Below are 54,972 nucleotides of genomic sequence, written 5' to 3'. Positions count from 1 at the left end.
CCTGGCTCGACCGCTTCCGCCGCTTCTGGACCCCGCATCTGGACGCCCTGGCCACCGAGCTGGCGCGCGGCAAACGCGCGCGCCGACTCCGGGATGCCGACGAAACCCCGAGGAGCACCGATGACCGACGTGACCCATGACATCAGCGACGTGTGCCGGCAGGTCGGCCGTCGTACCTTCAAGGCGGGCGAAGCACGCGTGGTGACCGTGACCCGGACCTACGACGCCCCGCTCGACGACGTCTGGGACGCCTGCACGAACCCCGAGCGCATCCCTCGCTGGCTCCTGCCGGTGACGGGCGAGCTGCGGCTGGTGGGCCGCTACCAGCTGGAGGGCAATGCGGGCGGGGTGATCGAGCGCTGCGACCCGCCCAAGAGCTTCTCCGCGACATGGGAGTACGGCGGCGAGGTGAGCTGGATCGAGCTCCTGCTGACTTCCGAGAAGGACGGCACACGCTTCCAGCTGGAGCACATCGCCCATGTCGACGACACGAAGTGGGCGGAATTCGGCCCGGGGGCGGTCGGCGTGGGATGGGACCTCATGGTCCGGGGGCTCTCGCTGCACCTCGGGAGCGGTGGCGCTGCGGTCGACCCGAAGAAGTTCATGGCCTGGATGGGCTCGGACGAGGGCCGTCGGTTCATGACGTCCAGCAGCGAAGCCTGGTACGCGGCTAACGTCGCCGGCGGCGAGGACGAGAAGACGGCACGCGAGGCCGCGGACCGGACCACGGCGGCCTACACGGGAGCGGGGGAGGGCGGCGGCCCGGGTGAAGGGAGCGCGAGCTGACTGCGGGGGCCCGGCCCCTCCCCTTTCCTCCCTCAACTTCGTATACGTATCCGCAAAGCGCCGTCGGCGGGGCGCGCCCTGTGTGCGAAACTCCGCCGATGACCTCCCAAACGATCACCGCGGACGTGGCGGGAACCTGGAAACTCGGCGACCTGACCGTCAACCGCATCGGCTTCGGAGCGATGCGACTGACGGGCAGCGCCGCCTTCCATCACGGGACACCGAGCGACCGCGGGCGCTCCATCGCCGTGCTGCGCAGGGCGATCGAGCTCGGCGTGAACCACATCGACACCGCGGCCTTCTACTTCTCCCAGCTGCGGTCCGCCAACGAGATCATCAACAGCGCGCTGGCCCCGTACGCTGACGAACTCGTCATCACCACGAAGGTCGGCCCCTACCGCAACTACTGGGGGGAGTGGGGCAGTCCGGCCCGTCCCGACCAGCTGCGCGGTCACGTGGAGGAGAATCTGCGCCAGCTCGGCCGCGACCATCTCGACATCGTCAACTTCCGCCGGACCGAGCAGGATTCGATCGCCGAGCACTTCGGCGCGCTGGCCGAGCTGCGCGAGGCCGGACTGATCCGGCACCTGGGCGTCTCCGGCGTCGAGCCCCGGCACCTTGCCGAGGCGCAGGCCATCGCGCCGGTGGTGTGCGTACAGAACCGTTACGGGCTCGATCACCGCGACCCCGCCACCGACGAAGTCCTGCGCATCTGCGGGGAACAGGGCATCGCCTTCGTGCCGTTCTTCGCCGTCGCGGGCAACGGCGGGGAGAGGGGCGCCGGCACCACGTACGACGAGGAAGTGCTCGCCGTCGCCCGCGCCCACGACGCGAGTCCCAGCCAGGTCCGCATCGCCTGGACGCTGCACCAGGGACAGCACGTCCTGGCCATCCCCGGCACCGGCAACCCCGAGCACCTCACCGAGAACGTGGCATCCGGAGCGCTCCGCCTCACCGCCGACGAGCTGGATCGACTCAACTCTCTGCACAGCAAAGCCGGTTGAGGTCGAGGGGCCCTTCGAGGGGCCCCTCAGCCGCCGAATCGGGTCGTCTCAGACCATCCACACGCCGTCCCGCATCAGATGCCGGCCGGGCAGCTCATGCTGCCCGCGCCAGGCCTGTACGGCACGCGGCCGCACCCGGAAGAAGGCGTACGACGCGCTCTCCCTGCGCGGATCCCACCCCGTCTTCGCCACGAACGCGTCGACCGCCGAGACCGGCACGTCCTGCCCGGTGAACGCCTCCACGTCCCCGTCGACCAGCACCACGTCCTGCGTGTCCCCGAACGCCAGCCGGGTGCGCCCGCCGTCGCGCAGATTGCGGCCCGTGGGGTTGGTGACCCGGGTGGACATCCAGACGGACTCCCCGTCCCAGGCGAACCACAGCGCCACCAGGCACGGCAGCCCGCCTTCGTCGGCGGTGGCCACCCAGATGTCCGACTCCCGTCTCAGTCGGGCCAGCACGTCCTGCTTGCGCTGCTCGGGGCTGCGCGGCGGCTCGGTGATCTTCATGCCGGGGACGCTACCGTCGCGTCGGGGAGCGCACCTCGGGCCGCAGCCCTAAGTCGGTAGGCCTCCTTCTCTCCCGGAACCGAACCCGCGCACCACCCGCCCCGCCGCCACCTTCTGCAGCAGTCCGTACGCCAGCACCGGCAGCAGGATGTGCGGACGGTCGGGCAGCGTCGTGGTGATGAGGACGGCACTGGCGCTGCTGTTGTTCATCCCGCAGGCCAGCGTCACGGAGGCGCCGGCTCTCGCATCGAGCCGCAGGGCGTGGGCGGCCACCCGCCCCAGCGCGAAGGACAGTCCGCACACCGTCGCCGCGACGGCCAGCGCGGCCGCCAGCAACACCGGCCGCGGATGGCGCAGGAACGGGCCCAGCACGCCACTGGCGTTCACATACGTCAGCAGCAGCGAGGCCGGGAGGGCCACGGCGACGGCGGCGCCGACAAGCCCCTCGGACGCCCGCCGGGGCAGAAGCAGCCGGCACAGCAGGCCCGCGCCGCAGGGCAGCACCACCGAGGCGAGCGCGAAGGCGTGCCCGGCGGTCTGCGCAGCGTCGGCCAGCCGGCCCGCGTACTCGCCGCGCAGCAGCGGGCACAGCACCGCCAGGGTCAGCGGCATCGTCAGCGGGCTGACCAGCGTGGAGGCGAGAACCAGTCCGACAGCCGTCGGCTGGTCGCCGTCCCCCTTGGCGGTCCACACCGTCGCCCCGGCCGCCACCGGCATCGCGACGATCAGGATCATCGCGGCAACCATGCCGCTCCCGCCGTCCTGGTCGGGGGACTGCCGCAGCGCGAAGGCGACCCCGGGGACGATCAACAAAGGCGCCACCACGTGCAGCACGAGTCCGGCGACCAGCGCGGCCGGGCGGCGCAGCAGCAGACGCAGCTCACGCAGCGGCACCTGGAGGCCGGCACTGAACAGCACGAGCGCGAGGAGTAACTGCGGTGCCCTCAGGGAGAGTTCAGCGAGATCGAAGACGCCGATCGGGTGCGGGCGCCGCAGCCACAGGCCGGGAGCGGGCAGCAGCGCCGCGGCGGCGTAGGTCAGCGCGATCGCCGCGCCGAGATGGCGCCTGAACAAGGCATACGCGTGAGGTCGCCGCGGTGGTCGCGGCTGGTGGTCGGCGGTGGTCTTCGCGGGTCGGGCGAACATGGCGGCGCTCTTCCGTCGAGGGGCTGGGGCGGAGGAGAAGCGCCGGTATCGCGAAGCGGCCCACCGGGCTGCCGGCATGCGTGTGTGCGCGGGGCCCTGCGGTCATGGTGGGCTGCCCCTTTCGTGTGGTGGGCGCGGGCGCGACAGGACGCCGCGGCCGAGTGACTACAGCTATGTAGACCGTCTACTGAACTGTAGACGAAGGCGGTGGCAGAGGCCGACTGGCGTAGTCCAGGTTTTACGTATAACCTCACCGGTCAACCACCCTCCGACCTCCCGAAAGGCCCCGATGAGACACATCGCCCTGGTCGCCCTCGTCGTCGACGACTATGACGAGGCGATCCGTTTCTACACCGAGGCCCTCGGATTCCGGCTCGTCGAGGACACGCCCCGCCCCGACGGCTCCCGCTGGGTCGTCGTCCAGCCCGGCGCCGAGGTACCGGGCACCGCCCTGCTGCTGGCCCGGGCGAAGGACGAGGCGCAGCGCGCCCGGGTCGGGGACCAGACCGGTGGGCGCGTCGGCTTCTTCCTGCACACCGACGACTTCGCCCGCGACCACGCCCGCATGCTCGCCGCGGGCGTGACCTTCCTGGAGGAGCCGCGCCACGAGCCGTACGGCTCCGTCGCCGTCTTCCAGGACCTGTACGGCAACCGGTGGGACCTGCTCCAGCCCGCCGACTGACAACCCTTCTCCCGCCGTTCCGAACCACCCGCTCAAGGAAAGACCCGCCATGACTGCTACGCGCGTAGACGCCGAAGTGATCCGCCGCCTGCCCAAGGCCGTCCTGCACGACCACCTCGACGGTGGCCTGCGCCCCGCCACCGTGGTGGAACTCGCGGCCGAGGTCGGGCACACCCTGCCCACCACCGACCCGGAGGAGCTCGCCGCCTGGTACTTCGAGGCCGCCAACTCCGGTGACCTGGTGCGCTACATAGCCACGTTCGAGCACACCCTCGCCGTGCTGCAGACCCGTGAGGGCCTGCTGCGCGCCGCCGAGGAGTACGTCCTCGACCTGGCCGCGGACGGGGTCGTGTACGGCGAGGTGCGCTACGCCCCCGAGCTGAACACACAGGGCGGGCTCACGATGAGCGAGGTCGTGGAGACCGTCCAGGAGGGCCTCGCGGCGGGCATGGCCAAGGCGGCGGCCGCGGGCACCCCGGTCCGCGTCGGCACCCTGCTGTGCGGCATGCGGATGTTCGACCGAGTCCGGGAGGCCGCCGACGTCGCCGTCGCCTTCCGTGACGCGGGCGTCGTCGGCTTCGACATCGCCGGCGCCGAGGACGGCTTCCCGCCCGCCGACCATCTGGCCGCCTTCGAGCACCTGCGGCGCGAGAGCGTCCCGTTCACCATTCACGCCGGCGAGGCGCACGGCCTGCCCAGCATCCACCAGGCCCTCCAGGTGTGCGGTGCCCAGCGCATCGGCCACGGCGTGCGCATCACCGAGGACATCGTCGACGGCAAGCTCGGCCGACTGGCGGGCTGGGTCCGTGACCGTCGTGTCGCCCTGGAGATGTGCCCGACCTCCAACCTCCAGACCGGGTGCGCCACTTCGATCGCCGAGCACCCGATCACGGCCCTGAAGGACCTCGGTTTCCGCGTCACCCTCAACACCGACAACCGCCTGGTGTCGGGCACCACGATGACCCGTGAGATGTCGTTGCTGGTGGAGCAGGCGGGCTGGACGGTCGAGGACCTGCGCACGGTCACGGTCAACGCCCTGAAGAGCGCGTTCATCCCGTTCGACGAGCGCAAGGCCCTCATCGAGGACGTCGTCCTGCCGGGCTACGAAGCCGCGCTCTGAAGCAGCCCCCGCACATAGGCGGCCTGTCCGACGTGCTGAAGGTCGTCGGACAGGACGCTCACCAGCCGCACGCCCAGAGTGACCGGCGGATCCCAGTTCTCGTCGACGACGCGCTCCAGGTCCTTGGCGGCGAGTTCGCGCAGGACGCCGAGGGACTGCTCGTGCACGGCGTCGTAATAGCCGGTCAGCAGGTCGCCGGAGTCGACCCGCACCTTGGCCACCTTGGCGGAGCTGTGCCCGTAACCGGTGTCGCGCCGCGGCAGATCCAGCCCGAAGCGCTTCTCCCAGTCCTGCGCGAGCCACACCTGGTCGAGCCCGAAGGCGTCGGCCATGTGGTCGTCCTGGACCCGGGTGAGGTGCCAGACGAGCCAGGCGATGGAGTTGCCCGCGTCGGAGGGGCGGGCGCCGAGGTCGTCGGGGCCGAGGCCCTCGACGGCTGCGTGGACTTCTTCCTGGATGCGGTTGAACCCGTCGATGAGGATGTCCTTGGCATGCATGCATCCACCATCGCGCATTACGGCCCGTCGTGCGTGCCCTGCTCCAGAAGCGCCATCAGCGCCCGCGCCGCCGGGCTCGTCGCCTGCGGTGGCGGCAGCAGCGCCACCGTCTCGTAGACCGCCTCGCCGGTGCCCTTCACCGGCAGGGCGGTGAGCGCCTCCCGCTTGTGCCGGAAGTGCCGGGGCACGACCGCGATGCCGAGGTTCTCGTCCACCAGGTCCAGCAGGCTGTGCACGTCGTTCACCTCCAGCGCCACGGTGCGCCGTACGCCCGCCGCCGCGAAGGCCGTGTCGGTGGTGCGGCGCGGCCCCCAGTCCGGGTGGAAGTCGACGAACACCTCACCGCCGAGTTCCTCCGGCGTGACCGCCGCGCCGCCCGTCGCCAGACGGTGGCTGGGATGGCACAGCACCGTCATCGGCTCACCGGTCAGCGACACCGAACGCAGCTGGTCGGTGTCCGCCTGCGTGCGGTAGGCGAACGCCAGGTCCAGCCGCCCGGCCGCGACCTCCTCCGCCAGCGCGCCAGAGCCCGCCTGCCGCAGCCGTATCTCCACATCCGGATGCCGCCGCCGGAACGCGGCGAGCACCCCCGCCACATTCACCCCCGCGATGCACTGCTCGGTGCCCAGCGCGAGCGTGCCGCGCAGCACGCCCTGCACGGCGGCGACCGCCTCGTGCGCGGACCGCACCTGCGCCAGGATCCGCTCCGCCTCGCCGAGCAGCGCCCGCCCCGCCTCCGTGAGCGTGACCCGGCGGGTGGTCCGTACGAACAGCGGGGTCTGCAACTCCCGCTCCAGCGCCCGGATCGAGGCCGACAGCCCCGACTGGGACACCATCAGCCGTTCCGCCGCCCGGGTGAAATGCTGGTCCTCGGCGACCGCGACAAAGTGCTGGAGATGGCGCAGTTCCATAATTGAGAAGCCTATCCGCTCAATCCCATCGCATTCTCCTGTTGGACCACTGCCCGCAGGTCGCGAAAGATATGGGGTGCCGGCTTCCCTGAAGTCCCGGGAACCGGGAAACCGTGTGCCAACCCCTCTGGAGTCGCGTTGTACACCGCACACCCCGACCGTTACGCGGACATGCCCTACCGGCGCACCGGACGCAGCGGCCTGAAGCTTCCCGCGATCTCGCTCGGCCTGTGGCACAACTTCGGTCCCGACCGTCCGGTCGAGACCCAGCGGGCCATCCTGCGCCGCGCCTTCGACCTTGGCGTCACCCATTTCGACCTGGCCAACAACTACGGCCCGCCGCCCGGCGCGGCCGAGTCCGCGCTCGGTGAGTTCCTGAAGGCCGACTTCGCGCCGTACCGCGACGAACTGGTCATCTCCACCAAGGCCGGCTACCACATGTGGTCCGGTCCGTACGGCGAGTGGGGCTCCCGCAAGTACCTGCTGTCCTCCCTCGACCAGAGCCTTGCGCGGATGGGCCTGGACTACGTCGACATCTTCTATTCGCACCGCCCCGACCCGGAGACTCCCTTGGAGGAGACGATGGGCGCCCTGCACTCGGCGGTCCAGCAGGGCAAGGCGCTGTACGTCGGCATCTCCAACTACTCGCCCGAGCAGACCCGCGAGGCCGCCCGCATCCTGGGCGAGCTGGGTACCCCCCTCCTCATCCATCAGCCGCGCTACTCGATGCTCGACCGAGGCCCGGAGGAGTCGGGGCTGCTGGACACGCTGGACGAGCTCCAGGTCGGCTCCATCGTCTTCTCCCCGCTGGAGCAGGGCGTGCTGACCGCCCGCTACCTCGACGGCATCCCGGAGGACTCGCGCGCCGCGAGCGACAGCCCGTTCCTGAACTCGGACAGGCTCACCGAGGAACTGGTCGGCCGGCTGCGCGCCCTCGACGAGATCGCCAAGGGCCGCGGCCAGACCCTCGCCCAGCTGGCCCTGGCCTGGGTGCTGCGCGGCGGCCGGGTGACCTCCGCGCTGGTCGGGGCGAGCAGCGCGCGGCAGATCGAGGACAGCATCGCGGCCACCCGCAACCTGGACTTCGACGCCGAGGAACTGGCCCGCATCGACGCGATCGTCGAGCCGTAGGACATTCGTCGACCTCCCGGAGGCGGGCCGCTGCCTCCGGGAGGTCGGCCCGCCTCCGACCCCGGCCTGCAGCGCCGGCGCATGAGGCTGCGGCCCGCGCCCATGGCAGGACACGGCCCCGTCGGGCCGCTCGCCCGCCGTCCGCGAGAGAGTCAGGGGCTCAGCCGCTCCTCCAGATGTACGGTCACCCGGTCGCCCTCGCCCTTTCCGATGGCCTTGCGGATGTCTGCTCTCACCGGCAGTTTGTGCGTGCCGTCGCCCAAGGCCATGAACGAGCTGCGGAAGGGGTGCCCGTCGATCGTGCCGCGGACCTTGACCAGGCCGCGGGTGCCGAAGAACTCGACGCTCTTCGGCCAGACGAGATAGGTCCAGCCGCCGTCACTCGGGCTCTTGCGCAGGACGGCGGTGAACCTCTCGTCCAGCTCGGTGGTCGTGGTCATGATCGTTCCTCCGCTCGCGGTGGTCGTCCACTGAAGAGACCACCGCGAGCGCGGAAACTCATCGCCCGGCTCACGCCCCGGCGGGCACCCGGTCCAGGAAACCGAGCACGGAGCGGATACGGCCGTCCGCGTCCAGCGTGATCACGTCGAAGCCGGCGACGGGCGCCGAGCCGTCGGCCTCGCTCACCAGCTCCCAGGAGAAGCGCGCCGTGTCGTGGTGGCCGTCCACGGGGCCGGTCAACCGGAAGGTGAAACCCGGGAACTGTCCGTGCGCCGTGGTGATCAGGGCCGCGATCTCGTCGTGGCCGCTCACAGCGGCGAGCGGGTCGGTGTATGTGCCGTCCGTCGCCCAGGCGGCGGCGACCGCCTTCGCCAGTGCCTCCGGCTCGCCCGCGTTCCAGGCCTCGAAGTAGCGGGCGACGGCGTTCTCGTGACGGTCGGTGTTCGCGGACATGGGAAATCAGCCTCCATCGAGGTCGTAGCTGCTGGTCAGGGCCCGGATTCGCGATTGGGCGACCCGGTGCGTCAACCATGCCCGGTCCGTGGGGGAGCGTCGATTACCCCTCGGGTAATGACGGCACTCGCAAGATTTCGGCCAATTACCCCTGTGAATATGCCAGGAGACTGGCCGGAAAGTCGTGGTGACAGTGTTTCAGTAGTGAACATACTCAAGACTCAAGGGACTTCACGGCGAGCGAATACGCGATCACGCACAGCACATGAGCCGCACCGAAAGCGAGGCCGGCCGGCAGGCGAGCAGGCAACGGGGGAGCGAACGTGCACGACGAATTCTTATGCCACGTCACGGCTTACGGCGTCTGCGGAGGTGAGCGCATCGGTGTGCCCCTGGGCACCTACCGGGCTCCCACTCTCGCCCTCGCCCTGTGGTGGTTGCGCGACCGTGCGAACTGGATCGCCGACCGTCTCGACCCCCAGCCGGAGGCGGAGCACTTCCCGCCGAGCTCGCTCGTCCCTGTCGCCGACACCGTGCCCGACGTACCGGCCGTACTGCGCTCGTGGTGCGGGAACGTCGCCCAACAGGAGCTGATCGCCGACGAGTTGGCGGCCGGGCGGCTGGTGCGGATCGCGATCAGCGACGAGACCACCGAGTACGAGCTGCTCGCCGAGTCCGTCGACGCCCTGCGCATGCAGCGGACCATCCCGGCGCTCGTCCTGCCCGTCGGCTGAGCGGCGGCGGCCCCCGCCACGCCGGGCGCACATGTGGACGAATCGGTAGAATTCTCGTCATGGCAGAGCGGCCGATCGCGCCGACTGCGCCCGAACTCGTCCTGGAGACCGAGGCGGGCTCAACGGTGATGACCCCGGGCCGCGACTACCACGTCGGACGCGACCCCCTCAGCGACATCGTCATCGACGACGCACGGGTGTCGTGGCACCACGCGGTGCTGCGCCCCGAGGCCGACCACTGGACCATCGAGGACGAGAACAGCACCAACGGCACCTTCGCCGACGGCCGCCGGATCCACGCCCGGGGCGTGGGCCCCGGCAGCGTCATCCGCTTCGGCAACCCCTCCGACGGCCCGTGCGCCGTCCTCGTCAGCCCTCCGACCCCGGTCCCCGAGCGCCCCTCCGCCGTGTCGATGCCCGGCCTCACCGGCACCTTCCGGCGGCCCACCACCGTACGACCGCTGCCCACCCGCACCGTCCGCATCGGCCGCGCCGCCGACAACGACCTGGTCGTCGACGACCTCGTGATCTCCCGGCACCACGCCGAACTGCGCGCCCTGCCCGACGGCAGCTACGAGATCGCCGACCTCGGCAGCCACAACGGCACCTACCTCAACGGCTCACCCGTCACCGCCGCCCCGATCGGCCCTGGCGACATCGTGGGCATCGGCCACTCGGCGTTCTGCCTGGTCGGAGACCAGCTGCAGGAGTACGTCGACACCGGCGAGGTCTCCCTGGACGTGCAGGAGCTCACCGTCGCCGTCGACCGCGGCCGCAAGACCCTCCTCGACCATGTGTCGTTCCCGGTGGGGGAGAAGTGCCTGCTCGCCGTCGTCGGCCCGAGCGGCGCCGGCAAGTCCACCCTCCTGAACGCCCTCACCGGGCAGCGGCCCGCCGACCACGGCACCGTGCTCTACGACGGCCGCGACCTCTACCGCGACTACGCCGAGCTGCGCCAGCGCATCGGACTGGTCCCGCAGGACGACATCCTGCACGCCCAGCTGACCACCCGCAGCGCCCTGTCCTACGCCGCCGAGCTGCGCTTCCCGCAGGACACCGCGAAGGCCGAGCGCCGGGCCCGGGTCGACGAGGTCATCCGCGAACTGGGCCTCGAACAGCGCGCCGACCAGCCGGTGCACAGCCTGTCGGGCGGGCAGCGCAAGCGGGTCAGCGTGGCCCTGGAGCTGCTGACCAAGCCGTCGCTGCTCTTCCTCGACGAACCGACCTCCGGTCTGGACCCCGGCATGGACCGCTCGGTGATGCACATGCTGCGCGGCCTCGCCGACGACGGCCGCACCGTCATCGTCGTCACCCACAGCGTGCTCAGCCTCGACGTGTGCGACCGCCTCCTGGTGCTCGCACCCGGCGGCAGGATCGCCTACTACGGCCGGCCCGAGGACGCCCTGGCCTTCTTCGGCTTCGAACAGTGGCCGGAGGCCTTCGAGGCCTTCGAACACGACGACCGCGACTGGGCGGGCGACTACCGTTTCTCGCCCTTCCACCGGCACTACATCACCGAGGCCACCGCCCAGCCCCGCGTACCCCGCTCGGGCCCGGTCGTGATCACCCCGCCCGCCCGGCCCCGCAGCCGGGGCGCCCAGCTCGGCACGCTGGTGCGCCGCTACACCGCCGCGCTCGGCGCCGACCGCACCTTCCTCGCCATCATGATCGCCCTGCCGTTCGTGATGGGCGCCATGGCCCGCGCCCTGGCCGGCAGCAAGCTCACGCAGGAGACCGCGATGAACGCGCTGCTCATCCTGTGCGTCGGCGGAGTGCTCACCGGCGCGGCGAACGCCGTGCGCGAACTCGTCAAGGAACGCACCATCTACCGGCGCGAACGGGCCGTGGGCCTGTCCAGATCCGCGTACCTGATGTCGAAGGTCGTCGTCCTGGGCACGATCACCGTGCTGCAGGCCGTGGTGCTCACTCTGGTGGCGCTCCTGGGCGTCGACCTCAACGCGCCCGGCGGCGAAGGCGTGTTGATGCCGCCCCTTGTCGAAATCACCGTCGCCGTCGCCCTGCTGGCGTTCACGGCGATGACGCTCGGCCTGCTGGTGTCCGCGCTGGTGCACAAGGAAGAGGTGACGATGCCGCTGCTGGTGCTCCTCGCCATCGTCCAGGTCGTCTTCTGCGGCGCCCTCCTGAAGCTCCACGGAGTACCGGGTCTGGAACAGCTGTCCTGGCTCGTGCCCTCCCGTTGGGCGCTCGGCGCCATGGCCGGCACCGTGGGCCTGGCGCGGATCGTGCCCGGCGACCTGACCGGCGATCCGCTGTTCAAGCACTCGGCCGGGGTGTGGCTGCTGAACATCGCCATGCTGGTGGTGCTCTCGGCGGTCTTCTGCTTCGCCGTCTCCCGGCTGCTGCGCCGCCACGAACCCGCCGTGATGCGGAAGTCGTGATGGCGACGCCCGGCTTCCGGCCCACCCACGTCGTCCCCCAGCACGGCATGCCCGCCTGGGAGAACCCCGACCCGGCCCGCCCCACCGTCCCCCTCGACCCGCTGCTGCCGGTCCAGCTCGTCGAGCGGCGCGGCGACTGGGGGCATGTGCTGTGCGCCAACGGCTGGTCCGCCTGGGTCGACGGCCGCTTCCTGGTGGCCGTGCCGCAGGACCCGCCCGCCACGGGCGACCCCCAGGCCCGCACCGCCGATCCGCGCCCCCTGCTCGCCCGCACCGAACAGACCCTGTCCCGCTACCGCAGCGCGGTAGAGGAACTGGCCCGCGGCAGCATCGACGGCGAGGCCTTCCGCGGCCGTACGCAGGGACTGCGCCTCGGGGTCGTCGTCGACGGCGAGTCCGTGTGGCTGTACGACACCGAGCAAGGACGGTGGGTGTACGGAGACGGGAAGCACCTGAGCACATACGCCACCGACGACGGACCCCGCGCCGCACCGGCCGACCCCGGCCACGCCCCTACGCAGGTCGTGACCCCCGATGGCCCGTGACACGAGCCTGTTCTCGGGCCGACCCTCCGAACTGATCGGCCGGCAGGTCGCCGGCTACCGCATCGAGCACGAGATCGGCCGCGGTGGCATGGCCGTCGTCTACCGCGCCCGCGACCTGCGCCTGGAGCGCACGGTCGCCCTCAAGCTGCTCGCCCCGGAACTCGCCCGCAACGACACCTTCCGCCTCCGCTTCACACACGAGTCCCGGGCCGCCGCGGCGATCGACCACCCGCACATCGTGCCGGTCTACGAGGCGGGCGAGACAGCCGGCGTGCTGTACATCGCCATGCGCTACGTCGAAGGCAGCGACCTGCGCCATCTCCTCGACCGGCGGGGCCCGCTCGCCCCCGCGGCCGCGGTGCGCATCGCCGCGCAGGTCGCCTCCGCGCTGGATGCCGCCCATGAACACGGGCTGGTGCACCGGGACGTGAAACCCGGCAACATCCTGGTCGCCCGCGGCACCGACAGCGACCACCCCGAGCACGCCTACCTCACCGACTTCGGCCTGACGAAGAAGTCGCTGTCCTTGACCGGCTTCACCACCGTCGGCCAGTTCGTCGGCACCCTCGACTACGTGGCTCCGGAGCAGATCTCCGGCCGGCCCGTCGACGGGCGCTGCGACGTCTATGGGTTCGCCTGCGTCGTGTTCGAGTGCCTGGCGGGCCACCCGCCCTTCCGGCGCGACGACGACATGGCCCTGCTGTGGGCCCACCAGTACGACCAGCCGCCGCCTCTGACGGAATCCCGCCCCGACCTCGCCCCGGCCCTCGACACCGTGTTCGCCAAGGCCCTGGCCAAGAGGCCGGACGACCGCCACGACTCCTGCCTCGCGTTCGTCGCCGCCCTGCGCAGTGCGGCGAGCAGCGCCGCCCCGGGCATCGACCACCCCCCTACGGAGGTGGACCTCCGGGTCGCAAGCGCGCAGCGGGACCGCCCCCGGCCCCCACCGCGCTGGGCGGAGCCGGTTTTCCGGGGCCGGAGCTAGCCGCTCCGCAGGATGCGCGGCGATGGGTCGACTTTTGTCTGCGGCATCGTCGTGGCTGGTCGCGCAGTTCCTCGCGCCCCTTCAGGGCGCTACCGGACCGCAGCGGTTCTCGCCCGACCCGCTCAGGGCTCCTGGCCGAGCCCGCCCAGCGGTACACGGCGTGCCACGACCCTGCGCCGGCAGATGCGCCAGCCCGCGTCGACGCGCACCACGACGTCCTCGTACGTCACGGAGCCGCACGAGCCGTCCGTCATGATCCCCAGCCCCTTGGACCGGGCACGGACCCTGCCGTCGGTCACCTCCTCGATCACCACGTTGGTCACGTGGTGCGCCACCGGGTTCTTCGCGCCCAGCGCCAGCGCGGCCTCCTTGACGGCAGTGAGCCCGGTGACCTCGCCCTGGCCGAAGTCCGACAGGTCGTAGACGACATCCGGGGTGAACACCTCGTCACAGCGCTCCAGTTCCCCGCCGTCGACCAGATGGCCGTGCAGGGCGATCAACTCGGTGACGGCCAGTCGGTCCTCGAGAGCCAACGCCATGGCGTTCCCTTCCCCTGGGCACCTCGACTGACCGGACACTGCCATGGACGGCATCATGTCTCCCACTCCTTTTCGGTCTTCCCGCGCCGCCGCACCGGCCGCGCCAGCAGCGCACCGAGGAAGCCGGTCACCAGCCCCCACAGCACGGCGAAGCCCAGCGCGGTCCACACCTTCGGCTTGAGGAACAGGTCCCCGGACAGCCCCCCGCCCAGGTCCCCGACGCCGAGCAGAGACAGCCCGTAGTGGGCGTCGATCCGGCCCACCAGGCAGATCATGAGCACCGTCAGCGCGAGGGCGACGGCCATGTGCAGGGCGTGCTGCCAGGCCCGCATCCGAGCCGGGGAGCGCGCCGCCATGACGAACGCGGCGGCCAGCAGCAGCACCGCATCGACGGCCACCAGCCACCACACCCTCCCGTCGTACTGGGCGAGCGTGCGGAGGTTGAGCGTGGAGACCTCCTTCGTGCGCAGCACCTCGTCCAGCACATGCGGCATGGGCAGCCCGAACGGCCCCTGCACCCGCCCCGTCCAGGTGGCACCCAGACCGATCGTGAGCGCCGGCCAGACCAGGTTCGGCAGACCCAGCAGGATCACCGCCAGGGTCTCCGCGGAGTGGCCGCGGGTGACCGCGACCACCAGGGCGACGACGACCCCCAGGACCACGAACGCGAGCAGCAGCACGACCATGGCGTACGCGGCCGGCCGCACCGACTCCTGGAAGCGCAGCAGCCGCCCCGGCAGCGGCGCCCCGCGCGAGACCAGCAGCGCCAGCACCAGCACACCCGCCAGCCACAGCACACCGAAGAACAGGGTCAGCGGCACGTCCGTCTTGAAGCCGACCTTCGGCGCCGCGCCGAACAGGTCGCCGATGTCGCCCAGGGTCCCGTTGCCGAGGTCCACCGCGAAGGTCTGGCGGGCGCCGAGGGCCAGGCCGAGCAGCGCCAACAGCCACACCACGGCGACCCGGGCGGCCCACCCGGCCAGCTCCGGGGCGCCGGCGACCGCCCGGTGCCGCAACGGACGCAGGAAACCCGCCGCGAGGACGAGCGCCCCGGCCAGCGTCACCGACAGCGGGATCACGGTCATTCCGGCCGCGGACTCGGCCAGCGCGCCGGCGTTCCCCGACAGCTCGATCGTGCCGCCGACGGCCGTCACCACCGTCGCCGCGACCACCCGCGGGAACGCGCCGTCCGGGAGATCCGCCGCCCCGGCCGCCCACAACCCCAGGCCGGCGACGACGCCCATGACGATCAGCGCGGCCAGCACAGCGGCCAGGGCCTGCACCCAGCCGTGACGGGCGACGGCCAGGTCGGAGGGGGTTCGCGGGCTCACCCTCGCCACGCTAAGCAGCGCCCGCGCGCCCCGCCCGCCGGGAGGGCCGTCCGCGTCGGCTTGCGGGCGGGACCGCACCGGAGCACACAATGGTTGCGGCAGGTAAGAAAGCGGCACAACTCGGGGCAGGCCGCAGGAAACCGCATCGGGAAGAAGAGCTCGTGAGCCTCGAACCGCCGTCCTCCGGACGTCCCACAGGCCCCCCTTCCGGCCCGCTCTCGGGCCCCTCCCAGCCGCCCTCGGGCCCGCCCTCGCAGCCACCGGGCAGCAGCGGCGGCGGCACCCCTTCGCCGCCGCCCCACCGGCCCTGGTGGAGGTCCGCACCCCGCGTCGCCGTGCTGACCACCGTGGTGGTCGCAGCCGTGGTCCTGGCCGTCGTCTTCAGCCGGTCCGGCGGCGGCTCGGGCAAGGGCGGAGAGGTCTTCCTGCAGGCTGCGGGCAAGACCGGCCCCGAGCCGTTCACGCAGTCGACGGCAACGGACAGCTCCGCCCCGCCCGTCCCCGCCTCGCCGGCCACCGCATCGGCGCCGGCGAACGCGGTACGGGCCGTCGGCGGCGGGGCCCCCGGACTGTACGGCGGCACCCGCAACGTCTCCAGCTGCGACGTGGAGCGGCAGATCAAGGCCCTTGAAGCGACCCCGTCGAAGAACACGGCGTTCGCCTCGGTCGCCGGCGTCGCGCCCTCCCGGGTCCCCGCCTACCTCCGCGCGCTCACCCCGGTACAGCTGCGCATGGACACCCGCGTCACCAACCACGGCTATCGCGACGGCGACGCCACGAGCTACCAGGCCGTCCTGCAGGCGGGCACGGCCGTCCTCGTCGACGGTCACGGTGTGCCGCGCGTGCGCTGTGCCTGCGGCAATCCGCTGACGCCGCCCGTCGCCCTGCAGACCACCCCCAGGCAGACGGGCGACACCTGGCCGTCGTACCACCCCTCGAACGTCGTCGTGGTCACCCCCGCACCGCAGATCATCAACATCTTCGTCATCTACGACCCCGACCACGGCGAATGGATCGCCCGGCACCGGGGCGACACGGGCCACCACGACCACCGGACCCAGCCACCGGTCAAGCCCTCCCCGTCGGTGAGCGTGTCCACGCCTACGGCGCCCTCGTCGTCGTCCACGTGTGCCTCCTCGCCCGGCGCCGGCACGCCGAGCCTCTGCCCGCCGACGTCGACCGCGCCCTCCACCCCCTCCACCCCGTCGTCGGGCTCCGAATCGCCCTCCTCCGAGTCCGGAACGACGGAACCGGAGTCACCCGGCGACACCGGCACGTACAGTGCTCCGGAGCCGAGTACCACATGACCGGCGTTCCGCGTGTTAGCGGACACATCGGCCCGGACGGGGACTGCCGGGCGCGGCTCGGGGTAGCAGCACTGATGCAGCAGCGTCCGGCCAGGCCGGCTTCCGAGAGAGACATGCATGATCGAGCACGTGGGCGGGGCAGTGATACCGACAGGTTTCGACGTGCCCGTGGAACCGCTACGGCGGGCGGCGCACTACACCGGCGAACCGGGATGCATCGCCGAGGCACGCTCCTTCGCCGCGCACTTCGTGGGCCGGCTCCGCACCGAATGGTGCGCCAAGATCGACGACCGCGCCCAGGAAGAGGTGCTGCTGGTCGTGAGCGAACTGGTCACCAACGCCGACCGGCACAGCAACGGGCCGTACATCCTGGAGCTGGAGGGCACGGACGCCTCGGTCACGGTGTGCGTCTACGACAGCAGCGCGGCCCTGCCACGCCGTTTCCCGCGCGACCCCGAGCGCGTCGGTCGGCACGGCCTGGAGATAGTCCATGTCCTGGCGAGGCAGGTCACCGTGGAGCGGGTGCCGGTGGGCAAGCGGGTGTCCGCCGTGGTGGGCCTGACCGGCGCATGACCGCCGCAGCCGCCGGTAACGGCGACCGCGGCGGTCACGGATGCGACCGGCCGCCTCTCACGCGCAGCCGAGTTCGCCCAGCATTCCCTTGCGCAGCTGCGCGATGATCCGCTTGATCAGGCGGGACACATGCATCTGCGAGCAGCCGAGCCGTTCGCCGATCTCCGCCTGAGTGGCCTCCTCCACGAACCGCATGTGGATGATCTGCCGGTCGCGCTCGCCGAGCTCTGCCATCAGCGGGGCCAGCGACTGGAAGTCCTCGACGAGCCGCAGCCCGTCCTCCTCCACACCGATGAAGTCGGCGAGCACCGCCTCGCCGCCCTCCGGGCCGTCGCCGGTGAGCGCGGCGTCCAGGGACGAGGAGTTGTAGCCGTTGGACGCGATCTGCGCCTCGATCACCTCGTCCTCGGCGATGTTCATCAGAGTGGCGAGTTCGGGAACCGTCGGCTCCCGGTCCAGCCGGCTGGCGAGTTCCTCGCGCGCCTTTGCCAGCTCGACACGCAGCTCCTGCAGTCTGCGCGGCACATGGACCGCCCAGGTGGTGTCGCGGAAGAAACGCTTGATCTCGCCGACGATGTACGGCAGCGCGAACGAGGTGAACTCGACCTCACGGGACAGCTCGAACCGGTCGATCGCCTTGATCAGGCCGATCATCCCGGTCTGGACGATGTCCTCCATGTCGTCGCCGCGGCCCCGGAACCGTCCGGCCGCGAACCGCACCAGCGAGATGTTCATCTCGATGAGTGTGTTGCGTGCGTACTGGAATTCGTACGTGCCCTCCTCGAGCTCCGAAAGGCGCTGGAAGAACTGACGGGAAAGTTCCCGTGCGTCACGCGGAGCGACGGTGCGTGGCTCCGCGATCCCCGGCAGTGGTCCATCACCCGTGCAGGTCCCGGCGGTCTTCTTGACGAACTCTGCCTCCGACCGTTCCACGGCGGTGTCCATGTCCTCTCCCACGAAGTCACAGTGCGACGTCTGTCTGCGTCGTGCTCTTCTGTCTGCGGGTACCCGTTCTCCGCCGGGGCATGCCCGCGACCGGGGGGCAGGACACATCGTCACAGATTCCGTCGCTGTGATTCCACCCAGGGCGGAATGCCGATCTCTTCCCATGGAGGCGAGGGAATCTAGTCTGAAGCCGTGAGCAGCCGAGCGCCGAACGAAGCCGATGTCATTCCGCTGCGCCGCCCGCAGGGCGAGCGGCCCGCCCCCTCGCCTCCGCCCCCCAAAGAACCCCTGTGGCGGGACCTCGTCGGCGACGTCCTGCGGCGCGAACGCCTCGCCCAGGAGCGCACCCTGAAGGACGTGGCCGACGAGGCCCGGATCTCCATGCCGTATCTCTCCGAGGTGGAGCGCGGCCGCAAGGAGGCCTCCTCCGAGGTCCTCGCGGCCGCCGCCCACGCCCTCGGCCTCGGCCTCGGCGACCTGCTGTCGCGGGCGCAGGGAGAGCTCGTCCGGATCACCAGCCGGCAGTCCGACAGGAGCCGCCGGACGTCCACCTCGCTGTACAACGGACTCTGCCTGGCCGCCTGACGGATGCTTGCGGGCCGGTGCCTCAGACCGCGGCGAGGCGCCGGCTCAGCACCTCGTCGGCCAGCCCGTAGGCCACCGCCTCCCCGGCGGTGAACACCTTGTCGCGGTCCATGTCCGCGCGCAGCGTCGCGATGTCGTGCCCGGTGTGCCGGGCCAGCACCTGCTCGACCTGGGAGCGGATCCGGACCATCTCCTTGGCCTGGAGGGTGAGGTCGGAGATCATGCCCCGGCTGCCGCCGGCGGCGGGCTGACCGAGCAGCACGCGCGCGTGCTCCAGCACGAACCGCCGCCCTGGGTCCCCGCCCGCCAGCAGGACGGCCGCCGTGGAGGCCGCCTGGCCGACGCAGAACGTCGAGATCGGCGCCTGCACGAACGTCATCGTGTCGTAGATCGCCATGAGCGAAGTGAACGAGCCGCCGGGGGAGTTGAGGTAGATCGCGATCTCGTGCTCCGGTGCCGACGACTCCAGATGGAGCAGTTGCGCGATGACGACGTTGGCCACGCCGTCGTCGATCTCGGTGCCGAGGAAGATGATCCGCTCCGACAGCAGCCGGCTGAACACGTCGGAGGAGCGCTCGCCGTGCGCGGTGCGCTCGACGACGTACGGAATCGTGTAGTTGCCCATGTCACAGCCCCATCCGTCGTTTCGAGGCGGCCGGGCGGACGTCCGCGAGGGACTCCAGGACCCGGTCCACCATGCCGTACTCCCTGGCCTCCTCGGCCGTGAACCAGCGGTCGCGGTCGCCGTCCCGGGCGATGGTCTCCGGGGTCTGGCCCGTGTTCTCGGCGATGAGCCGCTCCATCGTCCGCTTGGTGTGTTCCAGGTTCTCCGCCTGGATCTCGATGTCGGCGGTGGTACCGCCGATGCCCGCCGACCCCTGGTGCATCATGATCCGCGCGTTCGGCAGGGCGTACCGCTTGCCGGGCGTGCCGCCGCAGAGCAGGAACTGGCCCATGCTGGCCGCGAAGCCCATGGCGAGCGTCGAGACGTCGTTCGGGATCAGCCGCATCGTGTCGTAGATCGCGAGGCCCGCGTGCACGGAGCCCCCCGGGCTGTTGATGTAGAGGCTGATGTCGGTGCGCGGGTCCTCCGCGGACAGCAGGAGCAGCTGCGCACAGACCCGGTTCGCGGAGACCTCGTCGACCTGGGTGCCGAGGAACACGATGCGCTGGCCGAGGAGTTGGGCCGCGAGATGGTCGTCGAGCCGGCTGGGCGCGGTGTCGCCCTCCTCGGCGCGGGGCGCGAGTGCGGTGAGTGGAGTCATGGTTTCTCCCGTCGAGCGGTGATGCCGTCGACTCCACTCTTGGCCCCGCCCCGGCCTGCCGTCCGGTTTCTCTGCCCGTGGCAGATTCGCCACGGGCAGAGCCCGCTCTCAGCCCTTCTCGCGCAGCTGCCGGAAGAACGCCCGCACGTCCTCGACCAGCAGGTCCGGCTCCTCCATCGCCGCGAAGTGCCCGCCCCGGTCGAACTCCGTCCAGCGCACGATGTTCTCCGTGCGCTCCGCCTTGTGGCGCAGCGGGATCTGAAGCTCGGCAGGGAAGAGGGCGAGCGCCGTGGGCACGGTCGACGGCTCGGCCGGCCGGGCGGCGCGGCCCGTGGCGTGGGCGCGCTCGTAGTAGATACGGGCGGCGGAACCGGCGGTCCCGGTCAGCCAGTACAGCATCACGTTGGTGAGCATCCGGTCCCGGTCCACGGCCTCCTCGGGCAACAGCGCCGAGTCCGTCCACTCCCGGAACTTCTCCACGACCCAGGCGAGTTGGCCGACGGGCGAGTCGCTGAGCGCGTACGCCACGGTCTGCGGCCGGGTGGAGTGCAGGACGGCGTACCCCGTGCCCTCGCGCGACCATTCGCTCCACCGGCGCCAGGACAGCAGCGCACGCTCCTGCTCCTCGGTGCCGAGCTCGTCCAGCTCGTCCTGCGTCGGTTCGGTGGCCTGCTGCGCGCCCGGCAGCAGGTTGAGATGGACGCCGATCACACGGTCCGGGTGCGCGCGCCCCAGCTCGCGGGAGATGGCGGCTCCCCAGTCGCCGCCCTGCGCGCCGAACTGCTCGTAGCCGAGCCGCCGCATCAGCTCGGCCCATGCGTCGGCGACCCGGCCCGCCTCCCAGCCCGTGTCGGCGGCCGGCCCGGACAGCCCGAACCCGGGGATGCTCGGCACGACGACGTGGAACGCGTCGGCGGGGTCGCCGCCGTGTGCGCGGGGGTCGGCGAGCGGCCCGACGACGTCCAGGAACTCGACGATCGACCCCGGCCAGCCGTGCGTGATGATCAGCGGTGTGGCGTTCGGCTCGGGGGAGCGGACGTGGGCGAAGTGGATGTTCGAGCCGTCGATCGTGGTGGTGAACTGCGGCCACTCGTTGAGCTGCGCTTCCGCTGATCGCCAGTCGTAGGAGTTCCGCCAGTGGTGGTGGAGCTCGCGCAGGTAGTCGGCCGGTACGCCGTAGGCCCATCCGGTGCCGGGCAGCTCGTCCGGCCAACGGGTGCGGTCCAGGCGCTGGTGGAGGTCGTCGAGGTCGCTCTGCGCGATGTCGATGCGGAAGGGCCGGATGCTGTCCGCGGTCTCTGCGGGCGAAGACGTCATGGCCGCGAGCCTAGTTCCGGACGCGGATGCGGCCACCCGGATCAATCGGCCGCCCGACCGATGAGTTCCGCGGCAAGGATCAGTCGGTACAGGTGACCCCGTTCCACGCCCCAGGAGGTGCTCATGACCACCGACGGATTCACCACGTGTCTCTGGTTCGACGGCCAGGCGGAGGAGGCCGCGCACTACTACGTGTCGATCTTCAAGAACTCCAGCATCGGCCGTGTCGGCCGCAACGTCGAGGGAGGCGCGGGACCCGCCGGCTCGGTGCTGGCGGTGGAGTTCACGGCCAACGGCCAGAAGTTCGTCGCGTTGAACGGTGGCCCGCAGTTCAAGTTCAACGAGTCGATCTCCTTCCAGATCTTCTGCAAGGACCAGGAGGAGATCGACTACTACTGGGCCAAGCTCACCGAGGGCGGCGGCGAGCCCGGTCCCTGCGGCTGGCTCAAGGACAAGTACGGCGTGTCCTGGCAGGTCGTGCCCGACAAGCTCATCGACATGATCAGTGACGCGGACCAGGAGAAGGCGGCCCGCACGACCAAGGCGTTCATGGCCATGAGCAAGTTCGACATCGCCGCCCTGGAGAGGGCCTACGCGGGCGAGTGACGGTCCGCCCTGTGCGACGGCCGGTCCGCCCTCCACGGGGGAGGGGGCGGACCGGCCGTTCTTCTCCTACGAGGAGGAGGTCTGCGCCAGGGCCGCCACCTCGGCGGCGCTCAGTGCCCTGCCGTAGACCCGGAAGTCGTCGACGGCGCCCTTCAGATACGGATCGGCGTACTGCGACCTGCCGATGTACCCGGCGCGGATGTGGTTGCCGAAGTGCCGCGGCTCCACGGTGACGTTCGCGTTCCGGCCGGCCTCGGCGCCGTCGACGTACAGCACAGCGGTCCCGCCGCCGTACGTCACCGCCACGTGCACCCACCGGCCGGTGGGCAGTGGGTCGGTGTCGATGCGCTGCTCGCCGCCCGCGCCGCCGGCGGTGATCGCATACCGCAGGGTGCCGTCGCCGCTGAGCGGGGTCAGGAACAGGTTGGCGGTGACGCCGGTGCCGATGTCGAAGACCCGGCTCCAGGCGCTCGGCTGCCCGTCCAGCCGTACCCAGGTGGCCAGGGAGTATGCGGAGGCGCCCGCCAACAGGTCCTCGGCGAGGGCGACATGGCCGTCCGTGCCGTCCAGGGACACGGCCCCTTCGGCCCATCCGGACGCCAGCCACGAGGCGCCGCCCACCAGTCGGGCCGCCTTGCCGTTGCCGGTCGCGTCGGCCGCCGTGGTGCCCGAGGTCTCGTCGAAGCGGTGCCAGGCGGCGAACGCCGGGGGAGGGGGCGGGGGTGCGCCGGTGAGCCAGTACACCGAGTAGTGCTGGTGGTGGACGCGGGCGATCGGCAGCAGGGTCACCGCCTCGCCGTCGGCGCGGGCGGTGAAACGCAGCGGATTCGACGACTCCTGCTTCACGGAGCTCACGTCGAGGCGGGGCAGCGAGGAGGTCGCGCGGTCGCCGTACGCACCCGCCAGGACCACCGGGCCGTGCAGCACCGCCCGCACATCTGGGTCGTCGGGGGTGGCCTCGACGGTCGTGCGCATCGGCAGCGAGACCTCGACCCGGTCGCCGGTGCGCCAGGCGCGCTCCAGGACGAGCCGGCTGCCGGGCTTCGGGCGGTCGGGCAGCGCACGGCCGTTGAGGGTGGCGCGGGCGTCGGAGGCCCAGGACGGGATGCGGATCCGTAGCCGGTGCGTGGCCTTCCCGGCGGTCACCGTCAAAGTGGTGGTGGAGCTGTCCGGGAAGCCGGTGGTCTGCCGCCAGGTGATGCCCTGCTCGCGCCAGACGACCTGCGACGGGATGAACAGGTTGACCAGCAGGTCGCGGTCGCCGTGCGTGTAGATGGTGTCGGCGAACTTGGCGTGTGTCTCCATGCCCGTGCCGTGGTCGCAGGAGAAGTTGTCGTAGTCGGTGGAGTAGGCGTTCGCGTCGGTGCCCATGAAGGACGGCTGGCGCTTGAACGACCCGGGCGCGAGACCGGTGTAGTAGATGTTGAAGCCGTGCGCCGAGTCCGGGTCCTGCTCGCCCAGCATCTGGTTGAACAGGGTGCGTTCATAGTGGTCGAGCAGGTCGGTGCGGTCCGGCGAGTGGAAGTGCAGCAGCCGGGTCAGCTTGAGCATGTTGTAGCTGTTGCAGTTCTCGCAGGTGTTGTCGGACAACTGCCCGGCGACGACGTCCGGTTCGTGGAAGGCCTCGCCGTTGCTGTTGCCGCCGATGACGTACGAGTGGTGGCCGGTGACGATCTGCCAGAAGTTCGCGGCGATCGTGCGGTAACGGTCCGGCAGACCCTCCTCCCACAGCCGTAGAGCCCCCACCATCTTCGGGATCTGCGTGTTGGCGTGCAGACCGGCCAGCTGGTCCTCGTTCCGGGCGAGTGGGTCGAAGACCCGGGCGTGCGTGAAGCGTTCGGCGACCTCCAGCCACTTGCCGTCCCCGGTGAGGGCGTGCAGATCGGCGAGCACGTCGTTCATTCCGCCGAACTCGGTCTCCAGCACCCGCTGCATCTGCTCGTACGACAGCTTCGCGGTGCGTGCGTCGACCCACCGCGCCTGCTGGAGCACCACGTCCAGGGCCTGGTCGTTCCCCGCCAGCCGGTACTGCTCGACCAGCCCGGCCATGATCTTGTGGATCGTGTAGTACGGCGCCCAGACGCCGGTCCCGGCCTCCAGCCGGTCGAAGAAGCTCTCCGGGAAGGCGGACAGATACCCCTTGCCGAACCCGACGGCGGGCGAAGCGGCCTGGCACTCGGCGAGTTCGGCGACGAGGGTGCGGCCCCTGTCGCGCAGGGCCGTCTCGCCGGTGCCTGCGTAGGCGAGGGCGAGCCCGGAGAGCAGATGTCCGGTGGAGTGGCCGCGCAGCTCCACGCTCGGCCCCTCCCAGCCGCCGCAGGGCCGGGCACCGCTGGACAGACCGACGTTGGTACGGAAGGCGTGCAGCAGCCGGTCGAGGTCGACGAAGCGCAGATAGGCCGAGTTGCGGCGCTGGTTGTCCCGGAAGGGACTGTTCAGCAAAGTCACCGCGGTGAGCGGGAAGGGCCGCACGACGGCGGCGCCGGCCTGGGCGGCTCCGGTGGCGGCGTGCGCGGTCCCTGTGCCGGCGCGGGCGAGGGCCGCCGAGGCGGTGCCGGTGGCCGCGAGGAACTGGCGTCTGCCGAGGGGTGGTGTCATCACCGTTGTCCTTTGCATGTCGAGGAGTCGGGGCGGCGGTGTCCCTCCACCGCTCCACTGTGGTTCGAAATACCGAATGTTGTGCGACATGCTGTGCGGTGGACACGCTATGCGCCTGCTGGGTGATGTCAACAGCGCTTAATGGGACGTGAGTTGTCGGCGGGCTCGTTCCCCGATCACCCGCGTGATCTCACGGGTGATCCGCAGGATGCCGGGGGAGCGCACCGGGCACGGCTTCGGCGTGGCGGTGGTGGGTGCCAGACAGAAGTGCAGATAGTCCTTGTCGAGGTGGAGGGCGGTCCGGTCGCGGCCCGGCTGGGTGCAGTAGTCGCCGTGTGCGTGTTCGTAGGCCGTGCAGGGCAGGTACTGGGACCAGGTGTAGCGGGCCCCGGCCGGGCTCACCGTCGCGCCCGCGTCGGCGACGAGGTCGCCCGAGGCGGCGGCCTGCTGCTCGTACATCTGGTTCACACGCCGGACCCGGTCGGGCGTGATCGGGTCCGGGCCCTGCAGCACCCACACGATCCGCGGACGTCTGCTGCCGCCCGCCGCGGCGATCTGCTCGGTGAGCCGGCGCAGATCGGCCCTGTAGCGCGTGAAGTACTTCTGCTGCGAGGCGTTGTAGGTGATGCCGTCCATGCACCACGTGTAGCCCCAGGCGTTGCCCCAGAACTGCATGACCACATAGTCCGGATGCTGCGCACGGACCAGTGCCGCAGCCTTGTCCGCGTCCGGTACCAGGGACTTCGCCCCGGTGCCCTCCAGGTAGTCGCACAGGGTGGTGCCCGAGTACGGAGCGCTCGTGTACTTCGCCTTCAGGCCCCGGCGCAGCTCCTGCCCGAGCACGTTCTGGGCCTCCATCGCGAGCGAATCCCCGAGGTACAGCACGCGCGGCGCCACGGCAGGGGCGCTCGGGGAGGCCGGGGCCTGCTGATGCGTCGTCGATGCCGACGCTCCCGGTACGGTGGGGGAGGGCGGTGCCTCCTCCGGGCCGGACGACGGGTCGCCGCACGCACCGAGCAGCAGCACTCCGGTCAGCAGCACTCCCACGATCCACGGCTTCCGCATACGGCAACTCCAGCCCCGGCAACCGAAAACGGCTCCCCAGGCAAGCACAGGCGGGCCCAAGGCGGAAGACACGGGGGTGAGTTCAGGCGCCGTCAGGGCGCTCCAGCCGCTCCAGGAGGTCCAGCAGATCGGTCAGCGGCAGCGGTTTGGCGAGGTGGGCGTCGAACCCGGCCGCCCGCGACAGGGCGCGGTCGGTGCCCCGGCTGAACCCGGACACCGCGATCAGCCGCAGCCTTCCGCCGTCCGGCCGTGCCCGCAGGGCACGTGCGACCGCGTAGCCGTCCATGTCGGGCAGCCCCAGGTCGCACAGGACGACGTCGAAGGCGTGGGCCTCGGTGGCGGTGAGGGCGCCCTGGCCCGTGCGCACCGCCGCGACCTGGTGGCCCTGGCGTTCCAGCAGGGTTCGGTAGGTGGCGGCCAGGTCCGCGTTGTCCTCGACGATCAGGAGGGACAGCCGGCGAGCGGAGCCGTGGGCGGCCGGCGGCCGGGAACGGCGCGGGCTCACGGCGTCGGTCGTCGGCAGCAGCACCGTGAAGGTCGCGCCCTTGCCCGGCCCGTCGCTGTGCGCGGAGACGCGGCCGCCGTGCAACTCCACCACCGTGCGCGCCACCGCGAGCCCGAGCCCCAGGCCCTCGGGGGTGTCCGGACCGGCCGGAGCCGCCCGCATGAACACCCCGAACAGCTCCTCGGCCTGGGCGGGGGAGAAGCCGATGCCGTCGTCCCGCACGGTCAGCCGGGCCTGCCCGTCGGTGGCCGTCAGGCCCACCTCGGTGCGGCCGCCCGGCCGGGTGTACTTCAGCGCGTTGGAGAGCAGGTTCGTCAGCACCTGGGCGAGCCGCAGTCGGTCGCCGTCCACCATGACCGGCTCGGCGGGCAGCACCACGGTCAGCGTGCGGCCCTCGTGCCCGAACAGGCCCCCGATGTCGGCGCACGCGCCGTGCACGACGGACCGCACGTCGACCGGCTCGCAGACCAGCTCCAACCGCCCGGTCACCGCCCGCGTGCCGTCCAGCAGGTCGTTGCTCATCCGTGCCAGGGCGCTCAGCTGCCGCTCCAGGACCGACAGCGCCGGATGGCCCTCCGGCATGTCCAGGGCCAACAGCTCCGTGGCCGCGGTGGCGGCCGCAAGCGGGTTGCGCAGCTCGTGCGAGAGGGTCGCGATGAACCGGTCCTTGGCCTGCTGCTCCTCCCGCAGCCGGCGGCCCGCCGCGTCCAGTTCGTGATTGGCCCGGCTCAGCTGCTCGTTCACCTCGCGGATCTCCCGTGCCCGCACGAACAGGTCGATCTCCATGCCCTCGGCGCGCATCTCCGCCTCGGCGACGGCCCGCTGCTGCTCCCGCCCCGCCCGCCGCAGGTGTACGAACTCGGTGACGTCCTCGACCCGGTGGATGATGTACCGCACCTGCCCGTCGTCACCGAGCACCGGCGTGTTGACCGGGCTCCAGTACCGCTCGGTGAAGACGCCCTCCTCGCCCGGGATGTCGTAGCGCTGCAGCGCCATCGTGTCCGTACGGCGGCTCGCCACCACCGTCTGGAGCGAACGGCGCAGATTGGCGACGCCGTCGGCCGACGGGTCGTCAGGGTTGTCGGGGAACACGTCGAAGACGGGGCGGCCGACGATGCTCCGCTCGGTGCGGGTCGCCGTGAGATAGGCGCGGTTGACCTCGACGATCGTGAAATCGGGGCTGAGGACGAGCAGCGGGGACAGCGTCGCGTCGAACAGACTCCGGAAGTCCGGCACTTCGGGCATGGTCGGACCTCCGCGGCCGAAGCGGTGACTCAGGGGTCGAGGCGGTAGCCGTAGCCCCGGACCGTGGTGATCCGCGGTGCGGGTGCGGGCAGGCCGGCGAGCTTGCCGCGCAGCCGGTAGACGTGCTCCACCACGGTGGCGGCCTGCTGCCAGGATGTACCCCAGATCCGCTCCAGCAGCTGCTCCGCCGAGAACACCCGGCCCGGTGCCGCGGCCAGCATCTCCAGCAGCGCGTACTCCTTGGGGCGCAGCATCAGCTGGACACCGTCGACGGAGGCCAGGCGGGCGGCGGAGTCGATGCGCAGCGCGCCGACCTGGAGCACGCTCGGTATCTCGGGCGGTTGCGAGCGGCGCAGCACGGCGTGGATGCGGGCCACCAGTTCCCGCTGCGAGAACGGCTTGACCAGATAGTCGTCCGCACCGATCTCCAGGCCCGCCACCCGGTCGGCCTCCGCGCCGCGCCCCGTGACGACGATGACCGGCAGCCGGCTCGTGGACCGCAGCGCCCGCAGCAGCTCCAGACCGCTGCCGTCCGGCAGCCCCAGATCGAGAACGGCGAGATCGACACCGCCCTCGTACAGGGCGGCCTTTCCGGCGCGCGCGTCCATGGCCCAGGTGACCGTGAAGCCCGCCCGCTCCAGATAGGAACGGCACATCAGTGCGAAGTCGGAGTCGTCCTCGATCAGGGCGAGGTGCGGTCGCATTCCGCATCACCCGGACCGTCTGGCGTCCGCCCGTTGTGCCCCTGATGAGCGGGCGTTGATGCCCCGACCATGTGGCGAAGGTAGAACAGTAAATGCCCACGGTTCAAGGGGGAGCCGCTCGGGGGGGTTCCGGCACGGGCTCGTGCGATGCGGGGATGCCGCATTGATCGCACAGGCCCGTGCCGGCACGTGCGCCCCGGCGCGTATGAGCCTCTACGGGGTGAGCGACGGGCTCACACCCGGTCGGCGACGATCAGCAGGTACTGGAAACTGCCGTTCTTGTACGCGGTCAGGAAGGTGTCCTCGATGCCCGTGACCAGGTGGTCCGCCTGCCGGCGCAGCTCCCAGTAGGGGATGGCGTCGGCCGTGAGGTCCTGTACGTGGACGGGGACGAGACGGTGGCGGGCCATCGCCCGGAAGTACTCCGAGCGCGGGTGGATGTCGCAGATGTAGTGGGCGTTGATCTGGGACACCTCGCGGGACGCCTGCCCGTAGGTGTCGTTGTAGCAGCCGGTGACCACCACATAGCGCCCGCCGCGGCGCAGCAGCCGGGAGTGCTCGGCGAACAGCAGGTCCAGCTCGACGTACATGGTCGACTCGTTGTTCCACGACGCCGAGTACGCGCCGGTCGTGAAGCCGGTGTCGAGCATGTTGCGGTGGTGGTAGCGCACCCGGTCGTCGATGTCCCGCTTGCGGGCCTGCTCGTTGGCGAACGCGGCCTGCTTGGCGGAGATCGTCACGCCGTCCGCCTGGCAGCCGTAGCGCAGATGCGCCACGACACTGCCGCCGCCGCGCCCGCAGCCGGCGTCGAAGACGCGGTCGGCGGGGGAGAGCGGGCCGAGATGGCCGGCCAGGAGCTCCGCCTGGGCGTGTTCCAGCCGGTGGAGTTCGGTGGTGATCCGCTCCCGCCGCAGCGCCGGGTCGGACTCGTCCAGCACCGACCAGTCGACGTCACCGACGCCGTAGTGATGGTGATAGAGGTCGTCGATCTTGCCGAGTTCGAGGTTGACCGGGTTCTCCTCGGCGTTCCAGTAGTCCGCGACGCGGTTCTGGTACGTGGACTGGGTCGGCACCGGTGCCGCCTTGGTGTCGGCGTGGGGGGCGATGGTCAACTAGGACTCCTCGTGGTGCGTCTGACGGAATGTCAGCACAGCGGGCGTTACCAGTAGTTGGGCAGGTGGTAGCGGTGGGTGTTGGTGGCGTGCCACTCGTGGTTGCCGGCCACCCAGTCGGACAGGCCCCGGGCGTAGCGCTCCACGAGGGGCGAAGTGGCGGACAGCACGGCGGACTCGTCCTCGAAGGCGGTCATGATCTCGTTGTGGATCTCGACTGCCTTGAGATAGGCGGCCTTCAGCCCGCACCGCTCGTTGGCGGCGAGGACCTGGGGCAGGTTGAGGTGGGTGGGGTCGCTCGCCAGCTCCTTGGTGAAGGAGTAGAGGTCGTTGACGATGGTGGTGGCGTTGCAGGCGAGTGCGGTGATGCGCTGGATCTCCGGGCGGGCGTAGAGGGCCTCCGGCAGTTCGTAGCCGTCCACGGCGTCGATGATCGACAGACAGGGGCGGAAGTTGTTGAACTGCCGCATCACCAGGTACTCCCACACCTGCGGCACATACCGGATCTCCGCCCAGGCCGCCTCGCCGAGATACCCGAGGTGCAACCGTGCCATGTCGTGCACGAACCGGTCGGTCTGGCTGGGGGTGGCGACGGCGGCGTAGTCCTTCATCGCCCAGTGGTACGAGCGCAGCGGTCCGTCGGCCTGCACTCCCTGCGCCCACTGCTCCTGCAGTGCGGGTGTGCTGTGGAAGGGGTCGAGCGCCGACTGGGCCAGGATCAGCCGGCCGCCGAGGCCGCGCCGGGCGCCGCCCCTGCCCTCGTCCTCCTCGCAGTAGCAGCTGTCGACGAGGTTCTCCGCGAGCAGGAACTTACCGGCGGTGGTGAGGCGTTCCAGGTCGGCCGCCGCCGGATGCTGGAGCACCACGGCCCGGCCGAACTGGAAGCCCGAGAAGTCCCCCGACCACGCCTTCGGGAACAGGTCGAGGCCGTGAGCCCAGGCCTCCAGCCTGCGGTCGACCTCCTCCACCTTCGCCGGGTCGGCGGGGGCGACCTGCCGGTACTTGAGCCCCGGGATCGCCCCGCCGCGCCGGGTGCGCACGGTACGGGCCAGATTGGGCGGCCCCGGCAGCGAGGACGAGGCGGCGGGCGTGCTCATTGCGGTCTCCACCCTCAGTCGGCCGTCCGGCCGATCTGGACGTTCTCCAGGATCCCGGCCGCGTCCGGCACCAGGATGGCCATCGAGTAGTAGGCGGTCACCAGGTAGCGGATGATCGCGGCCGTGTCGATGCCCATGAACCGCACGTTCAGGCCCGGCTGGAACTCGTCGGGGATGCCGGTCTGGTAGAGCCCGATCACTCCCTGGTCGGACTCCCCGGTGCGCAGCGCGATGATGCTGCTGGTGTGATCGCTGCTGATCGGGATCTTGTTGCAGGGGAAGATCGGCACCCCGCGCCAGGCGGGAATCTCGTGTCCCTCGACGCTCGCCGTGCCCGGCACCAGACCACGCCGGTTGCACTGCCGGAAGAAGGCCGCGATCGCCTTCGGATGGGCGAGGAACACCTTCGTCTTGCGGCGCATGGCCAGCAGCTCATCCATGTCGTCCGGGGTCGGCGGGCCGGTGAAGGTGCTGACGCGCTGGCCGTAGTCGATGTTGTGCAGCAGCCCGAACTCCCGGTTGTTGACCAGCTCCCACTCCTGGCGCTCGCGGATCTCCTCGACCGTCAGGCGCAGCTGCTGCTCGGTCTGGTTCATCGGGTTGTTGTAGAGGTCGGCGACCCGGGTGTGGACGCGCAGCACGGTCTGGGTGAGCGACAGTTCGTACTCGCGCGGCGCCAGGTCGTAGTTCACGAAGCCGCCGGTCAGCGTCGGCTCGCCGACATGGCCTGCCTGGACGGGAACGTCCGCCTCGCCCTTGCGGTTCATCGGCAGCTTCTGCCGCGCCGCGAACGCCTCCAGATGCGCGGCGAGGGACGGCACCCGGTCCGTGAGCTCCGTGACCACGTCCCAGGGCAGCACCAGCAGTACGCCGGCCGTCTCCGCCCGCACCGAGCTCAGCCACAGCGGGCGGGACTGCCCGATGGCCTCGTCGCCCATCTGGTCGCCGTCCGTGACGACCCCGATGATCTCCTCCTCGCCGTACTTGCCCTCGGTGAAGCGGGTGAACTTGCCGTGCACGACGAGATAGGCCTCCGTGACCCGCTGTCCGGCCTGGAACAGCACCTGTCCCGCCCGCACCTCCCGGACCCGGAAGCGGGCGGCGACCTCCTTGAGGACATCGGTGTCGGTGTAGCCGCGCAGCACCGGCAGTTCGGTGAGTGTCTCGGGGATGACCTTGATGTCATCGGCGCCGTTCTGCTCGAACTGCACCCGCCCGCGGCCGATCCGCAGCTGCAGACGCCGGTTGACCCGGTAGGTGCCGCCCTTGACGTCCACCCACGGCAGTGACCGCAGCAGCCAGCGGGAGCTGATGGCCTGCATCTGCGGTTCGGACTTGGTCGTCGTGGCGAGCTGGCGCGCCGCCTGGGTGCTGAGACTGGTCAGCTGCCCCTCGCCGTCGGGCTCGGGGGCGGGTTCGTCGGTGGCGGGTCCGGCGGGTCCGGAAGCGCTTTCGGGGGCGGACACATTCCCTCCCTGGGGACGTACATGGCGACGTACAGGAGTGAGCGGAGTGGTCGGAGATGAAGGCGACGCCTCGGTGGACGACAGCCCGGCGTCGCATGTACAAGGCAAACAGCCCCGCGGATGCCCCGGTACGGCGCGAAGGGGGCGGTTTCACCTCCTGGTAACGCAAACCTCGCGAACGAGGCAGCGCGCAGGGGCCTCCGCACTCCCGCGCCCCTCACTCCACCCCGTGCGCCCCCTCCGTCGCACCGCTCGCTACAGGTCGTTCACCAGCACGGCCGCCCCGTCGAAGCGCCCGGCCTTGAGGTCCCGCAGTGCCTCGTCGGCCCGCGACAGGGGATAGGGGTGGGTGGTGGCGTGGACGCCGTGCCGGGCTGCCAGGGCCAGGAACTCGCGGCCGTCCTCGCGCGTGTTGGAGGTGACGCTGCGTATCTGTTTCTCGTAGAACAGATCGGTCTCGTAGTGCAGGGGCGGTGTGTCGCTGAGGTGGATGCCGGCGATCGAGAGGGTGCCCCCGCGGTCGAGGGCCCGCAGCGCGACCGGCACCAGGTCGCCGACGGGTGCGAACAGGATCGCGCTGTCCAGCGGCTCGGGCGGCATGGCGTACGCGTCCTGCGCGGAGGCGGCGCCCAGGCCGAGCGCGAGGTGCCGCGCCGCCTCCCCGCGGGTCATCACGTGCACGGTGGCGCCCTCGGCCAGCGCCAGCTGCGCACACAGGTGGGCGCTGCCCCCGAACCCGTACAGACCGAGCCGTCCGCCGGGCGGCAGCGCGGCCCGCCGCAGCGCCCGGTAGCCGATGATCCCGGCGCACAGCAGCGGCGCGAGCGCCACGTCGTCGACGGCGTCCGGCAGGCGGTAGGCGAACGCGGCAGGCACGGTCGTGTACTCGGCGTAGCCACCGTCCGTGTCCCAGCCGGTGTAGCGCGAGGACGGGCACAGGTTCTCGGCGCCGCGCGAGCAGTACCCGCAGGTGCCGTCCGTGCGCCGCAGCCACGCCACCCCCACGCGGTCCCCGGTCCCGAAGCCGGAGACTCCCGCCCCGGTCCCCGCCACCACGCCCACGACTTCGTGCCCGGGCGTCACCCCCGCCCGGTGCACCGGCAGATCCCCCTCGGCGACATGCAGGTCGGTGCGGCACACCCCGCAGGCGCGCACCTGTACGAGGAGCTCGTCGTCACCGGGTACCGGCACCGGCTTCTCCACGAGTTGCAGGCCGCTCTCCTCGACCGGCCCCGGTGTCACCACCGACCACGCACGCATCGTCCCGTCCGCCATTCCGCACCCCGTCCGCAGTGTCGAAAGTGTGCCGAGGCCCTGCCCGTCCAGTCTGAAACGGACCCGGGCGTTCGGCGCGCGCTCCGCCCCACGGATGACTAGCGTGAGGAAACGGACCATCCGCCGATTCGGGAGAGGGCCGAGTCATGGCCGTACAACCTGAGGGAACCCCCTGTTGGGCCGACGCGATGTTCGGCGACGTCGAGGGAGCGAAGAGCTTCTACGGTGACGTCCTCGGCTGGACCTTCGGCGAGGCGTCGTCGGAGTACGGCAACTACACCCAGGCCTATGTGGACGGCAAGGCGGTCGCCGCCGTCGTGCCGCCGATGCCCGGCCAGGAGGCCCAGTCGCAGTGGTGCCTTTATTTCGCCTCACCGGACGCAGCCGCCACAGCCGCCAGGATCAGGGAGAACGGCGGCGAGGTGCTGATGGAACCCATGCAGGTCGGCGAGTTCGGCACCATGTGCATCGCCCGCGAGCCCAGCGGCGCCGTCTTCGGTGTGTGGCAGGGCGGCACCCACGAGGGCTTCGAGGTGACCGCCGAGCCGGGCGCCTACGGCTGGGCCGAGGTCTTCACCCGTGAACCCGAGAAGGCCGACACGTTCTTCAGCGGCGTCTTCCCGTACACGGCGCAGCAGATCGTCGACGACAACGTCGACTTCCGCATGTTCAACCTCGGCGACACCACGGTCCTCGGCCGGATGAAGATGGGCGACGAGTTCCCGCCCGAGGTGCCGTCCTACATCAATCTCTACTTCGTCGTCCCCGACTGCGACGACGCGGTCGCCAAGGCCACCAAGCTCGGCGGCGTGCTGCGCTTCGGGCCGATGGACAGCCCCTACGGCCGGTTCGCGGCGATCAGCGACCCGCAGGGCGCGAACTTCTCGGTGATCGACATCGCGAGGACCGAGGGAGAGATGCCGAAGACCAAGGACGTCTAGGACGCACGCGGGCGCCTCCCGGACGATGGTCGAGGTCCCGTCCCGCCCGTGGCATGATCGAGGCCATGCGTGAACGTGTGGTGGCCGCGTGCGACGGGGCATCGAAGGGAAATCCGGGACCGGCGGGCTGGGCATGGGTGGTCTCCGACGACTCCACGACCCCGGCCCGCTGGGAGGCGGGGCCGCTCGGCACGGCAACCAACAACGTCGCCGAACTCACCGCCCTGGAACGCCTGTTGGCGGCGACCGACCCGGCCGTCCCGCTTGAGGTCCGCATGGACTCCCAGTACGCCATGAAGGCCGTCACCACCTGGCTGCCCGGCTGGAAGCGCAACGGCTGGAAGACCTCCGCCGGCAAGCCCGTCGCCAACCAGGAGCTGGTCGTCCGCATCGACGAACTGCTCGACGGCCGCTCCGTCGAATTCCGCTACGTGCCCGCCCACCAGGTCGACGGCGACCCGCTCAACGACTTCGCCGACCGCGCCGCCAGCCAGGCCGCCAAGGTCCAGGAGCCCGCGGGCAGCGACCTCGGTTCACCGGCGCCGCCGCCCTCCCCGGACACCCCGTCCGCGAGCGCCCCGCGCCGCAAGACTGCGGCGGCCAAGCAGCGCGCGGGTTCGTCGTCCCGCACGATCAAGGCGAAGTTCCCGGGCCGCTGCCTGTGCGGCCGTTCCTACAGTGCCGGCGAGCCCATCGCCAAGAACGGACAGGGCTGGGGGCACCCGGAGTGCCGTACGGCGGAGGCCGGTTAGGGCCGGGGCCGCACGACACACCGTTCAGGACCGGGCGCGGGTCAGGTGACCACGCCTCGCCACTCCCCGGTCTCCCGGCCGCGCGCCTCGATGAACTTCTTGAAGCGCTCCAGGTCGCCCTTGGTCTGCCGCTTCACGAAGCCGAGCTTGTCGCCGACCTGTTCGGTGACGCTGTCCGGATGGAAGTCCATCTGCAGCATGACCTTGGTGTGGTTGTCGTCGAGGCGGTGGAAGGTCACCGCCCCGGCCTGCCGGGCCTGACCCGCGACGGTCGTCCAGGCGACCCGCTCGTCAGGGATCTGCTCGGTGATCTCCGCATCGAACTCCCGGTGCACGCCGTTGACGCTGGTCACCCAGTGCGTGAGCGTGTCGGTGCGCTGTTCGATGCGGTCCACGCCGTTCATGAACTCGGGGAACGTCTCGAACTGAGTCCACTGGTTGTAGGCGGTGTGCACCGGGACGCCGACCTCGATGGATTCCTCGACCTGCGACACGGGTGAACCCCTCCTTCGCTCTCACATCGGTTGCGTCCGGCGCGGGTACCCCTGACCTGCGGAGCAAACCGTCATGGCCCGGCCGTCAGTCGGTGTCGAAGGTGTAGTGGGCGGTGTGGTCCAGCAGATCGGCGGGCCGTACGTCGTTCCACGGCTTCATCGTCTCGTCGAGGTCGACCACGTCCGGTGTTCCGGCGGTCGGCAGATAGCCGGAGCCGGGGTGGCGGCGCTGCCACTCTGCCCACAGCTTGTCGATGTAGGCGTGATGGAGCCAGAACACGGGGTCGTTGGGGGAGACCCCGGTGGCCATCTGCCCGCCGACCCACACATGGACCCGGTTGTGCAGGTTCACGCCGCGCCAGCCCTCCAGGTGGTTGCGGAAGCCGTCCGAGGCGCTGTTCCACGGCGGCATGTCGTACATCGCTGTGGACAGCACCGACTCGACCTCGGCCCGGGTCGGCAACTCGCGTACGTTCGCACCCAGTTGGCGGCGCAGGAACGTACGCCCGTCCACGCGCACGTTGATCGGCCAGTTGCCCGCGGACGCGGCGAACGGGCCGTCCATCACCTGGCCGTCACGGGCGCGCCCGGTGCCGCCGAGGAAGTCCGGTGCCCACAGCGAGGAACGCGGTGAGCGGTCGGTGCTCCAGTCCCAGTAGGGCAGTGCGACCGATGCGTCCACCGACTGCAGTGCGCTCTCGAACTCCAACAGGAATCTTCGGTGCCAGGGCAGGAAGGACGGTGAACGGTGGCCGGTGCGTTCGCCGTTGTCGGTGTCGCCGAGGATGAAGGCGTTGTGGGTGGTGACGAAGGTGTCGTAGCGGCCGCTGCGCTTGAGTTCGACGAGGGCAGCGACGAAGCGCCGCTTCTCGTCGGCGGTGAGACTTGCCTGGTTCTTGCGGACGGTCATGGTGCGGTTGCTCCCAAGGTGTTTGCGGGACGGGTCAGTTGGCGGGGAAGGGGACGAGCCGGGCGCCCTGCAGCTCGTCGACGGCGGCCCGTGCGGCCGCGTGCGGCGTGGGCACCGGGGCGTAGTGGCTGACGACGCTGATCCAGGTGCCGTCGGCGTTCTGCATGACGTGCAGTTCGACCCCGTCGACCAGGACGGCGTAACCCATGCCGTGGTGGTGGCCGCCCATGGAGGACGGCCGGCCCTGTATGCGGCGGCCCTTGTAGACCTCGTCGAAGGGTTCGGGGGAGCCGTGGTGCATGTGATCGGCGGCGGATGCGGCAGGGGCGGCGGTGGTGGGGGCGGCGACGGCCGCGGTGAGGGCGGCCGCCGCGGTGAGCGCGCGACGTCGGGTCAGGGTCGGCATGCGTGATCTCCGGGCTTCGTTCGGTTGACGACCCGGAATGCCTATCGGCCCCGCGGCGAACGGGAGAAATCCCCCGAGAGTGGTTGGCTACGATCAGGACAATTGCGTACATGTCATGGAAGATTGAACGAAGTCGATCTTGCCGAGACGGGGGCCCATCGACACCGGAACGGGGAATTCCTTGCCGAGTGTCGCCTGTTTCAGGTGGTCCTTCGCGGGCGCCTGCGCCGCGAGTGGCCTGTCTCACCTTGCAGAACTGACGTGATCTGTACCAGCGATCAAGGACCGCAGCCGGTCCGTGCGTAGACCTCCCCTTGGGTGAATCACCATTCACCCGCTATGGTGAATCGTCATTCACCTGTTGTTTCCGGCACCAACCACTTGGAGTGCCCATGGTGCGAGGCCGGCTCACGATTCCGGTGCTGGCGTTCGGCGGCATCCTCATGGCGGTCATGCAGACCGTCGTCGTACCGCTCCTGCCCGATCTGCCGCGGCTGACGGGCGCCTCCGCGGGCACGGTCTCCTGGATGGTCACGGCGACCCTGCTGTCCGGCGCCGTGCTCACCCCCGTGCTCGGCCGGGCCGGCGACATGTACGGCAAGCGCAAGGTGCTGACGTCGGCGCTCGTCCTGATGACCGTCGGCTCGGTGATGTGCGCCCTGTCGTCCGACATCGCCGTCCTCATCGCGGCCCGTGCCCTGCAGGGCGCAGCCGCCTCCGTGGTGCCGTTGTCGATCAGCATCCTGCGTGACGAACTGCCTCCGGAGCGCCGGGGCTCCGCGGTGGCGCTCATGAGCTCCACCGTCGGCATCGGCGCCGCCCTGGGCCTGCCGCTGGCCGCACTGGTCGTGCAGTACGCCGACTGGCACACCATGTTCTGGCTGACCAGCGTCCTCGGCGCGCTCGGCGTGACGGGGGTGTGGTGGGCGGTCAGGGAGTCGCCGGTGCGGCAGCCCGGCCGCTTCGACGTGCCGGGCACGCTGGGGCTGGCCGTAGGGCTGGTGTGCCTCTTGCTGGGCGTTTCGCAGGGCGGGCAGTGGGGGTGGGGCAGCGCGCGTGTCGGCGGCCTCTTCGTCGGCGCCGTCGTCGTACTGGCCCTGTGGTGGTGGCAGCAGCTGCGCACCGAAAGCCCGCTCGTCGACCTGCGGCTGGTCTCCAGGCCGCGCGTGGGCCTGTCGCACGTCGCTGCACTCCTCACCGGGTTCGCGTTCTACGCCAACTCCCTGGTGACCGCCCAGCTCGTGCAGGCGCCCGAGGCGACCGGGTACGGGCTCGGGCTGTCGATCGTGCAGACCGGCCTGTGCCTGCTGCCCGGCGGCGTCACCATGCTGCTGCTCTCACCCCTCTCGGCCCGCATCTCCGCGGCCCGCGGTCCCCGCATCACCCTCGCCCTCGGGGCCGCCGTCATCGCCTGCGGCTACGCGGTGCGCATCGCCGACAGCCGCGACCTCTGGATGATCATCCTGGGGGCGACGGTGGTGTCCACCGGCACCACCCTCGCCTACTCCGCCCTGCCCACCCTGATCCTGCGCGCCGTCCCCGCCGACCAGACCGCCTCCGCCAACGGCGTCAACGTTCTGATGCGCACCATCGGCCAAGCCGTCTCCAGCGCCGCCGTCGCCGCCGTGCTGGTGCACCACACCAGCGTGGTCGGCACCGCCCCCGTGCCCACCCTGCACGGCTATCTGCTCGCCTTCGGCATCGCCGGCGCGGTCGCCCTGGCGGCCGGTGCCGCGGCCCTGACCATCCCCGGCGACGCGGCGACGGGCGGGACACCCCGAGCCGGCGGGCGGACCCGGGATCCTCACGACGAGGCGCTGGAGGGAGCATGAGTGCTGTGAGCACTCCCCCCACCACCTCCGTGCCCGCCCGCCGGGACGCCGAGGCGACCAAGGCGGCCATCCTCAAGGCGGCCCGCCACCTGCTGGCCCGGCACGCCCATGCCGACATCACGCTCAAGGCGGTCGCCGAACGGGCCGGGGTCAGCCCGCCGTTGATCCTGAAGTACTTCGGCAACAAGGACACGCTCTTCGCCCGCGTCATGTCCTTCGAGACCGACGCCGACGCCCTGCTCGACGCGCCGCTGGACGAACTCGGCCGGCACATGGTCCGGCATGTGCTGGTCAGCCAGTCGCAACAGGGCGCCGACCCGCTCCTGCGGATCGTGTTCGCGCCCCTGCACGGTGCACAGGGCGACATCCTGCGCGCCAACTTCCGCACCCAGGTCACCGACCGCCTCACCGAACGCCTCGACGGCCCCGAAGCGGGCCTGCGCGCCGAACTGGCCGTCGCGAACCTGCTTGGCCTCGGGGTGATGTACGGCATCGCGCGCGGCGCCCATGTGCGGGGCGCCGCACTGGACGAGATCGTGGACCGTTACGCCCCCGCGGTGCAGGCGCAGCTCACACCCCGCGGAGGAATTGCTCGGTCGTAGCCACGAACCGCTCGGGGGCGTCGAGCCATGGGAAGTGCCCGGCCCCGGGCTGCACCACGAGCTCGGCTCCCGGGAAGAGCCCGGCGAGCTCGGCCACCGCAGGCGGCGGCGAGTTGAGATCGACCTCCCCGGCCAGCACCAGCACCGGGGCGTCGAACCGCGCCAGCGCCGCGCGGGTGGCGCCCGGGTCGAAGGCGCCTTCGGAGCCGAAGACGGCCGCGGCCTCCTGGTTCTTCTGCCCGGCACCTTCGGCATGATGAGCCCGGCTCACCTCGTTCCAACGGCCGTACAGGAAAGGCGCGATGGCGTCCCAGCTCTCGGCCGTGGCCTGCCCGGTGGTGATGGCCTGCAGCGCCGCGAACGCCGTCGGGAACCACGGCTCGGCGCGGCGCGACTGCGCGGTTTCGCGTCGTACCTGCGGCGGCACCGCGATCCCGACCGCGGTGACGCTCGGCGTGATCAGCGCGAGCCTGCTCACCCGCTGCGGATGCCGAGCCGCGTACAGCACGGCTGGATTCGTGCCGGCCGAATGCCCCAGCAGATCCATCGCGTCGAGCTCCAGGTGCTCGCGCAGCGCCTCGACGTCGTCGACCAGGTGGTCGCAGCGGTATGTGGCGGGGTCCTCCGGGGCCTCGGACTCGCCGGTGCCGCGAAGGTCCGGCATGATCAGCCGTCGGTGTGCGGACAGGCCGCCGAGCTCACCCAGATACGCGGATGCCTGCATCGGCCCGCCTGGCAGGCAGATCAGGGGAGGGCCGTCCTCCCCGAACACGTGGTAGGCGAGCTTGGTCCCGTCGTACGCGGAGAAGGCAGGCATGGAGCCGACACTTTCAGCGACGGGCGGCAAAGGCAACCGCTCAATGCAGCAACCGGTCCAGGAAGCCGTTGCCGTAGACGCGGTGCGGGTCGAGTCGGTCCAGGATGCCGGCCGCCTGCCCCCATGCCGTCTCGCCCACTGACGCGGGCACCGTCGTGCCCAGCACCTCCTCGTCGCTCCAGGCGGCCTCGTCCGTGTAGGCCCAGCCCTTGGACCACTCGACCCGGGTGAGCGCGTGCTCCCCGTCGAACGTGCGCAGCAGGAACTGTTCGAGCTCGCGCAGGAAGGCCTCCGCGTACGGCGTGTCCGGCAGCGTCAGGACGTCCAGCCACACCGCCGTGTCCCACTCCGGGTGCGTCTCGCTCTGCCGCAGCGCCGACAGCAACGGGGCGCGTGCGCCGTCCAGTTCGGCATCGGCCGGGTCGTCGAGGCCGGTCACCCGGATCTCCACCGAACCGTTCACCGGGAAGCGGCCCAGCGCCGCGTACGCGGCGAGCCGCTCCCGGTAGAAGGACGTGAACTCGGCGACCACCCGCTGCACCTGGGTCCGCGCGGTGAGGACGGCGTAGCCGTTCGCGGTCACCCGCAGTGTCGTCGGCCTGAGATAGAGCAGGGTGTTCTTCGACGGCCCCCAGATGTCCGCCGACAGCGTCGCCACCAGCCCGAGCGCCGCCACATCGTACTGCGCGTTGCCCAGAACCGGAGCCAGATACCAGGCCGCGTCCGAGGTCATCCGCCCCACCAGATCCGCCACCACGGTCGGGAGGTTGTCGGAGAACGGGTAGTTGTACGGCGATGTCACATGCCGCGAGGTGAGCGGCCGAGTCGGCGCCACGCTCCACACCTTCAGCCACGGGAACTCGGTGAAGGCGAACCAGATCGCCTCCACCCGCCCGGACTTGTCGAGGTAACCGGCGAGGGTGCGCCCCTCGGAGCCCGGCGCCGCAAAGAGTTCGGCGGCCGGGATGTCCGTACGGCTCACACACCGCAGACTGACGTTCGCGCCCACCCGCAGCACGACCTCCGTCACCAGCGCCCGGCCCAGGTGGGTGAGCAGCGCGGCACAGTCCGCCTCGTCGCGCTCGTACGTCCGCAGCACATACGCTCCGGAGCCGTCGTCCCACACGACCGCCGTCAGCGACAGCACCAGATTGCTGAGTGAGCCGTAGGTGTGCCCGGGCAGCCGCTGCTCGCCGTGTGCCGGTACGGCGGTGCCGTGCGCGTCGACGGCGAGCGCGCCGCCCAGGGTGAGATCACCGGGAGCGGGCGCGGCGGTGACCCCCAGGCCGTGCTCCTCCAGGTAGGTGAGCAGGGCCTCCATCGTGACGCCGGTGCCGGCGCGCACCGCGGCCGCGGAATCCAGGGACAGACCGGTGAGATGAGAGGCGGTGTCCACGAGGAGCACGGGGGCGTCCGACCCGGTGCCCTCGGTGATCGTCAGCGGCGACCAGCCGTGCGCGGACCCCCGGGCACGTACCCTCCAGCCGTGCCGCCAGGCCCAGTTGACGACGTCGACCACCTGATCCGCGGCGGCCGGAGCACAGGCCCACAGCCCGTCCGCGGTGATCTCGCCGACCCAGTTGCGGTACGCCGAGCGGTACAGGGGGACACCCGCCGGGAAGTCCGGTAACTCCTGGGCGGCGATGGCGGGATCGGCCGCGATCAGCACGGGCGCGGCGGCCAGCGCCGCCGCGCCCACCAGGAAGCCACGACGGCTCAACGACGTGTTCTCCGACGGCCCGGACGGGAAGTTGCTTGCTGAACGATCAGTCACGGGTTCACGCTAGGGGGCCGTTGACACGTGCAGGATTCGTGTCCAATACCGTCACTCTTCCGAGTGAATTATTCGCAGGTGGCGCTCCGGAGCGGTCGGTTCCGCGCGCAGGCGTGACGGATGACAGACTGACGCCATGGAAGAGCGCACATTCGGTAGGTCGGGTCAGCACACATCCGTCGTCGGTCTCGGGACATGGCAGCTGGGCGCCGACTGGGGAGACGTGGACGACAAGGAAGCCCTGGCGGTGCTGGAGGCGGCGGCCGAGTCGGGGGTGACCTTCTTCGACACCGCCGACGTGTACGGCGACGGACGCAGCGAGCAGACCATCGCCGCGTTCCTCAGCGGCAGGCCGGACCTGCATGTGCTGGTCGCCACGAAGATGGGCCGCCGGGTCGAGCAGATCCCCGAGAACTACGTCCTCGACAACTTCCGTGCCTGGAACGACCGTTCCCGGCGCAACCTCGGGGTCGACCGCATCGACCTCGTGCAGCTGCACTGCCCGCCTACGCCCGTGTACTCCACGGACGAGGTGTTCGACGCCCTGGACACCCTGGTCGAGGAGGAGCGCATCGCCGCCTACGGGGTCAGCGTGGAGACCTGCGCCGAGGCGCTGACCGCGATCGCCCGGCCGAACGTGGCGAGCGTCCAGATCATCCTCAACGCCTTCCGCATGAAGCCCCTGCGCGAGGTCCTCCCGGCCGCACAGGAGGCCGGCGTCGGCATCATCGCCCGGGTCCCGCTCGCCTCCGGTCTGCTGTCGGGCAAGTACACCAAGGACACCGTCTTCCCCGAGAACGACCACCGCACCTACAACCGGCACGGCGAGGCCTTCGACGTCGGCGAGACCTTCTCCGGCGTCGACTACACGACGGGCGTCGAGGCGGCCGCCGAGTTCTCCGCGCTCGCGCCCGAGGGGTACACGCCGGCCCAGCTGGCGCTGCGCTGGATCGTGCAGCAGCCCGGCGTGACCACCGTGATCCCCGGCGCCCGCTCACCCGAGCAGGCCCGCGCCAATGCGGCCGCCGCCAGGCTCCCGCAGCTCACGGACGAGACACTCACCGCGATCCGCGACCTCTACGACCGCCGGATCAAGGACCAGGTGGAAGCACGCTGGTAGACCGGGGAGACCGGCTCACGGCTCCAGGAGCAGCTGCCACTCCTGCTCCTGGTCGCCGGAGACCGAGCGCTGGTCCTGGGCCGTGAAGGCGTGGGTGAGCGTCTCGCGCGCCTGCGCCACCGCTACGGGCGCGCCCTGCACGGTCAGCGTCACCGCCCCGGACAGATGACCGGCGGGACCGGGCTCGGCCGGCCGACCTGTCGGGTCGTGCTCGAACCTCGCCGTGTGGACGGTGACGTCGTCGTCGCCGGGAAGCTCCTCCTTCGGCATCCCGAAGGCGGGCTCCAGGGCCCGCACGACCGCGCGTGCGTCCGCCGCGGTGCCGCCGCTGACAGTGACCGTGAGCTCGGTGCCGGACATGGTCGTCGGACTCCTCGGGTGGTCGTCGTACGCCATGCGCTCCGTGTAACCGCCCGGTGATCGCCCAAACAGGGGCGGATCGCGCCCGGCCCGGTCAATCCTGCGTGAAGAGGGAACCCGGGTCAGGACAGGCATCCGGGGCGATCGAGCCGGGAGGAACCTTGCCGGCCACAAACAGCAGCGCAGAACTGAACGAGTGGGGGCGGCACGAGACCGAGGAGGAGCGCGCCGACCGGAAGTGGGGTGAGCTGATCCAGGAGGTCAGGGTCGCCCAGACAGGGGTGCAGATCCTGTTCGGCTTCCTGCTCACCGTCGTCTTCCAGCAGAAGTACGACTCGCTGGAGCACACCGACAAGACCATCTACATCGTGACCGTGGTGCTGGGTGCCGCCGCGACCGGAGCGCTGATCGGGCCCGTCTCCCTGCACCGCCTGGTGTCGGGGCGGCGGGTCAAGCCGCAGGCCGTGGAGTGGGCCTCCCGGCTGACCTTCGTCGGCCTGGCGCTCCTGCTCGCCACCATGACCTCCTCGCTGCTGCTGATCCTCCGGGTCGCCACCCACAACGGGGCCGTGCCCTGGATCGTCACGGGAGTGGTCGCGTGGTACGTGCTGTGCTGGTACGGGGTGCCGCTGTGGACCCGCCACCGCCATACGGAGTGACACCCAGGGCGTCGAGCTGCCGGTCGTGCAGGCGGGAGAGGACCAGCACCGAGAGTGTGGCGCCGATCAGCGCACAGAACATGTCCCACTGCGTGTCCCACACGTCGCCCTGCGTGGCCAGGAAGGCGTCCGCGGAATGCCCGCCGGTCACCGCGGCCAGCCACTCCAGCATCTCGAAGACGGCACTGAAGGCGAGGCACGCGCACACCGTCAGCGGCGCCAGCCAGCGGCTGCCGCGCAGCGGCGAGGTACGGCTGAGCAACTCCCGCACCAGAACCGCCGGTACGAAGCCCTGCATGAGATGACCGAACCGGTCGTACGGGTTGCGGGACAGGCCGAAGGCGTCCCGCACCCAGTCGCCCAGCGGCACCTGCGCGTAGGTGTAGTGGCCGCCCACCGCAAGCACCAGCGCGTGGACGGCCAGCAGGCAGCACAGCAGGTTCGTCAGCGGGAAGCGGCGCCAGGTCAGCACCACCAGCGGCAGCCCGACCAGCACCCACACCGTCTCCAGGAACCAGGTGGTGCGATCGTGCGCACCCAGGGCCGAGGCGGCCAGCCCCAGTGCCACGACCACGGCCAGCAGGGCGGGCAGCCGCCGTCGGGGGACGGCAGAGCGCAGGACAGCAGTCATGGGGGCTCCTCCTCGTGGGAGCCCCCATGCTGGCCGAGCGGGTGGACGACGGCATGAGTACGGCTACTCAGCCCCGCCCGGGCCGGGATCCTCAGCCCTTGTCGCCGCGCAGGGCGCTCAGGCACATGACGATGGCCTGCTGGAGCTCCTCCAGGCGCTGGACCATGTCGTCCTCGACGAAGTCCTGCACATCGTCGAAGGTCAGCTCCTCGAACGCCTTCGTCGCCTTCTGCAGGCTGCTGTAGAACTTCGTCCGCCGCTCCTGGACGCGCAGTTCGGGATCGGCCTCCACGGCCTCGGCGACGAGGGACTTCATCGTGTCGTAGGCCTCGCTGGCCCACTCGCCGGTGTCCTCGTCCTCCTCGAGCTCGTCGATGAGCGACAGGTGCCGCTCGGCCTCCTGACGCAGGTCGACCGGCGCGTCGATGGTCTGCCCCGCCGGGGTCTTGACCTGCCCCGACTCCGCGATCTGGCGCACATAGCCGATCCTGTCGGCGGCCCGGCTCTCGGTGGCGACGGCCTTCTTGAGGTCGTCGGTGCGGACGACGTCCCGCGCCAACTCGGCCTGCAGCTCCGGGTCCTCACGGACACGGTCGAGCAGCGCCTGGCGTGCCGCGCGGGCGGTGGAGGGGTCGGCGAGGATCGCGGCGCGCAGGGCGGTGGGGTTCTCGGCGACCTCCAGCGCCTTGGTCGGCCGGATGCCCTCCGCCTCGGCGGCCTCCGCGATGGCGGTGCCGCGCTCGGAGGTCGCGCTGTTGCGGGACACGTAGTAGCTCAGCCACACGTCCGCGTCCGGCAGCTCCACCTCCTGGCCCGGGGCCAGCGCCTCGAAGTGCGGAACCATGCCGTCGTCGGCGGCCCGGTCCCAGGCCTTGTAGTAGCGCATGACGCGCTCGGGGGAGCACCCGGCCAGCTCCGCGAACTCCTTCGCCGACACCTTCGGCGTCTCCTCCGCGCCCTGACCACCGGGCCGTACGCTGCGCGCCACCATCAGGCCGAAGGCCCACCCTCCGGTGCGCGCATACACCCCGAACTCGCGCGCGTCCCGCGCGACGAGGTCCGACAGCGGGGCGGGGGACGACTCGGACGGGACGATCGCTAGGGTCACGGAAGACTCTCCTGTGCAAAGCTGGTCGGGCTGCAAAAGTGCAGACCGCAGCCTATATGGACCCATTGGCGATGTTTCGAACGGGGCGCCGCGCGGCAGGGCTTCCGGGTCAGCCGAAGCTGTCCCGCAGGGCCGGGAGCAGCGTCTTCTCCGCCCAGTCGAGATACGCCGGCTGCGACTCGCCGCCGATCTGCACGAGGGCGATCTCCCCGAACCCGGCGTCGGCATAAGGGCGTACGGCTTCGACGAAGTCGTCGGGGTTGTCGCCGCAGGGGATCGACGCGGCGACGTCGTCGGGGGTGACGTACTGGGTCGCCGACTCGAAGGAATCGGGGTGCGGCAGCTCGGAGTTGACCTTCCAGCCGCCGCCGAACCAGCGGAACTGCGCATGCGCGCGCTTGACCGCAGTGTCCCGGTCGGGGTCGTAGCAGACGGGCAGCTGACCCACGCGCGGCTTGCCCTCCCCGCCGTGCTGGTCGAACGCCGTCAGCAGGCCCGCCTCGGGCTCGGTGGCGATGACCAGGTCGGCGAGCCGGCCCGCGAGGGCGCAGGACTGCTCCCCGGAGACGGCGATGCCGATGGGCGGCGGCTCGTCCGGCAGGTCCCACAGCCGGGCCGACTCCACGTCGAAGTGCGTGCCGCGGTGGTTCACATGACCGCCCTTGAAGAGCGCTCGGATGATCTCCACCGCCTCCTCCAGCATTTCGTGGCGCACGTCGACGGACGGCCAACCGCCGCCGACGACATGCTCGTTGAGGTTCTCGCCGGAGCCCAGTCCGAGCCGGAAGCGGCCCTCGGACAGCAACTGCATCGTGGCCGCCTTCTGTGCCACCACCGCCGGGTGGTAGCGGACGGTCGGACAGGTCACATAGGTCATCAGCGGAATGCGCGAGGTCGCCTGCGCCGCCGCGCCCAGCACGCTCCACGCGTACGGCGAGTGACCCTGCGAGCGCAGCCAGGGGAAGTAGTGGTCCGAGGTCACGGAGAAGTCGTAGCCGGCGCCCTCGGCCCGCACCAGATGGTCGACGAGGTCACGGGGGCCGGCCTGCTCGGTCATCATCGTGTATCCGATTTGCACCATAGCCGCCGAGTCCCCTGTGCAGGCGGCGGAAAACAGCCTCTCGATCGGACGCCGATCACCGGGGAGGATGCCCTCATGAGCGCTCACCCGCTGCCCGTCGGCAGCCCCGCCGCCCAGGGTGTCGACGCCACCGGCGTCCACGCCTTCCTCGACGCCCTCGAAGCCGCTCCGGACATCGAGCCGCACAGCCTGATGATCATGCGGCACGGCCGGCTCGTGGCCTCCGGCTGGTGGACGCCGTACACCTGTGAACGACCGCAGCTGCTGTACTCCCTCAGCAAGAGCTTCACGGCGACGGCCGCGGCCATCGCCGCCGACGAGGGGCTGCTCCGCTTCGACGACCCGGTGATCTCGTACTTTCCCGAGTTCGACGCCGACATCACCGACCCGCGCAGTCGCGCGATGCTGGTGCGGCACGTGGCGTCGATGGCCAGCGGCCACGAGGCGGAGACCCTGGACCGGGCGCTCGCCACCGACCGCGCGGAGATGGTGCGGGGCTTCTTGCTGCTGCCGCCCGAGCGGGAACCGGGGACCGTCTTCGCCTACAACCAGCCCACCACCTACACCCTTGCCGCGATCGTGCAGCGTGTCACGGGCCGCCCGCTCACCGAGTATCTGCGCCCGCGGCTGCTGGACCCGCTCGGGGTGGGCGAGGCGGCCTGGCTGCGCGACCGGGCCGGCCGCGAACTCGGCTTCAGCGGGCTGCACGCCACCACCGACGCCATCGCCCGGCTCGGCCAGCTGTATCTCCAGGACGGGGTGTGGGAGGGGCGGCGCCTGCTGCCCCCGGGGTGGGTAGCCGAGGCCACGCGCCCGCACATCGGCAACAGCGACGGTACGGCCGCGGGCGCGCTGTCGGACTGGCAGCAGGGCTACGGCTTCCAGTTCTGGACCTCCCGGCACGGCTACCGCGGCGACGGCGCATACGGGCAGTTCTGCCTGGTGCTGCCCGAGCACGACGCCGTGATCGCGACGACCGCGGCGACCGAGCAGATGCAGCGGCTGCTCGATCTCGTGTGGACGCACCTTCTGCCTGCCTTCGGTCCCGAACCGCTGCCGGGCCGCGAGCACGAGGACACGGCCCTGCGGGAGCGGCTGACGCGACTCGCGCTGCCCCCGGTCGCGGGAAAACCCGCACCGCCGGAGCGGGCGCAGGACTGGTCCGACGCCGAGTTCACGCCGTACGGCGGTGTCTGCGCGGACCAGCCCAAGCTGACCGGGGCCGGGGTGACGAGGAGTGCGGACGGCTGGGTGTTGCGGCTCGCCGAGGACGGGCACGAACTCGACCTGCAGGTCGGGGAAGGCGGCTGGAGCGTCACCGACGAACCGCTGCCCACCGCGGTGAGCGGCGGATGGACCGACGCGGACACCCTCGCCGTGGACGTCGTGTTCCTGGAGACACCGCACCGGCTGACCGTGGCATGCTCCCTGCCGGACCGCACCTTCACAGCGCGGTGGCACACCACTCCGCTGCACAGCCCCCCGCTGCGCGCGCTGCACGCGCCCCGGTCCTCAGTCTGACGACACCCGGAAGGTCCGCAGGAAGGTGCCCAGCGCCTGCTGGTTCGCGGAGTCGTTCCAGTCGGCGGCCGGAGTCGTCCAGCGCAGCGAGAAACTGCGGCCGCCGCCGAGCAGGAAACCGCGCCCGAAGGTGCGCACCCGCGTGCCGTCGGCCTCCGAGAGCCACTCCATGTCGGCGCCCTTGTGGCCCTGGTACGTCGTCGCCTTGATCTCGCCGATCCGTCGGAAGCCGTTCTCCTTCGCCAACTCGGGCTGGACGTCGTCGCGCCAGACGGCCACGGGATCGGGGCCCGCGACGGTGCTGTAGGTGATCGCGAGCGCCCGGGGGTCGCCGTCCGCGCCGAAGGTCACGCGGGTCGAGAGGTCGCCGACGCGCGAGGTGTTCACCCGTTTCCAGCCCTTGGGGAGGGCGACGGAGAAGCCCTCGGGTGCGGTGTAGCGGTGGAAACCCGGCGGGAGCGCGCCGGCCGACGGGGAGGACGAGGGCGAGGGCGCGGATGCCGTCGGCGATGCGGTCGGCGTGGGAGACGCGGACGGGCGGGTGTTGTTGCCGTCGGTGCGGCTGTCCTGCGGTGTGGCGGACGCGGTGGCCGACAGCGACGGCTGGGGAGCGGTGTCGGTCGCGGACGTGCCCGTGCCCGGTAGTTGATCGGTGGCGGCCAGCACTGCGGCCGTCACGGTCAGGACGGCCAGGGCGGTCCCGATGGCCATGGTGCGTCTGCTCCAGCCGGGGGCGGCATGGCAGGCGGCGGTGTAGACACCGCGCAGCCGGGGCCGCGGCGCGGTTCCCGAGAGCGTGTCGGGGTCCTCGGTCAGGACGCGGGTGAGGGCCTCGCGCACCACCGGGCGGGTCAGCCGTTCCCTGGAGTTCTTGCGGAGCAGCCCCTGCACGGTGGGGGTGAGGGGCCCGGCGTGCACCGGAGTGCGCAGCGGAAGGCGGTCCACGCCCTTCAAGGTGGCCTCGGGCCGGTCCCGGTCCCGGAAGGGAGGGCGTCCCTCGACCATCGTGTAGAGGATCGCGCCCAGCGCCCACAGGTCGGCCGCCGGCCCGATGCGCTCGTCCCGGGCCTGCTCGGGGGAGGCGTACGACGGTGCGGAGAGCCTCGGTGCCAGGGTCGCGCCGGCCAAGCCGAAGCCGGTGACCACGATGCCACCCCGGTCCTGCACATAGACCTGGCCGGGGCTGAGTTCGCCGTGGGTGATGCCCTCGCCGTGCGCCGCCTCCAGCACATCGAGCAGCTCCAGCCCGATGCGTGCCGCTCGCACATAGTTGAACGTGCCCTGCTGGGCGACGAGTTCGCCCAGGGGCGTCCCGTCGATCCATTCGGTCGCGGTCCACAGCGAGCCGTCCTGCTCCACGGCATCGACGACCGTCGCGACCGCGCCGGGACACATCAGCCCCATGGTCTCGGACATGCGGATGATACGGGCGGTCGCCCGGGGCGCGGCCTCGGCGTCCGGGTCGTCCGGGAGCGCGATCTGGGTGAGGAGATAGGCCCGTCCGACGTTGACGTCCTTGCCGTACCAGCAGATCCGGTTGGTCTCCTGGTGGACGACATCGACGAGCCGGTACCTGCCGGCGACCAACTCGTGCGTGAAGACATGCGCCTTGACCATGGTCATCCCTCGCCGTACCCCTGGGTCTCACCTTTCACAGAGGTACGGGGAGCGCGACGGGGTGCGTTCAAAGGATCCGCAAATCATCGGCGCCCGCGGGCATTTGTTCATGCGGGGTTCGCTGAATTCGCGGAAGTCCTCTGGCTCTGACCGGAATTCGAGAGCGGCATTCGGAGGGGAGCATTCACAGGCCAACGACGGAAACTCAGCCCACTCCGAAGCGTTCCGCCCACCCCATGACATCGCTGGTCGTCGCATTGCCCCCGCACACGACCAGTCCGAGCCGTGCGTCCTCACCGACCCGCTCCAGGACCTGGCGGGCCGCGGGCAGCAGACAGCCCGCCGCGGGTTCGGCCCACACCTTGGCATGGTCGGCGAGGTCGAGCGTGCCCTGCACCGCCTCCCGGTCCGGCACCACGAGCACCTCGTGGACCAGCGCGGACACATGGTCGTAGGTCAGTTGCGAAACGGCCGGTGCGCTGAGCGTGCTCACCACGGACGACAGGGTGACCGGCACCGGCCCGCCCGCCGCCAGTGCCGCCGACATGGCCTGCGCACCCTCGGTCTCCACACCCCAGATCCGCACCTCGGGCCGCCGCTCCCGCAGTGCCGTCGCGACGCCGGAGATCAGCCCGCCGCCCCCGACGCTGACGAGCACGTCGGTGACCTCACCCGCGTCGGCGGCGAACTCCAGCCCGACGGTGCCCTGTCCGGCGACGACCACCGGGTCGTCGAAGGGGTGGACCAGCGTCAGACCCTCCTCCTGGAGCGGCTTCATCAGCGCGAACGCCTCGCTCATGTCCTCGGCCAGCCGCACCGACGCTCCCGTGGCCTGAGCGATCTCGATGGAACGGGCGGGCGCCGAGCGCGGCATGACCACCGTGGCCTTCACATCGAGGGCGGCGGCCATGACCGCGAGGGCGATCCCGTGGTTGCCGCCGCTGACCGCCACGACTCCGGCGGCCCGCTCAGCGGGACTCAGCGAGAGCAGCTTCGCCGTCGCCCCGCGCGCCTTGAACGAACCCGTGCGCTGCAGCAGTTCGAGCTTGACGGTGACCGGGACGCCGAGCAGGTCGGCCAGTCCCGGGCTCGGCAGCGTCGGCGTACGCACGACATGCCCGGCGATGCGCTCGGCCACGGCTTCGACCTCGGAGATCCCGATCAAGACAGTCACCCTTCCCGGCACGGGAGACGAGGACCCGCACCGCTTCGCACCCTGACGCGGCGGACGGCGTAGGTCAAACGGGTTGGCGTGTCAGAGATCCCGCCGCACCAGATACTCCAGCAAGGACCGCAGCTCCTCCACCGGCCGTGGTGGAAGTGCCGCGTCGGCGAGGGCCGCCTCCACCGCGGCGATGTGCGCCCGCGCCTCGGCCAGTGCCTCAGTCCGGCCGCCCAGCGTCTCGATCAGCGCGGCCGCCTCCTCCGGGTCCCCGCCCGCATCCAGCAGTGCGCCGAGTCGGCGGGACCCGGGGTCGCCCGAGTCGAGTGCGGCCAGCACCGGGAACGTCTTCTTCCGTTCCCGCAGATCGCCGTGCACGGGCTTCCCGGTGACCGCGGGGTCGCCCCAGATGCCCAGGACGTCGTCGACGACCTGGAAGGCGATCCCGAGGTGCCGCCCTGCCCGGTCGAGAGCGTCGACCAGCGACGGCTCCGCGCCGCCGAGCAGAGCACCGAGTGCGACTGCGCAGCCGAGCAGGGCGCCCGTCTTGTGCTCGGCCATCGCCCGGTACTCCTGCGGCCGCACCCGCTGCGGCCCCGTCCACGGGCGGGTGGCGAACAACAGGTCGTCCGCCTGGCCGCGCACCAGGTCACCCAGCGCCACCGACAGCACCCGCACCGCCTGCGGCCCGCCGGGGGCCGCGGCGAGGGTCTCGACGGCCAGCGCGAACAGGGCGTCGCCCGCGAGGACGGCGGGCCCGGTGCCGTACGCCTTCCAGACGGTGGGGCGCCGGCGCCGGGCCGCGTCGCCGTCCATGATGTCGTCGTGCAGGAGAGAGAAGGTGTGCACCAGCTCCACCGCGACCGCCGCCGGTACCCCGGCCCGCCCGTCCGCGCCCGCGGCCTCGGCTGCGAGCACGGCCAGCGCCTGTCGCACCCCCTTCCCGCCGGACGCGCCGGTCGGGGCACCGCCCACCTCGCACCAGCCGAAGGAGTAGGCGGCCATCTCACCCACCCACGGATGTGTCCGTCCCACGGCCTCCACCAGCGCCGGCCGCACCAACTCGCGGCAGCGTTCGAGTACTCGGGGCGCCTGGGCCGGTGCCCGCAGCGTCGTGGGAAGCGCGGTCACCGCACGACCTCCGCGGCCACGCCGAACTCCTGCTGCGCCCGCGCCACCATCTCCCGCGCATGCCGCAGCCCTATCCGCTCCAGCTCATCCGCCAGGTCGGCGAGGTCGGCTGCCGTCTCGGCGCGGTCGCGGCCAAGCCGGGCCAGGGCCTTGGTCAGCCCCAGCCGCGCCAGCGCCTGCCCGCGCGGCTCGCTCATCGCACGGAACTCCGCAAGAGCCTGCTCGTACAGGTCCCGGGCCTCCTCCCAACGCCCCGCCCGGTACAGGACGTTGCCGCGCATCTTGTGGTTGTAGGCCAGCGCGCTGGACAGCTTCATCGCCCGGCAGGTCGTCTCCGCCTCGGACAGCAGTGTCAGCGCCCGCTCGACGTCCCCGTCCCGTACGGACACGATGTCGGCGAGCCCGCGCAGCGCCCACGCGTGGCCGCGCCGGTCGTCGGCGCACGCGGCTATCTCGGCCGCCTCCTCGAACAGGGCGTAGGCGGTGTCGTACTCGCCCGTGTTGCGGTGGATCTGCGCGATGCCCTCCAGCGCCCACACTGTGTGCCGCGCCTCGCCGCGCCGCCGGGCCTCCGCCAGCAGCTGCTCGTGCAGCCTGCGGACGGCCTGGTAGTCGCCCTGGATGCGGCCGGTCTCGGCAAGGCCCGCGAGGGAGTAGCCGCGTACGACCACGTCTCCGCCGCGTTCGCCGAGTTCGGCCGCGAGCCCCAGCAGCCGCCAGGCGAGCGGGAAGGCGCCGCGCTGCCGGGCCAGGGTGCCGCCGCTCCACAGCGCCCACGCCATCGCGGCCGTGTCCCCGGCCGCGCGGGCCGCACGGTAGCTCGCCTTCCAGGCCCGGTCGGCGTCCCCGACCTGCCCCAGCCGGCGGTGCGCCTCGGCCACCGCGAGACCGGACCGGGCCACCTCCCCTTGCCGTCCGGCCCGCTCGGCCGCTCTCAGCTCCCGTGTACCGGCGGCCAGTACGTCGGTCAGCGAGGAGTTCACGGAGAGGGCGGTCAGGGCGCCCTGGTATTCCGGGGCGAATGCCTTGCCGTACATGGATCCCTTTCGGTGGTCTGTATACACCCCGTCTATACGTTCTATGTATACATGGCGTGTATAGCCCGTCGAAAATGAGCCCTGACCCATGGGGCCAGGGCGTTTCACCTGTTGGGGATCAAGACGTCGTCGGCGCCGGAGAGGTTGCTCCTGAGGCGCAGATCACTCCTTGGGACTCAGTGCTGCTGGGCCTTCTGCGGCGTCGCCTCGCTCGGCCGTACGACCACATAGCCGTCGCCCTGCAGCATCAGCTGCACGGCCTCCCCGCTGCCACCGCGCAGCATCGACCCGATGGACTGCGAACGGTGCAGCGAGGTCTGCAGACCTGCGGTCCAGCCGACCACCGCGTCCGTGTCGACGTACACCGGGAACTGCCCCGAGACCGGGATGACCAGCGGATTGCCCTCGCACACCAGGCCCAGCCGACCCTGCCCGGTGAAGACACTGTTGAACAGGCCGCCGCCGGCGATGCCCGCGCCCTTCACCGTCGCGATCCGGTACGACAACGAGGCGTCGAAACACAGGACGTTGCGGCCGTTGACGGTGAACTCGTCACCGGGGTCGACCTCGACGATGAAACAGTTCTGCGCCTCGTGCGCGAACCAGGCCTCGCCCTGCCCGCGCACCGCCATCAGCGGCAGCCCCTCGCCGGTGACCGCGCGCTTGAGCATGCCGCCCACGCCCTGGCCCTTGCGCTCGAACTGGAGGTTGCCGCGGTAGGCGACCATCGCGCCCTGGCGGGCGAGCATCTCGCCGTTGACCGCGTATTTGATGCACTTGGCGTTCTCGATCGTCATGCCGGGCGCGGTGGCCGGCTGGACCATGTGCTCGCTGGAAAAGAGGGAACCCTTCATGCGGGCATCCTGTCCCGGAAGATTCCGTTCCGCCAAGATCACGGGGAGGGTTGGTTTCCGGTGGTCAGGCGCCGAACAGCTGGGTCCAGTACATGCCTGCCGGGCCGCCGCCCGCGAACCCGATCCCGATGTGTGTGAAGTCGGGCTTGAGGATGTTGGCGCGATGGCCGGGACTGTTCATCCAGCCGTCCACGACCTCGGCGGGGGAGCGCTGACCGCAGGCTATGTTCTCGCCGATCGAGCGCCGTTGTGCACCTGCAGCCACGGCCCGGTCCCAGGGTTGGCATCCGTCCGGTGATGTGTGCGAGTAGAAGGCGCGGGCCACCATGTCCGCGCTGTGCGCCTGCGCCGCCGTGGTGAGGACGGGGTCGGTGGCCAGAGGCGGCAGACCGGCGACGGCGCGCTCGCGGTTGGTGAGGCTGACGACCTCGGCCGCCGTCCGTGCCAGGTCGCCCGGGCCGAGCGGCCTGGCCCACAGCGCGGTCCAGTAGATGTCGCCCGACCGGCCGTTGCCGATGTACGCCAGGCCGGCATGCACAAAGGCCGGGTCGCACAGGGTGCGACCGGACTGCTCGTCGGTCAGGCAGTACTGGACGAACTCGGCCGGCGTATGCGGACCGGAGACCAGGTGCTCGCCGACGGTGAGATACGTGTACCCGGCGGCCGTGACGCGCTGGTGGACCGAGAGGCCGTCCCGGGCCTCGACACCGAGACGGCCTGCCGAGGCCATGGCGCAGGCATGGGCGCGCGCCGCCGAGGTGAGGCGGGCGTCGAGGGCAACGGGCGGTGAACCGGCCGCGGCACGGGCGGAGTTGACCAGGCCGAGAAAGCCGTTCGGATCGGGGGAGGGCGGTGCGGCGGGTGCGGCCGGGGCAGGGGAGTGGGAGCGGGGCCGGGGGACCGGCGGTGGCGCTCCTCGCGTCGCAGAGCCGGGCTGCGCCCCGGGTGTCGTCGCCGGTGCTGTCCCGGTCCCTTCGTCGAGGACATCCACGCCGAAGTCCCGCGCAAGTCCGGCAAGCCCGTCGGCGTAGCCCTGCCCCAGAGCCCGCAGCTTCCAGCCGCCGCCCCGGCGGTAGATCTCAGCGAGCAGCAGCACCGTCTCCTGGCCCGGGCGTGGCGGGGCGAAGCGGGCGAGCGGGCGGCCGCCCGCAGTCGAGACGTGGAGTGTGGGGGCGGGTAGGAGGCCCAGGGGAGTACCGGCCTCGGCAGGGCTGACGACCACCGTGACCCTGGTGGCTCCCGGGCGCAGCCCCGGCGGGTCGACCGTGAGGATGGCGCCGTCGAGTC

Annotated in this window: 56 protein-coding genes (2 of these 56 running past the window's edge); 21 read left to right on the top strand and 35 right to left on the bottom strand. The window is 71.1% G+C overall.

The genetic code is table 11. From position 1 onward, the window contains the following. The 3 genes from ACWDAG_RS04230 to ACWDAG_RS04220 form a co-directional block, all read left to right on the top strand. Window positions 1-140, top strand: the final stretch of a protein-coding gene (locus ACWDAG_RS04230) for an ArsR/SmtB family transcription factor (protein WP_450694052.1). The gene continues 238 nt to the left of window position 1, outside the view; only the last 140 of its 378 coding nucleotides appear in the window; its start codon lies beyond the left edge, outside the window; the stop codon is at window positions 138-140. Further along, window positions 121-786 carry an SRPBCC family protein gene (locus ACWDAG_RS04225; RefSeq protein ID WP_450694051.1) on the top strand — a complete coding sequence of 222 codons (666 nt, stop codon included), beginning with the start codon at window positions 121-123 and terminating at the stop codon, window positions 784-786. The genes ACWDAG_RS04230 and ACWDAG_RS04225 overlap by 20 nt, the downstream gene beginning before the upstream one ends. Window positions 787-884: 98 nt before the next feature. Further along, window positions 885-1,790: an aldo/keto reductase gene (locus tag ACWDAG_RS04220; protein ID WP_450694050.1), complete on the top strand. Its 906-nt coding sequence runs from the start codon at window positions 885-887 to the stop codon at window positions 1,788-1,790. A gap of 48 nt (window positions 1,791-1,838) precedes the next feature. Here the strand turns inward: ACWDAG_RS04220 and ACWDAG_RS04215 are convergent, their stop codons facing one another. Further along, on the bottom strand, window positions 1,839-2,297 hold the full coding sequence (locus ACWDAG_RS04215; RefSeq protein ID WP_450694049.1) for a pyridoxamine 5'-phosphate oxidase family protein: 459 nt from the start codon (window positions 2,295-2,297) through the stop codon (window positions 1,839-1,841). Between the two features lie 48 nt (window positions 2,298-2,345). Further along, entirely contained in the window at window positions 2,346-3,443 is a 1,098-nt protein-coding gene (locus ACWDAG_RS04210) for a sodium-dependent transporter (RefSeq protein ID WP_450694048.1), read from the bottom strand. A 289-nt stretch (window positions 3,444-3,732) separates the two neighbouring features. On the opposite strand from ACWDAG_RS04210, the gene ACWDAG_RS04205 reads away from it, so the two are divergent. Together ACWDAG_RS04205 and ACWDAG_RS04200 are read left to right on the top strand one after the other, a co-directional pair. After that, on the top strand, window positions 3,733-4,125 hold the full coding sequence (locus ACWDAG_RS04205; RefSeq protein WP_450694047.1) for a VOC family protein: 393 nt from the start codon (window positions 3,733-3,735) through the stop codon (window positions 4,123-4,125). A gap of 49 nt (window positions 4,126-4,174) precedes the next feature. Then, window positions 4,175-5,245, top strand: coding sequence for an adenosine deaminase (locus ACWDAG_RS04200; protein ID WP_450694046.1), 1,071 nt, complete (start codon window positions 4,175-4,177; stop codon window positions 5,243-5,245). Here the strand turns inward: ACWDAG_RS04200 and ACWDAG_RS04195 are convergent. Next, on the bottom strand, window positions 5,227-5,742 hold the full coding sequence (locus ACWDAG_RS04195) for a mycothiol transferase (RefSeq protein ID WP_450694045.1): 516 nt from the start codon (window positions 5,740-5,742) through the stop codon (window positions 5,227-5,229). The two genes, ACWDAG_RS04200 and ACWDAG_RS04195, sit on opposite strands and share 19 nt — an antisense overlap. Before the next feature lie 17 nt (window positions 5,743-5,759). After that, a complete protein-coding gene (locus ACWDAG_RS04190) occupies window positions 5,760-6,653 on the bottom strand; it encodes a LysR substrate-binding domain-containing protein (RefSeq protein ID WP_450694044.1) in 894 nt (297 codons plus the stop codon). Window positions 6,654-6,791: 138 nt separating this feature from the next. Here ACWDAG_RS04190 and mgrA point away from each other — a divergent pair, with 138 nt between their 5' ends. After that, window positions 6,792-7,784: an L-glyceraldehyde 3-phosphate reductase gene (mgrA, locus tag ACWDAG_RS04185; RefSeq protein WP_450694043.1), complete on the top strand. Its 993-nt coding sequence runs from the start codon at window positions 6,792-6,794 to the stop codon at window positions 7,782-7,784. A gap of 152 nt (window positions 7,785-7,936) precedes the next feature. On the opposite strand, the gene ACWDAG_RS04180 is transcribed toward mgrA, so the two are convergent. Continuing rightward, window positions 7,937-8,224: a DUF1905 domain-containing protein gene (locus ACWDAG_RS04180; RefSeq protein ID WP_450694042.1), complete on the bottom strand. Its 288-nt coding sequence runs from the start codon at window positions 8,222-8,224 to the stop codon at window positions 7,937-7,939. A 70-nt stretch (window positions 8,225-8,294) separates the two neighbouring features. Next, the gene (locus tag ACWDAG_RS04175) at window positions 8,295-8,678 is read right to left on the bottom strand and encodes a nuclear transport factor 2 family protein (RefSeq protein WP_450694041.1); all 384 of its coding nucleotides are present in this window, start codon (window positions 8,676-8,678) and stop codon (window positions 8,295-8,297) included. Window positions 8,679-9,001: 323 nt separating this feature from the next. On the opposite strand from ACWDAG_RS04175, the gene ACWDAG_RS04170 reads away from it, so the two are divergent. The 4 genes from ACWDAG_RS04170 to ACWDAG_RS04155 are packed head-to-tail and all read left to right on the top strand — an operon-like array spanning window position 9,002 to window position 13,341. Continuing rightward, complete coding sequence (locus ACWDAG_RS04170; RefSeq protein ID WP_450694040.1) at window positions 9,002-9,412, top strand: hypothetical protein; 411 nt, start codon at window positions 9,002-9,004, stop codon at window positions 9,410-9,412. A 59-nt stretch (window positions 9,413-9,471) separates the two neighbouring features. After that, entirely contained in the window at window positions 9,472-11,811 is a 2,340-nt protein-coding gene (locus tag ACWDAG_RS04165) for an FHA domain-containing protein (RefSeq protein WP_450694039.1), read from the top strand. Beyond that, on the top strand, window positions 11,811-12,356 hold the full coding sequence (locus ACWDAG_RS04160; protein ID WP_450694038.1) for a hypothetical protein: 546 nt from the start codon (window positions 11,811-11,813) through the stop codon (window positions 12,354-12,356). The genes ACWDAG_RS04165 and ACWDAG_RS04160 overlap by 1 nt, the downstream gene beginning before the upstream one ends. Further along, a complete protein-coding gene (locus ACWDAG_RS04155; RefSeq protein ID WP_450694037.1) occupies window positions 12,346-13,341 on the top strand; it encodes a serine/threonine-protein kinase in 996 nt (331 codons plus the stop codon). The genes ACWDAG_RS04160 and ACWDAG_RS04155 overlap by 11 nt, the downstream gene beginning before the upstream one ends. A gap of 122 nt (window positions 13,342-13,463) precedes the next feature. On the opposite strand, the gene ACWDAG_RS04150 is transcribed toward ACWDAG_RS04155, so the two are convergent. Both ACWDAG_RS04150 and ACWDAG_RS04145 read right to left on the bottom strand, forming a co-directional pair. Then, window positions 13,464-13,880, bottom strand: coding sequence for a nuclear transport factor 2 family protein (locus ACWDAG_RS04150; protein WP_450694036.1), 417 nt, complete (start codon window positions 13,878-13,880; stop codon window positions 13,464-13,466). Between the two features lie 53 nt (window positions 13,881-13,933). Then, window positions 13,934-15,211, bottom strand: a complete 1,278-nt coding sequence (locus ACWDAG_RS04145; protein ID WP_450694035.1) for a streptophobe family protein — start codon at window positions 15,209-15,211, stop codon at window positions 13,934-13,936. A 161-nt stretch (window positions 15,212-15,372) separates the two neighbouring features. On the opposite strand from ACWDAG_RS04145, the gene ACWDAG_RS04140 reads away from it, so the two are divergent. Then, window positions 15,373-16,518 (top strand): DUF6777 domain-containing protein, encoded by a 1,146-nt coding sequence (locus tag ACWDAG_RS04140; protein WP_450694034.1) that lies wholly within the window; start codon window positions 15,373-15,375, stop codon window positions 16,516-16,518. A 117-nt stretch (window positions 16,519-16,635) separates the two neighbouring features. Then, the gene (locus ACWDAG_RS04135; protein ID WP_450694033.1) at window positions 16,636-17,091 is read left to right on the top strand and encodes an ATP-binding protein; all 456 of its coding nucleotides are present in this window, start codon (window positions 16,636-16,638) and stop codon (window positions 17,089-17,091) included. 57 nt (window positions 17,092-17,148) lie between these two features. On the opposite strand, the gene ACWDAG_RS04130 is transcribed toward ACWDAG_RS04135, so the two are convergent. Next, entirely contained in the window at window positions 17,149-18,036 is an 888-nt protein-coding gene (locus tag ACWDAG_RS04130) for an RNA polymerase sigma factor SigF (RefSeq protein WP_450694032.1), read from the bottom strand. Between the two features lie 192 nt (window positions 18,037-18,228). Between ACWDAG_RS04130 and ACWDAG_RS04125 the strand changes: the two genes are divergently transcribed. Continuing rightward, window positions 18,229-18,621, top strand: a complete 393-nt coding sequence (locus ACWDAG_RS04125) for a helix-turn-helix domain-containing protein (protein WP_450694031.1) — start codon at window positions 18,229-18,231, stop codon at window positions 18,619-18,621. 22 nt (window positions 18,622-18,643) lie between these two features. Here the strand turns inward: ACWDAG_RS04125 and ACWDAG_RS04120 are convergent, their stop codons facing one another. From ACWDAG_RS04120 to ACWDAG_RS04110, 3 genes are all read right to left on the bottom strand, one after another. Beyond that, entirely contained in the window at window positions 18,644-19,246 is a 603-nt protein-coding gene (locus ACWDAG_RS04120) for a ClpP family protease (RefSeq protein WP_450694030.1), read from the bottom strand. Window position 19,247: 1 nt separating this feature from the next. Then, on the bottom strand, window positions 19,248-19,886 hold the full coding sequence (locus tag ACWDAG_RS04115; protein WP_450694029.1) for a ClpP family protease: 639 nt from the start codon (window positions 19,884-19,886) through the stop codon (window positions 19,248-19,250). Between the two features lie 108 nt (window positions 19,887-19,994). Continuing rightward, window positions 19,995-21,203 (bottom strand): epoxide hydrolase family protein, encoded by a 1,209-nt coding sequence (locus tag ACWDAG_RS04110; protein WP_450694028.1) that lies wholly within the window; start codon window positions 21,201-21,203, stop codon window positions 19,995-19,997. A gap of 123 nt (window positions 21,204-21,326) precedes the next feature. On the opposite strand from ACWDAG_RS04110, the gene ACWDAG_RS04105 reads away from it, so the two are divergent. Next, complete coding sequence (locus tag ACWDAG_RS04105; protein ID WP_450694027.1) at window positions 21,327-21,809, top strand: VOC family protein; 483 nt, start codon at window positions 21,327-21,329, stop codon at window positions 21,807-21,809. 66 nt (window positions 21,810-21,875) lie between these two features. Here the strand turns inward: ACWDAG_RS04105 and ACWDAG_RS04100 are convergent, their stop codons facing one another. From ACWDAG_RS04100 to ACWDAG_RS04065, 8 genes are all read right to left on the bottom strand, one after another. Continuing rightward, window positions 21,876-24,407, bottom strand: a complete 2,532-nt coding sequence (locus tag ACWDAG_RS04100) for a beta-L-arabinofuranosidase domain-containing protein (RefSeq protein ID WP_450694026.1) — start codon at window positions 24,405-24,407, stop codon at window positions 21,876-21,878. 138 nt (window positions 24,408-24,545) lie between these two features. After that, a complete protein-coding gene (locus ACWDAG_RS04095) occupies window positions 24,546-25,472 on the bottom strand; it encodes an SGNH/GDSL hydrolase family protein (protein WP_450694025.1) in 927 nt (308 codons plus the stop codon). An 82-nt stretch (window positions 25,473-25,554) separates the two neighbouring features. Further along, window positions 25,555-27,222, bottom strand: coding sequence for an ATP-binding protein (locus tag ACWDAG_RS04090; protein ID WP_450694024.1), 1,668 nt, complete (start codon window positions 27,220-27,222; stop codon window positions 25,555-25,557). Window positions 27,223-27,251: 29 nt separating this feature from the next. Then, on the bottom strand, window positions 27,252-27,926 hold the full coding sequence (locus tag ACWDAG_RS04085) for a response regulator transcription factor (protein ID WP_450694023.1): 675 nt from the start codon (window positions 27,924-27,926) through the stop codon (window positions 27,252-27,254). Window positions 27,927-28,159: 233 nt separating this feature from the next. Then, entirely contained in the window at window positions 28,160-29,038 is an 879-nt protein-coding gene (locus tag ACWDAG_RS04080; protein ID WP_450694022.1) for a geranyl diphosphate 2-C-methyltransferase, read from the bottom strand. Window positions 29,039-29,085: 47 nt separating this feature from the next. Further along, on the bottom strand, window positions 29,086-30,135 hold the full coding sequence (locus ACWDAG_RS04075; protein WP_450694021.1) for a family 2 encapsulin nanocompartment cargo protein terpene cyclase: 1,050 nt from the start codon (window positions 30,133-30,135) through the stop codon (window positions 29,086-29,088). A gap of 14 nt (window positions 30,136-30,149) precedes the next feature. Next, window positions 30,150-31,601, bottom strand: a complete 1,452-nt coding sequence (locus ACWDAG_RS04070) for a family 2B encapsulin nanocompartment shell protein (RefSeq protein ID WP_450694020.1) — start codon at window positions 31,599-31,601, stop codon at window positions 30,150-30,152. A 255-nt stretch (window positions 31,602-31,856) separates the two neighbouring features. Further along, window positions 31,857-32,861, bottom strand: a complete 1,005-nt coding sequence (locus ACWDAG_RS04065) for a zinc-binding alcohol dehydrogenase family protein (RefSeq protein WP_450694383.1) — start codon at window positions 32,859-32,861, stop codon at window positions 31,857-31,859. Window positions 32,862-33,022: 161 nt separating this feature from the next. Here ACWDAG_RS04065 and ACWDAG_RS04060 point away from each other — a divergent pair, with 161 nt between their 5' ends. Together ACWDAG_RS04060 and ACWDAG_RS04055 are read left to right on the top strand one after the other, a co-directional pair. Then, window positions 33,023-33,817 carry a VOC family protein gene (locus ACWDAG_RS04060; RefSeq protein ID WP_450694019.1) on the top strand — a complete coding sequence of 265 codons (795 nt, stop codon included), beginning with the start codon at window positions 33,023-33,025 and terminating at the stop codon, window positions 33,815-33,817. Window positions 33,818-33,870: 53 nt separating this feature from the next. After that, the gene (locus tag ACWDAG_RS04055; protein ID WP_450694018.1) at window positions 33,871-34,569 is read left to right on the top strand and encodes a ribonuclease H family protein; all 699 of its coding nucleotides are present in this window, start codon (window positions 33,871-33,873) and stop codon (window positions 34,567-34,569) included. 41 nt (window positions 34,570-34,610) lie between these two features. Here the strand turns inward: ACWDAG_RS04055 and ACWDAG_RS04050 are convergent, their stop codons facing one another. The 3 genes from ACWDAG_RS04050 to melC1 form a co-directional block, all read right to left on the bottom strand. After that, a complete protein-coding gene (locus tag ACWDAG_RS04050; protein ID WP_450694017.1) occupies window positions 34,611-35,063 on the bottom strand; it encodes an SRPBCC family protein in 453 nt (150 codons plus the stop codon). Between the two features lie 85 nt (window positions 35,064-35,148). Next, window positions 35,149-35,973, bottom strand: a complete 825-nt coding sequence (melC2, locus tag ACWDAG_RS04045) for a tyrosinase MelC2 (protein WP_450694016.1) — start codon at window positions 35,971-35,973, stop codon at window positions 35,149-35,151. Between the two features lie 34 nt (window positions 35,974-36,007). Continuing rightward, window positions 36,008-36,379 carry an apotyrosinase chaperone MelC1 gene (gene melC1 / locus ACWDAG_RS04040; RefSeq protein ID WP_450694015.1) on the bottom strand — a complete coding sequence of 124 codons (372 nt, stop codon included), beginning with the start codon at window positions 36,377-36,379 and terminating at the stop codon, window positions 36,008-36,010. 392 nt (window positions 36,380-36,771) lie between these two features. Between melC1 and ACWDAG_RS04035 the strand changes: the two genes are divergently transcribed. Beyond that, window positions 36,772-38,211 carry an MFS transporter gene (locus tag ACWDAG_RS04035; protein WP_450694014.1) on the top strand — a complete coding sequence of 480 codons (1,440 nt, stop codon included), beginning with the start codon at window positions 36,772-36,774 and terminating at the stop codon, window positions 38,209-38,211. Beyond that, window positions 38,208-38,813, top strand: coding sequence for a TetR/AcrR family transcriptional regulator (locus ACWDAG_RS04030; RefSeq protein ID WP_450694013.1), 606 nt, complete (start codon window positions 38,208-38,210; stop codon window positions 38,811-38,813). The genes ACWDAG_RS04035 and ACWDAG_RS04030 overlap by 4 nt, the downstream gene beginning before the upstream one ends. Here the strand turns inward: ACWDAG_RS04030 and ACWDAG_RS04025 are convergent. Continuing rightward, window positions 38,782-39,630 carry an alpha/beta fold hydrolase gene (locus ACWDAG_RS04025; protein ID WP_450694012.1) on the bottom strand — a complete coding sequence of 283 codons (849 nt, stop codon included), beginning with the start codon at window positions 39,628-39,630 and terminating at the stop codon, window positions 38,782-38,784. The genes ACWDAG_RS04030 and ACWDAG_RS04025 overlap by 32 nt on opposite strands. A gap of 40 nt (window positions 39,631-39,670) precedes the next feature. Next, the gene (locus tag ACWDAG_RS04020; RefSeq protein ID WP_450694011.1) at window positions 39,671-41,404 is read right to left on the bottom strand and encodes a cholesterol oxidase substrate-binding domain-containing protein; all 1,734 of its coding nucleotides are present in this window, start codon (window positions 41,402-41,404) and stop codon (window positions 39,671-39,673) included. A gap of 136 nt (window positions 41,405-41,540) precedes the next feature. Here ACWDAG_RS04020 and ACWDAG_RS04015 point away from each other — a divergent pair, with 136 nt between their 5' ends. After that, window positions 41,541-42,524, top strand: coding sequence for an aldo/keto reductase (locus ACWDAG_RS04015; protein WP_450694010.1), 984 nt, complete (start codon window positions 41,541-41,543; stop codon window positions 42,522-42,524). Window positions 42,525-42,539: 15 nt separating this feature from the next. Here the strand turns inward: ACWDAG_RS04015 and ACWDAG_RS04010 are convergent, their stop codons facing one another. Beyond that, window positions 42,540-42,884, bottom strand: coding sequence for a hypothetical protein (locus ACWDAG_RS04010; protein ID WP_450694009.1), 345 nt, complete (start codon window positions 42,882-42,884; stop codon window positions 42,540-42,542). Between the two features lie 161 nt (window positions 42,885-43,045). On the opposite strand from ACWDAG_RS04010, the gene ACWDAG_RS04005 reads away from it, so the two are divergent. Next, window positions 43,046-43,543, top strand: a complete 498-nt coding sequence (locus tag ACWDAG_RS04005) for a DUF6328 family protein (protein WP_450694008.1) — start codon at window positions 43,046-43,048, stop codon at window positions 43,541-43,543. On the opposite strand, the gene ACWDAG_RS04000 is transcribed toward ACWDAG_RS04005, so the two are convergent. From ACWDAG_RS04000 to ACWDAG_RS03990, 3 genes are all read right to left on the bottom strand, one after another. Next, complete coding sequence (locus ACWDAG_RS04000; RefSeq protein ID WP_450694007.1) at window positions 43,467-44,174, bottom strand: DUF2238 domain-containing protein; 708 nt, start codon at window positions 44,172-44,174, stop codon at window positions 43,467-43,469. The two genes, ACWDAG_RS04005 and ACWDAG_RS04000, sit on opposite strands and share 77 nt — an antisense overlap. 91 nt (window positions 44,175-44,265) lie before the next feature. Beyond that, window positions 44,266-45,282 carry a hypothetical protein gene (locus ACWDAG_RS03995; RefSeq protein ID WP_450694006.1) on the bottom strand — a complete coding sequence of 339 codons (1,017 nt, stop codon included), beginning with the start codon at window positions 45,280-45,282 and terminating at the stop codon, window positions 44,266-44,268. 109 nt (window positions 45,283-45,391) lie between these two features. After that, a complete protein-coding gene (locus tag ACWDAG_RS03990; protein WP_450694005.1) occupies window positions 45,392-46,363 on the bottom strand; it encodes an LLM class F420-dependent oxidoreductase in 972 nt (323 codons plus the stop codon). 75 nt (window positions 46,364-46,438) lie between these two features. Here ACWDAG_RS03990 and ACWDAG_RS03985 point away from each other — a divergent pair, with 75 nt between their 5' ends. Further along, a complete protein-coding gene (locus tag ACWDAG_RS03985; RefSeq protein ID WP_450694004.1) occupies window positions 46,439-47,884 on the top strand; it encodes a serine hydrolase domain-containing protein in 1,446 nt (481 codons plus the stop codon). On the opposite strand, the gene ACWDAG_RS03980 is transcribed toward ACWDAG_RS03985, so the two are convergent. The 6 genes from ACWDAG_RS03980 to ACWDAG_RS03955 all read right to left on the bottom strand — a co-directional run. Continuing rightward, window positions 47,876-49,507, bottom strand: a complete 1,632-nt coding sequence (locus ACWDAG_RS03980) for a serine/threonine protein kinase (RefSeq protein ID WP_450694003.1) — start codon at window positions 49,505-49,507, stop codon at window positions 47,876-47,878. The two genes, ACWDAG_RS03985 and ACWDAG_RS03980, sit on opposite strands and share 9 nt — an antisense overlap. 199 nt (window positions 49,508-49,706) lie before the next feature. Continuing rightward, on the bottom strand, window positions 49,707-50,666 hold the full coding sequence (locus ACWDAG_RS03975) for a threonine/serine dehydratase (protein ID WP_450694002.1): 960 nt from the start codon (window positions 50,664-50,666) through the stop codon (window positions 49,707-49,709). A gap of 90 nt (window positions 50,667-50,756) precedes the next feature. Continuing rightward, a complete protein-coding gene (locus ACWDAG_RS03970) occupies window positions 50,757-51,794 on the bottom strand; it encodes a polyprenyl synthetase family protein (protein ID WP_450694001.1) in 1,038 nt (345 codons plus the stop codon). Next, a complete protein-coding gene (locus tag ACWDAG_RS03965) occupies window positions 51,791-52,831 on the bottom strand; it encodes a tetratricopeptide repeat protein (RefSeq protein ID WP_450694000.1) in 1,041 nt (346 codons plus the stop codon). Before ACWDAG_RS03965 ends, ACWDAG_RS03970 begins: the two co-directional genes overlap by 4 nt. Window positions 52,832-53,007: 176 nt before the next feature. Next, window positions 53,008-53,685, bottom strand: a complete 678-nt coding sequence (locus tag ACWDAG_RS03960; RefSeq protein WP_450693999.1) for an AIM24 family protein — start codon at window positions 53,683-53,685, stop codon at window positions 53,008-53,010. Between the two features lie 64 nt (window positions 53,686-53,749). Beyond that, window positions 53,750-54,972 carry the 3' portion of a CAP domain-containing protein gene (locus tag ACWDAG_RS03955; protein WP_450694382.1) on the bottom strand. Its footprint extends 166 nt past the window's final position, so only the last 1,223 of its 1,389 coding nucleotides appear in the window; its start codon lies beyond the right edge, outside the window; the stop codon is at window positions 53,750-53,752.

The sequence above is a fragment of the Streptomyces sp. NPDC001157 genome (assembly GCF_053598255.1).
Note: the sequence above shows the minus strand (reverse complement) of the source record. Positions and strands in the feature narration are given on the sequence as shown.

Bases quoted from the DNA above. Each gene is read 5' to 3' on its own strand.
- ACWDAG_RS04225 (WP_450694051.1), top strand. From the start codon at position 121: ATGACCGACGTGACCCATGACATCAGCGACGTGTGCCGGCAGGTCGGC.
- ACWDAG_RS04220 (WP_450694050.1), top strand. From the start codon at position 885: ATGACCTCCCAAACGATCACCGCGGACGTGGCGGGAACCTGGAAACTC.
- ACWDAG_RS04215 (WP_450694049.1), bottom strand. From the start codon at position 2,297: ATGAAGATCACCGAGCCGCCGCGCAGCCCCGAGCAGCGCAAGCAGGAC.
- ACWDAG_RS04210 (WP_450694048.1), bottom strand. From the start codon at position 3,443: ATGTTCGCCCGACCCGCGAAGACCACCGCCGACCACCAGCCGCGACCA.
- ACWDAG_RS04205 (WP_450694047.1), top strand. From the start codon at position 3,733: ATGAGACACATCGCCCTGGTCGCCCTCGTCGTCGACGACTATGACGAG.
- ACWDAG_RS04200 (WP_450694046.1), top strand. From the start codon at position 4,175: ATGACTGCTACGCGCGTAGACGCCGAAGTGATCCGCCGCCTGCCCAAG.
- ACWDAG_RS04195 (WP_450694045.1), bottom strand. From the start codon at position 5,742: ATGCATGCCAAGGACATCCTCATCGACGGGTTCAACCGCATCCAGGAA.
- ACWDAG_RS04190 (WP_450694044.1), bottom strand. From the start codon at position 6,653: ATGGAACTGCGCCATCTCCAGCACTTTGTCGCGGTCGCCGAGGACCAG.
- ACWDAG_RS04180 (WP_450694042.1), bottom strand. From the start codon at position 8,224: ATGACCACGACCACCGAGCTGGACGAGAGGTTCACCGCCGTCCTGCGC.
- ACWDAG_RS04175 (WP_450694041.1), bottom strand. From the start codon at position 8,678: ATGTCCGCGAACACCGACCGTCACGAGAACGCCGTCGCCCGCTACTTC.
- ACWDAG_RS04165 (WP_450694039.1), top strand. From the start codon at position 9,472: ATGGCAGAGCGGCCGATCGCGCCGACTGCGCCCGAACTCGTCCTGGAG.
- ACWDAG_RS04160 (WP_450694038.1), top strand. From the start codon at position 11,811: ATGGCGACGCCCGGCTTCCGGCCCACCCACGTCGTCCCCCAGCACGGC.
- ACWDAG_RS04155 (WP_450694037.1), top strand. From the start codon at position 12,346: ATGGCCCGTGACACGAGCCTGTTCTCGGGCCGACCCTCCGAACTGATC.
- ACWDAG_RS04150 (WP_450694036.1), bottom strand. From the start codon at position 13,880: ATGGCGTTGGCTCTCGAGGACCGACTGGCCGTCACCGAGTTGATCGCC.
- ACWDAG_RS04135 (WP_450694033.1), top strand. From the start codon at position 16,636: ATGATCGAGCACGTGGGCGGGGCAGTGATACCGACAGGTTTCGACGTG.
- ACWDAG_RS04130 (WP_450694032.1), bottom strand. From the start codon at position 18,036: ATGGACACCGCCGTGGAACGGTCGGAGGCAGAGTTCGTCAAGAAGACC.
- ACWDAG_RS04120 (WP_450694030.1), bottom strand. From the start codon at position 19,246: ATGGGCAACTACACGATTCCGTACGTCGTCGAGCGCACCGCGCACGGC.
- ACWDAG_RS04115 (WP_450694029.1), bottom strand. From the start codon at position 19,886: ATGACTCCACTCACCGCACTCGCGCCCCGCGCCGAGGAGGGCGACACC.
- ACWDAG_RS04110 (WP_450694028.1), bottom strand. From the start codon at position 21,203: ATGACGTCTTCGCCCGCAGAGACCGCGGACAGCATCCGGCCCTTCCGC.
- ACWDAG_RS04105 (WP_450694027.1), top strand. From the start codon at position 21,327: ATGACCACCGACGGATTCACCACGTGTCTCTGGTTCGACGGCCAGGCG.
- ACWDAG_RS04100 (WP_450694026.1), bottom strand. From the start codon at position 24,407: ATGACACCACCCCTCGGCAGACGCCAGTTCCTCGCGGCCACCGGCACC.
- ACWDAG_RS04095 (WP_450694025.1), bottom strand. From the start codon at position 25,472: ATGCGGAAGCCGTGGATCGTGGGAGTGCTGCTGACCGGAGTGCTGCTG.
- ACWDAG_RS04090 (WP_450694024.1), bottom strand. From the start codon at position 27,222: ATGCCCGAAGTGCCGGACTTCCGGAGTCTGTTCGACGCGACGCTGTCC.
- ACWDAG_RS04085 (WP_450694023.1), bottom strand. From the start codon at position 27,926: ATGCGACCGCACCTCGCCCTGATCGAGGACGACTCCGACTTCGCACTG.
- ACWDAG_RS04075 (WP_450694021.1), bottom strand. From the start codon at position 30,135: ATGAGCACGCCCGCCGCCTCGTCCTCGCTGCCGGGGCCGCCCAATCTG.
- ACWDAG_RS04065 (WP_450694383.1), bottom strand. From the start codon at position 32,861: ATGCGTGCGTGGTCGGTGGTGACACCGGGGCCGGTCGAGGAGAGCGGC.
- ACWDAG_RS04060 (WP_450694019.1), top strand. From the start codon at position 33,023: ATGGCCGTACAACCTGAGGGAACCCCCTGTTGGGCCGACGCGATGTTC.
- ACWDAG_RS04055 (WP_450694018.1), top strand. From the start codon at position 33,871: ATGATCGAGGCCATGCGTGAACGTGTGGTGGCCGCGTGCGACGGGGCA.
- melC2 (WP_450694016.1), bottom strand. From the start codon at position 35,973: ATGACCGTCCGCAAGAACCAGGCAAGTCTCACCGCCGACGAGAAGCGG.
- melC1 (WP_450694015.1), bottom strand. From the start codon at position 36,379: ATGCCGACCCTGACCCGACGTCGCGCGCTCACCGCGGCGGCCGCCCTC.
- ACWDAG_RS04035 (WP_450694014.1), top strand. From the start codon at position 36,772: ATGGTGCGAGGCCGGCTCACGATTCCGGTGCTGGCGTTCGGCGGCATC.
- ACWDAG_RS04030 (WP_450694013.1), top strand. From the start codon at position 38,208: ATGAGTGCTGTGAGCACTCCCCCCACCACCTCCGTGCCCGCCCGCCGG.
- ACWDAG_RS04025 (WP_450694012.1), bottom strand. From the start codon at position 39,630: ATGCCTGCCTTCTCCGCGTACGACGGGACCAAGCTCGCCTACCACGTG.
- ACWDAG_RS04015 (WP_450694010.1), top strand. From the start codon at position 41,541: ATGGAAGAGCGCACATTCGGTAGGTCGGGTCAGCACACATCCGTCGTC.
- ACWDAG_RS04010 (WP_450694009.1), bottom strand. From the start codon at position 42,884: ATGTCCGGCACCGAGCTCACGGTCACTGTCAGCGGCGGCACCGCGGCG.
- ACWDAG_RS04000 (WP_450694007.1), bottom strand. From the start codon at position 44,174: ATGACTGCTGTCCTGCGCTCTGCCGTCCCCCGACGGCGGCTGCCCGCC.
- ACWDAG_RS03990 (WP_450694005.1), bottom strand. From the start codon at position 46,363: ATGGTGCAAATCGGATACACGATGATGACCGAGCAGGCCGGCCCCCGT.
- ACWDAG_RS03985 (WP_450694004.1), top strand. From the start codon at position 46,439: ATGAGCGCTCACCCGCTGCCCGTCGGCAGCCCCGCCGCCCAGGGTGTC.
- ACWDAG_RS03980 (WP_450694003.1), bottom strand. From the start codon at position 49,507: ATGACCATGGTCAAGGCGCATGTCTTCACGCACGAGTTGGTCGCCGGC.
- ACWDAG_RS03965 (WP_450694000.1), bottom strand. From the start codon at position 52,831: ATGTACGGCAAGGCATTCGCCCCGGAATACCAGGGCGCCCTGACCGCC.
- ACWDAG_RS03960 (WP_450693999.1), bottom strand. From the start codon at position 53,685: ATGAAGGGTTCCCTCTTTTCCAGCGAGCACATGGTCCAGCCGGCCACC.